We start from the raw sequence: 57,671 nt of genomic DNA on the forward strand, positions 1-57,671 counted from the left end.
CCGCAGTCACCTCCGTGCCGATCAGGTCATTGAGAACAAACCGCATATCGAGGGCATCACGGAATACCAGAGCCCGGCCACGCCGGCTGTTCTGTCTAATGGAAATGCCGATACTTCGACCCGTCAGAAATTACTCATCGTAGAGGATAATCCGGAGATCCGGCGGTTTATTCATACTATTTTCCGGAAAGATTTTCAGATTGAAGAAGCGGACAACGGAGAAAGCGGCTTGGAGATCCTGAAAAATTACCAGCCTGACCTAATCGTCAGCGACATCATGATGGATCGAATGGACGGGATCACTTTTTGCGGAAAGGTAAAGGAAGATCCGGACCTGTTTCATATCCCGCTGATCCTGCTTACCGCCCGGACCTCAAACGTATATCAGGTCGACGGACTAAGCTCCGGAGCGGATGCGTATATCACCAAACCGTTTAATGCCCAAGTACTGCGTGCCCAGGCGCAGAGTCTGTTGAGATCCCGCACCGCCCTGCGGGAGTACTACGCGGACCGGATCACCCTCGGCCCCAAAAAGATCGATATCCCTTCCGAAGAACTCATTTTCCTGGAGGAACTCATTGCGATTATCGAAGAAAAAACAGAAGCGGACGATCTCACGGCCGAAAACCTGGCGGGAGCCATGGCTATGAGCCATTCCACGCTCTACCGCAAAGTGAAAAGCTATACCGGAGAATCCATCAATTCATTTATTCGGTCTATCCGGCTGAAACAGGCTGCTCAGTTACTCACCGATTCCGAGCTCAATGTTACCCAGGTGGCTTTCAAAGTGGGCTTTTCCGACGTCAATTATTTCGGCAAGTGTTTCAAGCAGCAATTTAAAGTAAGCCCTTCCACTTATGTAAAGAAGAATAGTTGATGTAGAAGGCAGATAATTCATTTCGGAGATGAAAAAAACTACTCTGTTGAAAAAATCGAAACTATTCACAATCAATTAAATTACAAATACTTACGAACGTATTTCCATCCTAATCCTCATTTCTCAGCGGTCTGCTGACGAATTTACCCGGTCTTTTTGACCAATTTTTACCATCCACTCCCCCCTCTTTGCCGGCAACTTTGGGGAACACAGCAACCGGGCTCCATCTTATCCGGTTCGCCTAACTCACTAAAGCATTACTTATGGAAAAGCATTACGTAAGAAAAACCGGCAGATACCTGTTACTGGGTTTCCTGCAATTGGTACTTATGGGAAATCTTTTTGCCCAACGCGAGGTAGCGGGTATCGTTACTTCCGAAGGCATACCCCTCATCGGGGTTAACATCGTGGAAAAGGGAACCGCTAATGGAACGGTTACCGATATCGACGGAAAATACAATTTGACGGTCGACGGCGATGCCTCCGTTCTGATCTTCACTTATACCGGTTACCAGGCCCAGGAAGTTGAAGTCGGTAACCAATCCACCATCGACCTGGTCATGGCCTTCGATGCCGCCAACCTCGAAGAGGTGGTGGTGGTCGGTTTCGGCAGTAAAAAGAAAGCCCACGTGACCGGTGCGGCCTCTTCCGTGGAAATGACGGACGTACTGGCCAATCGCCCCGTGACCAACTCCATGGAGGCCCTGCAGGGGACGGTTCCCGGTCTTCAGATCACCAATAATTCCGGTCAGCCCGGCCCATCCGGCCTCGGGATCAATATTCGTGGTACGACCTCCATCAACGGAGGATCACCCCTGATCCTGCTGGATAACGTTCCGGTTACCGTAGAGGATATCAATCCCCAGGATGTAGCGTCCATTACCGTACTGAAAGATGCGGCGGCTACGTCAATCTACGGTGCCCGGGCGGCTTTCGGGGTCGTCCTGATCACCACTAAATCCGGCGGTAAGAACCAGCCGGTGAAGTTCAATTACTCCTCTACCTTCAGTACGAGCAGTCCGGAGGACATTCCGGAGAAAGCATCTACCTATGACTTCGTAAATGCCCTGAACGACTGGGGCGTCGATGCCTTCTGGACCGGTCAGGACATACCCAGTTGGGTAGGTTACGTAGAAGAGTACCGGAACAATCCCGGTGCCTACCCGGAAGGATACGCCGTGCAGGACGGATTGCGCTACCCACTGGCGGATACGGACCTGATCGGAGCCTGGCTGGATGATCGCGGAGTGACGCAGATCCACAACTTCAATTTCAGCGGAGGCGGTGCCAGTACCACCTACCGCGTATCGGCGGGCTTCAGTGATGAGGACGGGATCATCGTGACCCGGAACGACAGCTACCGCAAATACAACCTGAACGCATCTCTGACCACCGAGCTGACGGACAAACTCACGGCTACTACCAACGTACTGTACCGCAATAGTGTACAGCGCGATCCGCTGGGAAGCTACAGCAATGCCATCACTTTCAACGCCTATACTCCGGCAACTGGTAATCATGTATTTGACGACGGAACGGAAGTGCCGTATTTCACACCGGCCAATATCGAGCACCTGAAAGAAGCTCCGAAGACCCTACAGGACAACATCCGCTTATTCGGTAAGTTGAACTACAACCTGCTGCCCGGCCTGAACCTGACCGGTGAATATACCTTCCAGAAAAGCAACAACGACCAGATCACCAGCGACAACCAGGTACTGACGGTCAACCCCGAGCGTTTCACGCTGAACGCGGTTGATCCCGTAAATACTTTTTACCGCCGTTACAACGGTAAAACGGTCTACAATGCCCTGAACCTGTACGCGAGCTACGACCTGAAACTGGGTGACCACAGCTTCGGCCTGTTGAGTGGTTTCAACCAGGAAAACAGCGATTTCAACGGTTTCTGGGTGCGAAAAACCAACCTGATCAATGTCGATCTACCTTCCATTTCCGGCGCCTCCGGAACGGTGACGGGCGATGATTCCTTCGGCCAGTGGTCGGTACGGGGTTTCTTCGGCCGGTTCAACTACAACTATAAGGAGAAGTACTTCCTGGAGGCCAACGGTCGCTACGACGGTTCTTCGCGTTTCCCGGACGGCAATCGTTTCGGTTTCTTCCCGTCATTTTCTGCCGGCTGGCACATCGGCCGGGAAGCGATCCTGCAAAACATTTCTTTCCTGTCCGATCTGAAACTGAGAGCTTCCTGGGGTGAGATCGGCAACCAGGATACTCCTTCTCTGTATCCGGCGGTACCGGGTATGCCGATCCAGAACGCCAGTTGGCTCGATGAGTCCAGCGGGGTACCCTACGTAACGCTCGGTATCCCAAGCCTGGTGAGTTCTTCTTTCACCTGGGAGCGGGTTCGGACCCTGAACTTTGGGGTGGACGCCGTATTTTTCAAGGGGCGCCTGACCACCGCGCTGGATATCTTCAAACGCGAAACGATCGGGATGTTGATCCCGGGTGCAGAACTACCCGCCGTGCTCGGAGCCAGCGCTCCTACGCAAAATGCCGCCGACCTGGAATCGAAAGGCTGGGAACTCGGCCTGAGCTGGAACGACCGCAAGGGCGCTTTCTCCTACAATATCGGCGTTTCACTGTCGGATAACCGCAGCTTCATCACCAAGTTTGATAATCCGGCCGGACTACTCAGTCAGTACTTTGTCGGTCAGGAACTCGGCAGCATCTGGGGATACGTTTCCGACGGCTACTACACGGAAGCCGATTTTGTAGAAGGCACGCTGAATGACGACCTGATGGGCGGTACGCTCAACGACGGTATCCCCACCTGGGAAGGCCGCAATCAAAACCCGGGAGACATCAAATACGTGGATCAGAACGGAGACGGGATCATCAACGACGGTAACAATACCCTGGACGATCCGGGTGACCGGGTGATCATTGGAAACAACAACCGCCGTTATCAGTACGGGATCTTCGGGAATTTTTCTTTCAAAAATATCGACCTGGCCGTGCTGGTCAACGGTGTGGGCAAAAGAGATCTTTACCAGAACAACAACGTGCGCTTCCCATACACCGACGAATTCAAGGTCGTCTACATCTCTCAACTGGACTACTGGACACCGGACAACCGCAATGCCTACTTCCCCCGGAACTATTCTCTCGGAGGCGTCAACTACGGCATCAACCGCACAACGCAGACTAAATACCTGCTGGACGGCGCTTATCTCCGGGTGAAAAACATCACGCTGGGCTATACCCTGCCGCAGCAGTTGCTGAGCCGCATTGGCATCGACCGGCTGCGCGTCTACGTTGCGGGTGAAAACGTACTGGATTTCAATGACTATCCGGACGGTATCAACACCGAATTGCAGAATAAATCCCAGGGAGCGACCTATCCATATATGCGAAGCTTTTCCGCGGGGGTAAACCTGACTTTCTAAGTTGATAGAGAAGAGAGACCATTTAATTTAAAAAATGAATGCAATGAAAAATATAAAATACTTTATCGGCAGCTTGCTGTTCTTCGTGGTTGCCTGCGATGAAGCATATCTGGAAAAACTGCCGCAGGATCAGCTGACGGTAGGCACAGCCTTTACCTCAAGCGCCAATTTCGAGACTTACGCCTGGGGTTTGTACAATACCTTGCCCGGCTATCAGGATTTTACCCCGCTCAACCGGGAGCGGGGAAGTGACCTGCTGGTCGATAACAGCGGTACACAGGGAGACGCCCTGCTCTGGCAGCGCAAGATCGTTCCTTCCTCCTCCGGACTTTGGGACAACGCTTTTGCCAACATTCGTCGGGTCAATCTAATGCTCGACAATATCGACAACAGCGACATGAACGATGATGACAAAGCCCACTGGCGGGCGGTAGGCTATTTTTTCCGGGCCTATGAATACGTGGAACTGATCGCCAATTACGGCGCGGTGCCCTGGGTAGACCGGGTACTGACCGAAGCGGACGAAGAAGCCCTTTACGGCTCCCGTACGCCGCGGGACGAAGTGGCTCAGAATGTACTTGAGGATCTGAAATGGGCCGAAGAAAACATCAAAGCCGAAGGGAACGGACCGAATACCGTGAATACGGATGTGGTACGGGCGTTGATCTCCCGCTTTGGGCTCTACGAAGGCACCTGGCGCAAGTACCACAGCCTGGGCGGCGAGCAACAGTACCTGCAGGCCAGCGCCGATGCCAGTGCCCTGCTGATCGCTGACCACCCTAATCTGCACGCCAGCTACGATGAGGTGTTCAACAGCGAGACCCTGGCCGGCACGGACGGTGTACTGCTTTACAAAGCCTACGAATTCGGTATTTTGAACGGGCGCTGGTCCCATTACAATCGCAGTTCTATCGGTCACGATGACCTGACCAAGAAAGCGGTTGATCAATACCTGTGCCTGGACGGCCAGACGATCCACACCAGCCCGCTTTTTGACGGGGAGCAAGATCCTTACGATGAGTTCCGCAACCGGGATTATCGGCTGTATTTCAATACGCCGCCACCTTTCCGGGTGGATACAGACGGTAAGAACCAGGAAACCTGGAAATTCGACGCCGACCCGAAACACCGGGAATACATTGACCTGATGGCGACCTTATCCGACGATGAACACAAAACACTACCAACTATGAACTGGAGAGGTTTGATCGTGCGAACCTCTCCCCATTTTAGAAAATTCAACGAAGGCCACGGTTACAATGTCACTTATAGCGGCTATGCGTTTTATAAATTTTCGAACAAGATCAGTCGCCTGCAAAACCGCGACTCCCACGACAAACCTATCTTCCGGATGGGCGAAGTACTGCTGAACTACGCCGAAGCAATGTTCGAACTGGGGCAGTTCAACCAGGAGATCGCCGATCAGACCGTCAATAAACTCCGGGCCCGCGGCAACGTAGCGCCGCTGGATCTGGCCAATATGATCGAAGATCCCACGCGGGATGCCGATGTAGATCCGGCACTCTGGGAAATCCGCCGGGAACGGGGCATCGAATTCCTCGGAGAAGGTCTCGGCCGCGTATTCGACATCAAGCGCTGGAAAAAACTGGTGGAATACGGTGCCGAAGAGAAACTCGGTCGCTGGGTGAAAAACGCCGACTACGGAAACAAACTTCCGATCCAGGACGGTGCCGAAGAAGGTTATGTCTCTCCCTGGGGACCTCCTCCCGGTGTACCCGACTACTACTACCTGGAGCCGATCCCATCGGATCAGATCGTACTCAACCCGCAACTGGAACAAAATCCGGGATGGCGGTAAGCAACAAAGCCGGCAAGATGAGGGATGAGCAATAGTCCGCCCCCGGGGAATACCCATTGCTCATCCCGCCCTGGGCTCCGGCCGCTCAAAAAAAACGGGCGAAATGGAGCGCAAACACTATAGATTTGTTACATTCCGAAACCAATACCGTAGATGTACTCCAAATGGAAGCGAGCGAACTGGGAAGAGTGGATACTGGTGGTTTTTATTACCATTCTCTTTATGTGGAGTATTTACTTATTGGTCGGATAGCTTATGAATTTTAGTTTCATATATTATAGTACAGAAATGTTCGACCTCTCCACTTACCGGGAGGTTGAGCATTTCATTTCACGTAAGTTGGGTTGTAAAGCGTAGTCAGGTACAAGGGAGTATGAATGCGGCGGATACCACCGGACGGGCACTTGCTGCTGTCTGTAATATCCGTTTCTCTTCCCGCTTCTTTTACGCTCTGCCGGGTTGCACCGCAACTTAGAGTAATCAACTGAAAATGAAAAAAACGTTTAACCAACTATTAGCACTGGCCCTGCTACTAAGCTCCTGTAATACCTCAGATCCGGATGCGGCTTCGAACCAGGCCGGCCATTCGGACCAGCCGAATATTATTTACATCCTGGCGGACGATCTGGGGTACGGGGAGTTGGGTGTATACGGTCAGGAACTGATCGAAACACCGAACCTGGATGCCCTCGCGGCCAACGGTATGATCTTTACCCAGCACTACAGCGGCGCTCCGGTATGTGCGCCGGCCCGCTGCGTCCTGATGACCGGGCAACACGGCGGTCACGCCTACGTTCGCGGCAACGACGAATGGGGTGAAAGAGGAAAGGTCTGGGATTACCAGGCCATGTTTGACAATCCCTTCCTGGAAGGCCAGCGGCCGTTACCGGACAGCATTGTCACCGTTGCCGAATTACTGCAGTCCGGAGGTTATACCACCGGGGCCGTAGGTAAATGGGGTCTCGGAGCGCCCACTACCGAAGGCGTACCCAACCGGCAGGGTTTTGACTTTTTCTACGGTTACAATTGCCAGCGCCAGGCGCATACCTTCTACCCCATGCACCTCTGGAAAAACGAGGAACGCGATCTTCTGGATAATAAATTTGTGGAACTGCACGCCGACTTACCGGAAGGTGCCGATCCTAACGACCCGGCCAGCTATGCGGATTTTCAATTGAACGATTACGCGCCGGACCTCATTCAAAAGGAAGCGCTGCAATTTATCGAAGACAGCCAGGATGCTCCTTTCTTCCTCTACTATGCATCCATTATTCCCCATTTGCCCCTGCAGGCTCCGCAGGAATGGGTAGAAAAATACCAGGAAAAACTGGGAACGGAAGAGCCTTTTACCGGCAGCAGCTATTTCCCCAACCGGACACCCCGGGCTACCTACGCGGCCATGATCGCCTACCTGGACTATCAGGTCGGTGAACTGATCGAAAAACTAAAAGCGCTGGGTGAATACGAAAATACCCTGATCATCTTCTCCAGTGATAATGGCCCAACCTACGTGGGCGGTGTGGACGCCGACCTCTTCAACAGTGCCGGTCCTTTCCGCGAAGGTTATGGATTCACCAAGGGATTTGTGCACGAAGGCGGCATTCGGGTGCCGATGATCGCCAGTTGGCCCGGGCATATTCAGCCCGGTAGCAGCACGGAGCACATCTCGGCCTTTTACGATGTGCTTCCCACGCTTTGTGAAGTAGCCGGCGTGTCAACACCGGAAAAAACGGACGGCATCAGCTTTCTGCCGACCCTGCTCGGCCAGGATCAAAAAGAGCACGATTACCTCTATTGGGAATTCCCTTCTTACACCGGGCAACAGGCCGTTCGCATGGGTAAATGGAAAGGCATCCGCACCGGTATCCTGAACGGGAAAGTGGAACTGGAACTTTACGATCTTTCCACCGATCCGACCGAAGAGAATAATGTCGTGGAAGCGTTTCCGGAAGTGGCGGCCCAGATCAAACAGATCATGAGCGACGCCCATACCCAGGCGCCGCTGGACCGGTTCAAAATGGAAGAACTGGGGGATGTGAAAACCGCTTATCTGGAAGCCCGTTCCCGCGTGGAAGAGCGGCTGGATGCACCCCAGAAATGGAATCTGGAAGAAGGCTATTTCGTACTCAATAACCGCACCGGACTACGGGGCCTGGAAAACGCTCCGGGTGCGATAGAAAAGCTCCAGCAGCAGCTGAAACAGACCGGCGGTTACGAGCTCCAGGCCATCAATAAGGATCGGAACAATACCATCGTATTCTCGAAAGACAGTAAGTTAGGGGCCGGGAACTACCGTCTCCATTCCAGTCGGGAAAATATCGAGATCACGGCCGGTGATGAAAACGGTTTTCAGCAGGCGATCCAAACCCTGATGAAGATCATGGATGATAAGATCTGGCAGCAGGAAGAAATGCACAATCCGACCTGGACCGTGGCCGCCGTAGACATTACGGGATCAACGGCGGTTTCCAATTCTTCGCTCTGACCTACAGCAAGCTAAAAATCAGTAATTATGAATAAACAGAACAGAAGAAAATTCCTTAAGCTATCAGCCCTGAGCGGAGCCTTTCTGGGCCTGCCGATCGCTGATTCCTACGCAAGAGCAGACATTGAACAAAAACTGGAAGACCTGACGCGTCCGCGTCCGGCCCGGGGCACCAGCGTCATGGGCCTGCGGGTGGAACCGATCGACCAGGTAAAGGTAGCCTTTATCGGACTGGGTAACCGGGGGCCGGGTCACCTGAAACATGTACTCGCGCTGTATCCGAAAGCCAAGATCACGGCCATCAGCGACATCCGCAAGGAACGGACGGACCACGCCCTGGAGATCCTCAAGGACAGCGGCCAGAAACCGGCCGTTTACGCCGGCACGGCGGATGCCTGGAAGGAAATGGTCCGCCGGGATGATATCGACCTGGTGATCATCGCTACACCCTGGGACGATCACGTACCAATGTGCGTGTACGCCATGGAGCAGGGCAAACACGTAGCGGTGGAAGTTCCCGCCGCCGTCACCCTGGAAGGTTGCTGGCAACTGGTGGATACCGCCGAAGCCACCCAGCGCAACTGCATGATGATGGAGAACGTCTGCTACGGCGACGAGGAGCTCTGGATCCTCAATATGGTGGAGCACGGGGTATTCGGTACCCTGACCCACGCGGAAGCGGCCTACATCCACGATCTGCGTTCGCAGATGTTCAGCAAAACCGGGTATTACAACCAGTGGCGCATTCGTCACCATATCCGTCAGGACGGCAACCTCTACCCGACCCACGGCTTAGGGCCGGTAGCCCAGTATCTGGGGATCGAACGGGGAGATCGATTTGACCACATGGTTTCCATGAGCAGTCTGGAAGCGGCACTGAGCGAGCACAGCCTGAACGTAGAAAGCGACAATGAATTCTACAATCGCCAGGATTTCATGCACGGTGACATGAGCAATACGCTGATTAAAACCGCTAAAGGCCGGACTATCCTGGTGCAACACGACGTAGTTACTCCGCGACCGTACAACCGGATCAACGCCCTGGCCGGTACCAAAGGTTACCACGAAGGCTATCCGTCCCGCCTGTCCCTGGAAGAAAAAGGCGGCCACAAATGGCTGAACGAGGAAGAGTATAAGGAAATGCGGGAGAAATACCGCCACCCGATCTGGGGCAAAATGGAGCAGGAGATCGCCAAGCACGGTGGTCACGGCGGCATGGACTTCGTTCAGGTTTACCGGCTGATCGACTGTCTGAACCGTGGATTACCCCTGGATATGGACGTGTACGACGGAGCCGACTGGTCCGTTGTGGTACCACTTTCCAAACTATCCGTCGAATTGGGTAGCGCACCCCTGAAATTCCCGGACTTTACCCGTGGCAAATGGCAGGGAGAGCGTCCTCAGGGAATTATGGCAAATCTATAAGCACGGTTGTGGGTATGCCCAACGGCAGCCCGAATCCAGGAAAGCATACCGGGGGACTTCACAAGTTACCGGTATCAATGTGGTGATCCGAATCAAATGTCGTACATGAAGAATTCTGTTTATTCCAAGCTGATCATTATTGGCTTAATACTGGTGGGACTGGTGGGCTGTTCGCGGTCCACCAGCTCTCATGCTTCCCGGCAGACCGATCCACCCAATATCATCGTGATCCTGGCGGATGATGCCGGCTATGTCGATTTTGGTTTTATGGCCAGCCAGGATCTGGAAACGCCCCGCATCGACCAGCTGGCCGCCGACGGTGTGATCTTTACGGACGCCCATGTGAGCGCAAGTGTCTGCGCGCCATCCCGGGCGGGCCTGATTACCGGTCGCTACCAGCAACGGTTCGGTCACGAGTGCAACGGTATTCCGGCCGACGACGGTCTGCGTCCTTCGGTGCCCACCATCGGCAAACATTTGCAACAACAGGGCTACCGGACGATGGCCCTCGGTAAGTGGCACCTGGGTCTCGGGGACGCCTACCACCCGAACGTGCGCGGGTTCGACGATTTTTACGGCTTTTTATCCGGTTCCCGTTCTTATTTTCCGAACGAAAATCAGGATCAGGAAGGCAAACCCACGGCTATTCTTCACAATCGGGAGCATGTCCAGTTTGAGGGTTATCTGACCGATGTACTGGGCGACCGGGCCGTGCAGTTTATCGATCAGCAACAGAACAAGCCTTTTTTCATGTATCTGGCTTTTAACGCCGTGCATACGCCCATGCACGCCAAGGAGGAACATCTGGAAAAATACCGCGACCATCCCCGGCAAAAGCTGGCGGCGATGACCTGGTCGATGGATGAGAATATCGGAAAGGTAATTGACAAGTTAAAATCGGAAGGGCTCTACGAAAATACGCTGATCTTCTTTTTGAGCGATAATGGAGGAGCTTACAATAATCAATCCAGCAGTGGCCCGCTGAAAGGTTGGAAAGGCAATAAATTTGAAGGCGGGCACCGGGTACCGTTCACCGTAACCTGGCCGCGTCGGGTTAAAGGCGGGCAAACTTTTGACCAACTCACCTCCGCCCTGGATATTTTTGCTACTTCGGTACAGGCAGCCGGCATCGATCCTAATACCACGGAAACCGATGGGGTCGACCTCCTACCCTACCTGAATGGCGAGCGTCAGGGCGCTCCCCACGATTGGTTATTCTGGCGAAAAGGCAAGATGGCTGCCGTCCGCAAAGCCGAATGGAAATTGATCCGACTGGAGGACTACGGCTATCGGGTGTACGACCTGGAAGCGAATCTGGGGGAAACGGAAAACCTAACGATCGAAAATCCGCAAATGAAGGTGGAATTGCAATCCGGACTGGAAAGCTGGGAGAAAGAACTGGAAGCTCCCCGCTGGCTGGAGGGGGATGTATGGCCACAGGTGACCTACGAGATCCATCAGGCCCTGATGGAGAACCGGGAGCCCAACTATACGAATCCGGGGGCGATGCGGCGGTTTAAGGGGCAATAAGGCCCAGACCATCTACCGATACGCGGGCCAGATAAATGTTGGCTTTGCCCTCATGCCCGGAATAATACGATATGTAAAGAATCCCGTCCCGCAGTACCATACCCGGATAACTGGTATCCCCATTGCTGGGAAAAGAAAAAACAGGCTCGTACTGGCCATCGAGGCCGACGAAAGCAAGAGCAGTAGTCCGTTCCGGACCGGTATAATCCCGGGTTGTGCAAACCAGCCGGCCACCGGGCAGGATCACAAAGTTCGGGCCGCCCAACTGACGCCCAACTTTTTTCCAGGACCACTCCCCGTAGGGCGGCAGACTGTTGCCGATCAAACCGATCTTATCCTCACCATCCTGGCGTAGTAACACGATCAGCCGGTCCTGCTGATCGAAGCGAACGGTAGCCTCACTGGGTTTTCCGGTGATGGGGAAGGTAGTCACAAGATCGAAATTCTTTCCATCGGTAGTTTTGAGCAAATGCGCCCGCCAGTCTTCGTCGGCGCTGGATTGGTACATAACACCATAAGCAGTGCCTTTATGCCAGGTCACCCGCCAAAGCCAGTCGCTGTTGGAAATGAGTTCGGTGGGCAATTTGATATTTTCACCGGGACCGAAGCGGGTCCCTTTTTTATCCGAAAATGCCACCCAGGATTCTCTTTTCAGGGCCTTCCTACCTTCGTAATACGCCGCTTCCAGATTCAGCATCAGTCGCTTGTCCGGAGTAACGGAGAGTTTGGGATCCCGCAGGTCGATCCCCGCTTCGGAGATCAGGGCAACCGAAGTCCAGTTTTGTCCGTCCGCGGAAGCGATCACCCGGATACTGCCATTCACGCCGGGGACATGTCCGGTACCTTCCCGGAAGGTGCAGTACCACTTGTCCCGAAAGTAGACCAGATCGGTGAACGCATTGTGTTCGGCCCGATCCCAGATCCGTTCAATGGAAATGAGGGCTTTTTGTACATTGGTGGGCTGAGCGGAAAGGCCGGTGCAGACCATAAGGCATAAGACCGGAAAGCAGAATCTCAAGAGCATAGGAAATCGAATTTCCTAAAAGACGGTGAGGTAGAGCGGGCGACTTACACTACACCCCGGTTTTCTCTTCTTCGGGGCTGAGCACTGGTTTTGCCAAAACGAATTCCAGCACATCGTACATCTCTTCGGCCAGGGCCTGGCGGTTGAAGGACCGGGCCATATTCTGACAACCCTCCTGATATTGCCGGTAGGCGGTCCGGTCCTGCTTCATTTGCTGCAGTTTGTTCAGGAAATCGAGTTCGTTTTCCGGCTCGTAGCAGAGACCGGCACCGTAGGATTCAATGATCGATTGTGCCTCCCCCTCTACGCCCAGAAGAATAGGTTTGGCCATTGCGGCATTTTCAAAGATCTTGGAAGGGATCACTTTAGTGAAGGTTTTGCTCTTCCGCAAATTGATCAGTGACACATCGGAAATGGAAATATAATCTGCCACCTGCTGTTTGGGTACAGCGTCCAAAAGGGTAACATTTTTAAGCTGCAATTCTTCGGCCTGTTTCACCAGACGCCCCTTCATAGCTCCGGTACCGACGAACAGGAAATGGATCTCCGGATCGTGGACCGAAACGGCAGCGTCCAGGATGAAGTCCAGTTTATGGGCCATCCCGTGGGTACCGATGTAGGCGACGATGAACTTGTCCTGTAAACCCAGGTCATTGATTAGCCGCTGGTTCTTTTCCCGGGCCTGGAACTGGTCCAGCATAACGCCGTTTTTGATCACGAAGGTCTTATCGGGATCATTACCCAGTGCGATCATCCGGCGTTTGAAGGAATCGGTCACTACGACCAGTTTGGTAGCGTGCCGGTACAAAAAGAACACCAGGCGGTCCAGCATTTTGATAATGATACTTTCCCGCATAGCCTCCACGGCCTTAATGGATTCGGGCCAGAGATCGCGGATCTCCATGATCCAGGGTTTGCCTTTAAAAACCGAGGCCAGATAGCCCGATACCGCCGTAAACAGCTGCGGCGAGGTAGCGATGATGATATCCGTTTTCACGAACAAACTGGCGATAAAGCCGGATATACAAAAGCTGAGATAATCCAGGATACGGGGAGTCAAACCGCGATTGGGCGTAATGTAGGTCCAGACGCGGATCACCCTAATGCCATCCATCTCTTCTTTCTGATAGAACTTGTTTTTATATCCCGGAAAAACTTTCCCTTCCGGAAAATTAGGCGTGCAGGTGATCACCGTTATATCGGCACCTTTTTTCACCCATTCCCGGCAGTGTTCGTAGGTGCGGGAGGCGGGTGCATTACTTTCGGGGGGGAAGTTGTCGGTCAGGAATAGAATTTTCAATGGAGTAGTATTTTTGTGGTCAGTCGATCAGAAAAGTGGATGATTATCCGCGTGGCTTTTACCCTTTGGTTAAAACCGGCTGCATATTCATATACGGTGGATACTACCTTTTCGGCTTTATCGAAGTGCAATTTCCCAAAAGCCCAGGTGAGTTCATTGCCCCGCAGCTGTACCGAAACATCCGGATGGAAATGCAGGAAGGCACGGGCACGTTTTTTACCAAGGGTAGCATCTTCAATCGTAATGACCTGGTCCGAAAAGTGAAATGATCTGCGGTGGGTTTCACCGATCCGCCGGAAGCCGTCATGCTCGGCGGTGAGTTGATCGGTGCTTACTTTCAGAGAGCTGATACCGGCCCGGCGGGCTACCCGAAATCCACCCCAGACTTCGGATTGTTCGGTTTCCCCTACTATGACGGTATTGTGAGCGGCCGTCGATCGCTCGGCGGTTCTGCGTTTATTTTTTTCGTAAGTCGAAATGCCGGTATCGACGATCAGCGGTTTACCACGGTGATGAAGTACAAAGCTCAGGGTGTCACAGTGGGCGTGCCCGGGCAGATAATCCGGACCGATCCGCCCTGCATCCACTATACATTCGTAGGAATCGCGGGAGAATTTCCGGTATCCGCTCTCCGCCAGAGCCGATTGTCCGGCCGGACACTGCAATTGCTGCCCGTACCACGATAATGCGTCCGTATCAGGAGCTATCCCGGGAGCCGTATCGTTAAAACCGGGCACTGTCCCGTCGGTAAAAGTCATTTGCGCCAGCCAGCCCAGCATTTTTTGGGCTTTCTCTTTCAGGAATGGAAGAAGATCCGACTGAAAAAGTGCGGGGTGGGCTTCGACCAGATTGATGCTGTCCAGCACCCGAAACAACATGAGTTGGTGGTACATCGGGCTGAGCTCAAAATGTGCCCCATCGGGCAGGATCTGTTCATCCAGTTCGGCGGTCAGTAGTTTTCGGCCTTCCCGGATCAAATCCGGATCACCGAAATAAGCGCCTCCAAACAATAGGGCAAAAGCGTTTTCCAATAGATGATTACCCAGCAGATGAAATTCCAGTCGCTTCCGCAAATACTGGATCTGCCGGTAGAGAGAACGATCGGTCTCGGCATCCCGCAGGCGGTATTTGCTTAGAAACTTTATCCAGTTGACCACCCGCAGGGAGATCGGGAAAGGCTCTAATCCATCTTTAATGAGCTCTTCTTTCCGGATAAAATCCCGGATCAGCCGAAAACCCACGGCATCGGTCATATCCGCCTGGCCCAAAAATTCGAAGTAATTGAGGTTATAGGTCCAGAGCTTTCCATAGACATCCAGGTTCCAGTCTATCTCTTCCTCAAAACGATGATCAACATTTAAAAATCGGAAATGCCCCAGGCCGAGATAACTGACGGCCGCCGGGATGGAGTCCTGTAAATGCAACTCAACGGTCGCAGAGCGCTCAATAGGGACCGTTACCTCCGAATAATCCGGCTGCAGTGGCAGATGATCCAGCAACTTATAGTACACCTGGTAGCGGATCTGTTTCCACTTGAGATACCGCAAGGTGTTGTAGTACCGCCGGAGGGTAGCAACCATTTAGTGGCGTTTGACCTCCCGGTCCGGGGTGCCGGTCGGTTTACTTTTGGAATAATGTTTTTCGGTATAAAAAACTCTGGAAAACAGCGCCTTGAAAATCTGGCGGGAAAGCAGATCCTGCGTCAGGATCCGCAGGAAATCATAGGCCCGATTGAGAAAAGGCGTTCTGATCTTTACGTATCGTTTATTGACCATACCCTCTTGTCGGGACCGGAATAACCGCCGCAGATTATCCATTTGGTTTAATGCGATCCGGCGGGCCAGACTCAGAGGCCGGTACTGCTCGAGGATACCTTTCGTGTGGAGTTCGTATCCCAGTCGTTGCAATAGAGGTCCCTGTATACGTTCAACCTTCTGCAACTGCAGGGCATCGAGATGATCGAGATACGCCCGGATCTTCGACCGGTCCAAAGTCTTTTTCACATATTTTTCCTGATCGGGGATCGCTTTATTGGACAGGTCCAGGACGGCTTCGTGAAAGGGAAGCCCCAGGAAATGACAAACCTGCTGTAGGGTAGCTTCCGGTTCCAGCAGCAGTTCCTCGTATTTGATGAGAAGATATCGTTCCGGGCCGAGCAGGTCCCGGTTGACCAGGCCCGCCATGTTACCATCTACCCATTGCTGGGCACTCAGTTGCAGGTTTTGGTAAGATCTCCGGGCCAGACTAAAGGCATTGGCCCGCCCGTCCCGCACGAGGTGAATAAACCTGGCATCCGGGAAAAAGCTCAGGGCTTCGGGGAGATACATATGCAGATTGGGCGTTTTATCCCCCCAGACCCGCTTGCCGTTGGACTCCAACTTCTGGGCAATAGAACGCCGGATCATTTCCCGGATACTACCGTATTGGGAAAACTTTTCGTGATCGAGTAATGTACGCAGTCGTTGCTTTTTATCCGTTTCGATCAGCCAGCGATAGAAATCCTCCGGATCTATTTCCAGATTGTGGGGCAACAGGTCATAGCTATTCCGCAGCGTGGTGATCAGGCGAAAGGCCACGGCACGCTCCTCCATACAGATCTCCGGATGTTTGCTGAGCATGACGGAAAGCAAGGTGGTACCGGAGCGTTGCAGCCCGGCGATAAAAAAGGTATTCATACGGTCGGCTGAGCTTTTGCGGTTACTTTAGGGCACATCGATCCATTGGCCGGTTTGTAGGGAATCCAAAGCGGCGAAGGTTGTCCGGGAAGTGTTCAGGATCTGATCGAAAGGGATGGTTGGCTCCCCGGTATCCTTGAGATTTTCCAAAAAGATCCGGAACTGATCGTAATGCCCTTTATCCTGCTTGCTGAACCAGGGTTGCCGGTCACCTTTCATTCCGTAGAAAGCGGCTTTCCGGAAGTTATCAATGATCACGACCTTTCCCCCGGAAAAGATCTCAATGCGTTCTTTAGCGTAGGAGCGATGCCCGTTGGCAAAATAATTGATCACCCCGTTCGATCCATTGCGGTACTTCAGGAGCATGGAAACATTATCGGAATACCGGTCCGGCGCCTGCCCCAGTCCGTTCATCGCCACCCGTTCTACCTGGCTATCCGTCAGATAGGTGATCAGATCGATCAGATGGCAGGCCTCACCGATAACCCGTCCGCCCCCGATCGCAGGGTCCTGGGTCCAGTGCTCCGCGGGAATAGCTCCGGCGTTCATCGTGATCAATACCTGCATGGGCTGCGTCGCCGTATCGCCCAGTCTGGCCCGGGCCTGCCTTACCAGTGGGGCAAACCGCCGGTTGAAACCCACCGACAGGGAGCCGGAATTCTGGCCATAGGCAGCTGCGATCTCTTCCAATTCAACGGCAGTGATGGCCAACGGTTTTTCGACGAATACGTGCTTACCGGCCCGCAACGCTTCCGTCACCTGCCCAGCGTGCTGATGGTGCCGGGTGGTGATGATGACGGCATTGACCTCCGCGTCGGCCAGGATCTCCCGGTAATCTGTTGTGGAAAAGGGGATCCCAAATTTGCGGGCATTGATCGTTCCGCCCATTCCCCGGGAGCTGGCGATATATTTGATATTCGCATCCAGTTTTTGCAAAATGGGCAGCACCTTCGCCACCGTAAAATCACCGGCCCCGATCAGGCCGATCACCGGTTTTCCCGCATGGAATTCCTTCTCCGTTATCCGAACCTGTCGCCGTTCTACCCTTACCGTGCCGGGATATTCCAGTACGGAACCGATGGACCGGGTCGTATCCATGTTCTGGTAGATCCGATCGTAATCCTCCAGAGGAATGGTTTCGGATATCAGTGGTTTTACCCGGAGGCTTCCCCTTTCCATGGCCTGGAGAACGGCTGCAAAATTTCTTTTTTCGGTCCACCTGACAAAGGGTAAAGGGTAATCATGGCCGGCCAGTTCGTATTCCGGATCGTACCGGCCCGGCCCGTAGGAGCAGGAGACCTGAAAGCTCAATTCCTTTTCGTAAAAATCGGAGCGGTCAATATGTAAACCCACTACGCCCACCAGCACGATACGGCCGCGCTTCCGGCTCATCTTTGCCGATTGGGCAATGATATCATGGCGTTTACTGGAAGCCGTGATGAGCACGGCGTCGGCACCCACGCCGGCGGTTAGGTCAATAACAGTCTGGACTATTCCACCACCGCCGGAGGCGGGAATGGCTTCAATACCCAATTCCCGGGCCAGTTCGAGTTTATCCGGATCCAGATCCACGCCGATCACCCGGCAACCGTTAGCGAGTAGTAACTGGGCAGTGAGCAGGCCGATCAGGCCAAGCCCCAATACCACGACGGTTTCCCCGAAGGTGGGTTCCACCAGTCTGATGCCCTGCAGGGCGATGGCTCCCACTACCGTAAAACTCGCTTCATCGTCGCTTACCGAATCAGGGATCTTCGCCACCAGGTTTTGGGGGATGCAAACCACTTCCGCGTGGTGCCCGTTGGATGCGACGCGATCCCCGATGGAAAATTCGGTGACGCCCGTCCCGACGGCAACCACTTCCCCGGCATTGCAGTAGCCCAGCGGCAGGGGCTGGTCCAGTTTCCTGAATACCGCTTCTACCGTAGGCTGTATCCCGTCCGTCTTCAATTTGTCCAGCACCTGTTTTACCTTTTCCGGCTGCTGCTGCACTTTCTGAAGCCAGTTTGCATTACCGAATTGCACCAGCATCCGCTCCGTACCGAGGGATACCAGACTCCGGCGGGTTTTGATCAGTACGTGGCCGGGCTGTACGATCGGTACGGGTACTTCTTCCAGACGGGTTGCCCCCGATCTCAGGTCCTGGAGTATCTGCTTCATTCAGGTAACATTTTTGCGTAGGCATTTTCCAGTTTCCGGAAAGCGATGGTATCCACAAAGTGCGTTTCGAGATACTGTCTGGCGTTTTTCGTACGCCGGATCGCTTCCGTTTTATCGTTCATAATCTCGTGGATCGCAGCAATAATAGCTGCCGACGATCCATCCGCCAGGAGATACCCCCGGTCCGCACCGACAATAGAGGCGAGAAAACCCTGGCGGGTGGTGACCACTACCAGGCCGGACATCATAGCCTCGTTGATCGTATTGTTATGCCCTTCCCCCGGATGCCGGGTAGGATAGCAGTAAATATCGTTTTCGGAAAGCTGTCCCAGTACTTTTGGATGCGGCAATTTTCCCGTTCTGATCCAGGTGAAGTTTTTAATCGGAGATAGTTGATCCGCCCAGGTCCTGAAATCAGGGTGTTCCGCGCCGATCGTAGTGAGCTGTATCCGATAATCAGCCGCCATTTGCCGGCAGGCAGTGACCAGTTCCCCCGTTCCTTTTTCTTCAAAAGCATAGCCGATAAAAAGGATACGAACCGGCAGTACGTCCAGGGAAGGTCGCCGGTGCGGGATCATTTCCGCTGCCGCGACAAAATTTGGAAAATAGACCGCCGGAATACCCAGTTCAGTCGCCAGGAAATCGATGTAAGGCTTTCCCTGAGCCAGTACCACCGTTGCTTTTTTAAGTACAAAGCGGATCATAAAACGATTAAGCGGGTTGGTATGGCCGTACCAGTCGATAAAGACGCCCGCCTTTATTTCGTAGAGATAAGGCCTTCGGAACAAAAGCGCCAATAGGGTCATACCGAATTCCCGGGGCGTAGCCCCGCGGTATTGCCCGAGCATATGTACGGCACCGGCCCGGGTCCGGAACAAAGCTCTGGCAAACCCGGACAAGTCGTGCAAAAATCGCCCTGCCAGGCCCAGGGTAAATGACTGCCCACGGACCGAATGAAAGCACGGAACCTGTACGAATCGATCCGAACGAAAGTGATTCAGATATAATTGCATTTTTCGGGTGTAGCCACCGGTACCACCGCCGTAAGCGCCACTGATCTCGCGCCCGGTGGGAGGTCCGACCAGTATCACCTTCCGCCGGCTCAGCATGTAACGCGAAAGCGTTTTGCCCAGCCAAAGAGTTGCATCAGCATCCACAACTGGTGGGTGGACCGAAAGACACTGTGCCGGGCGTTACTTTGATCCTGATGAATACCCCGTTGAAATACCTCGTCCAGGAACTCCGGTCGGAACATTTCCGGAAAGGGATTTTCATCGTAAACCAGTCTTTGGGCCAGTTGGGTAAAAGCCTCGTTCTTGTAGCGATGGAGTGGAATACTGAATCCCTGCTTCGGCCCCGAAAATACCTCTTCCGGCAATACGTCCCGCATCATGTGGCGCAGGATGTATTTCCCGAGACCGTCCCGGACCAGGAACCGGTCCGGCAACTGAGCAGAGGCCGCAAAGAGGTCCGGATCCAGAAAGGGAGCCCGCACCTCCAGGGAATTGGCCATACTCATCCGGTCTATTTTCACCAGCATGTTGACGGGGAGCGTATGCTGCAGGCGGTAATACATGATCCGGCGAAGTGGCGACCATGCATCGGCTGCGTCCGGGTACTGTCGCAGTGCCGGGTAATTATTGCGAACTGCGGTATTCGAATCCGGAAAGATCGATTTCATTTCCGGATCGGAAAACATTTCATTGAGTGAGATCGGAATTACGTCCACCGCCTGCAGAGAAGTTTCCGCTGCCCGTTTCCACTTACGCAAACGGGAATTATCTCTGATCCCGGGCACCCATGCAGCCATTCCGAGCATTTCCCGTCCCAGGCGACGAACCGGGCGCGGTACCCTTTTGGTATCCAAGATCCGGGTATACCAGCGGAATAGATCGTAGCCGCCGAAAAGTTCATCCCCGCCGTCACCGGAAAGTGCCACCTTAACGTGCCGACTGATCTCCCGGCTGATCAGGTAGGACGGTATAGCTGAAGAATCCCGAAATGGAAGCCCTACGTGATCGATGATCTCCCAGAAGAGCTCTTCCCCAAAATCAAAGTTAGGGATCAATACCTCGTGGTGGTCGGTACCCAGTCGATCCGCTACCTTACGCGCGGTAACGCTCTCATCGTAGGGTTGGTGTTCAAAGCGGGCGGTGAAGGTCTGCACCGGCCGCTCCGACTGACTTTGCAATAATGCCACCACCGTACTGGAATCGATTCCGCCGGATAAAAAGGCACCGATCGGTACATCGCTAACCGTTTGTCGGCGGACCGCCGCCTCCAAATGGGGACGGATCAGCGCACTGGCGTCTTCATTTGATTGAATACCCGGGTTTTCCCGGTAGTCGATCGTAAAATAGCTTTCGATATCAAAACTGATCGGACTCAGGCTGATCGTACAACCGGCCGGCAGACTGTACACCCGTTCCAGTAGGGTGAGTGATTCCGGGATCAGCGAAGTACGGAAATAATACCCCAGCGCTTCCTGGTCGACCTTCCGGTTTATTCTCCGGTTCTCCAGCAGGGAACTGATCTCACTGGAAAAGGAAAACACCCCGTCCTGATGGTGATAGAATAAAGGTTTTTCGCCAAAGCGATCGCGGGCGAGAAAAAACCGCGGACGCCGCAGGTCGAAAATGCAAAAGGCGAACATTCCCTTGAGGTGATGCACCATATTATCGCCGTAGGACTCGTAGAGATGTACCAAAACTTCCGTGTCGGAGTTGGTGGTGAAACGGTGGTCTCTGGACAGCAGATCTTCTTTCAGTTCCAGGTAGTTATAGATCTCGCCGTTCAGGAACACCCCGATATCCCCGGCCTCATTAAAGATGGGTTGCTGACCGGTAGTCAGATCAATGATCGAAAGCCGGCGCATGGCCAGACTCGCACGTTCGTCGGAATGATAGCCGGCGCTGTCCGGGCCTCGATGCAACAATTTTTCGTTCATCCTCCGTACGGTCCGGTCGCGCTCCTCGCGGGAGAGCTTTTTTTTCAGGTCAATGATGCCGCAAATACCACACATAAACGATTACAACCTTTTGAGGATCTTGAAAGGAACGCCTCCGATCACTACGCCGGACGGGACTTCCCGGTTGACCAGGGTATGGGCACCGATGACTACATTATCACCGATGGTGACGCCCTTCAAAATGGTGCATTTATCCCCGATCCAGATGCGGTTGCCGATCCTGACCGGGGCGGTTGTGTATCCATCCATTTTCAGATTGCCGGCTACCATTTCGTAACGGTGGTCGTGATCCAGAATCGTCACGCCCTGACCGATGGTCACTTCCTGACCGATCTCAATCTTTTCGTGAGCAACGATGCGGGAATAGCGATTGATGAAAAATTGCGAACCGATGGTCAGTTCCCCCCGGGCGTACAGCATCACGTCATCATCCAGCATGATCCGCCCGTTGCAGTGGATATTTCCTCCGGAGAAAATGTGGACGCCACACCGCCGGCCGATCATCGACAGCAGCGGACCGTGGAACTTGCGAAAGTAAAAACCTTTTACGATCCAGTACCGAATGACTGACCGAATTTTATACCACCGGCTTTTGTACCATAGCCTCATACCGGTCTGACTTTTTCCTGTAGGGTATTTTTTAGTTTTTTCACCACCTCCGGACCGTAAAACTGAACGGCCGTTTGCGAGGCTGCCCGCACTAGTTGACTACGATGATCCGGGTCGTTTATGATCTTTTCCAGTCCTCTGATGATCGCCTCTGCCTCCGGCTGATCTACCAGTTCGGCGCATTGGTTTTCCCGGATGAAATCATTCAGGAAAGAACCCGGTGGCGAGTGGGCCAAAATGGGTTTCCCAGACAAGAGCAGCGGGATCGTCCGGGTGGGAAAAATGGTGCGGTACTCGGTCTCGCCGTAGCCACCGGTAAAGCCGTGGGTCAGCACGCAAATATCGTAATCCTGCAGGGCGCCGTGCACTGATCCCGGCGCAATAAATCCCCGGTGGTTGTACCAGTCGGGATGTAAGCCCCGCTGCCTTAAAAGCAGAGCCGGCACATGCGTATACAGGTCCAGACTAAAGCGGGTATCCTGGCTGATCGCCCGGGCCAATCGTACCGTGGCCTCTATGTTGGATTCGTTAAAATTTCCGATCGCCACCAGACGGAAGTGCTCCTTATCCGGGGGAAATGTTGCTATTTCCGGTTCTTGCTCGGGTAATTGCTGGTGCGTATGTACCAGAGGGGACACCTTGGTCAGTCCGTAATTATCTTGGAATAACTCCTGCATGCCCTTACTCATCACAAAGATGTGTTGGGACTGCTCGAAGATGAAGTTTTGAATGGACTCCGCCCGGGGATCCCGGATAGCGGCATTATCCAGATAGGTATTGTGAAAATAAGCGCTGAACGGCACGCCAAGTTCGAGGGCCGCACGGGCGGCGGCTTCACAGTAGAGTGCATCGGGAAATACGCCGATCACCTGATCGATGCGCTCCTCCCGGATCACGGATTTGATCTTTTCCACCAGGGAGCGGAACCGCCACTTGCGCAGGCCGGCAAAAAAACGATCGCCCCGGCCCAGAATATTGAATTCCGAAAAGAAATAAATGAATTTGGGCATTCCAGCGATCCTGGATAAAGGTTTTTGCCAAAGTCCTCTACCTCCGAACACCACCAATTCTTCCGGTTGGAAATTTTGGGCCAGGTTCTCTACAATGATACTGGAACCTCCCGGGCGGGGCAGAATACTCCAACTCACCAACAGTATTTTCATACTTCCAGACGTTGGCACCAGCTTTCCGCAATCTCTTCGAAAGCATCCTGCAGGCTTTTGGTGATGTCCCAGGCGGGATAGTGTGACTTCATTTTACTCAGGTTGGAGATATAGCAGATGTGATCCCCTTCGCGATTCTTTTCGTCGTAGCGATAACGCATCGGTTTCCCGCTAATGCCTTCGATGCGCTGAAAGGCTTCCAAAATAGATGTGGAATTTGCCCGGCCACCACCGATATTATAAACTTCTCCCCGGCGGGGATCCTGAAAGAATGCGTGGATGAAACGGGCCACATCGTAAGAATGGATGTTATCGCGTACCTGCTTACCCTGGTAACCAAAAACGGTGTATTCCCGCTCGGTCAGGTTTACCTTGATGAGATAACTCAGGAAACCGTGTAATTCCACCCCGGAATGATTCGGTCCGGTGAGACATCCCCCGCGCAAAGCACAGGTGGGCATACCAAAATACCGGCCGTATTCCTGGACCATCACATCGGCGGCGACTTTTGACGCTCCGAACAGTGAATGTTTGGACTGGTCAATAGAAAAAGTCTCCCGGATACCATCGTAATATTCGGGATCGGCAAAATCCCAGCGGGTTTCCGTCTCTTTAAGCTGGAGCCGATTCGGGGCGTCACCGTAAACTTTATTGGTACTCATGTGGACCATCGGCGACTCGGGACAGTATTGCCGGATAGCCTCCAGCATATTCAGGGTGCCGACCGCATTGACGTCAAAATCATCGAACGGGCGACTGGCGGCCAGATCATGGCTCGGTTGAGCCGCGGTATGACAGATATAATCCGGACGGATGGTCTGCATCAATTCCAGAACCGCCTTGCGATCGCGAATATCCAGTTCGATGTGCCGGAAATTATCACACTGTTGTCCCAACTGGTACTGGACCCAGCGGGTATCTCCTTTTTCTCCAAAAAAATCGGCCCGCATATTGTTATCCACACCGATGATCTGCCAGCCCATCCGGTCAAAATACCGGACCACTTCGGATCCGATCAATCCGGAAGAACCGGTCACTAAAAGTTTGGTCATTTTTTCTGGTTTGTAATTTATTTGCCCCGGGCTGCTCCGGGATCTAATGCGAACCTTTCGAGATGCTATGTAATACCGAAAATTGAAAATTAAGAATGCTTGTTTTCACCGCCAAGGCCGCAAAATCTCTAAAAAGCTTAGCGGCTTGGCGGTAAAATTCATTCATTTCTGGTTTTCGATTATAAACTATGAATGTCCCCCACTACATGACATGTTCTAATTTACATACTGGATCAGCGAGGTATTTGGATTTCCCGGGAGCTGTTTCCGTTAATTCGGAAAGCACCGATCTTTAATCAACAGTATTACAACCGCACCCAACTTTCCGGCACCAGATCAGTGGTATCAATGCTCGGGTCATTGAACCAGTTCCGGGGCGCGATCACGATCTTGTCCGGAGCATCGCTGAGCCAGACGGCCCACCAGGCGAAAGAACTGTTGGGAATGATAAAGTGCCGACAGGCCCGCATCAGCCGGTGGTAATTACCGAATTTTTCCCCTTTCAGATCGTGGTGCACAAAAACCGTTTCGTGCGGCAATTGCAAATGCTGCTCGCACCAGGCCATATCATCCGAGAAAACGAAAAAGGTGGGATTTTCTACCCGTTCGCTGATGTAGCGCACCGAGCGCAGGAAATAGTCCTTATTCGTGGTATTGAGGGTATCTACTTTCAGAAAGTCCGTTCGTCGGACGTTGAGACAAACGGAATTCGATGCCCGGATCCGATCCATCACTGCCGCTGACGCAGGGAGTAATTCATTGTGAAAGCTGAATTCCTCCCGGATCTGTTCCGATATCTCGGAGAAATAGCGGGCGCTCTGCCACCAGCCCTCGTACACGGTATCAGTTGTCGGTTGGGATAAAATCTCCGGCACCAGATGAAAGTGAGGTTCTTTCCAGTGGCGTCGCCCCCGGGTAGCCTGTCGTTTCATAAAGCGGGTGACTTTCGAAGATCTGGTCAGGTAGAGTTTGCGCAGTATCGCCGGGCTCACCAGAAAGTCTTCCCGGGAATTGAAAATGTGAAGATCGTAATCCCGATGCACAAAATCCTTTTTACTCCGGTCCAGCAGGGCCGAAAGGTCCAGCTTCAGGGGACAGTCCAGGCGAGCCGACAAACTCCGGCCGAGTGCATACTGGAACATCTGGTTACCCATACCTCCCTTGAGGCGAATGATGATCATTTAGTATATTTTGAAAAATGCTTTGACAGTTGTGCAAGCAATGGCCGGCCCCGTTCCCGGTGCACCGCAAAGGCATCGATACCTACGTAAAAATGCGCGTATTTTTCCTGCAAAAAAGCGGCCGCTGCGGCCTGGTCTGCCGGACTGAGATGATGAAATTCGTAGAGAATAAAAGCAGGTTGAAAACGCTGAAGATCCAGTTGAGACAGGATCTGCCAATCGTAACCTTCGGCATCGATATGCAGGATGTCGATCCCCTTAATCTCGTGCCGCACCAACAGATCCGGCAGACTGATCCCCTCGATAGTTTCCGAAACGATGTAGGGAATTACTTCCGGTTTTACCTGACGAACGATATGCTCCCGGTCAAACGAGCCGAGTTGCTCGTACCAGTACGGCAGATCCGGGAATTCCGAATTCACCTCGGGAGATAACCAGTAAAAGGGTAATTTCTCTCCGGAATTAACGGCGGCATTTTCAAACCGAAAGCGTTGGGTATCCGGATAGTTCTCCCGGAGTTTTTTGAAAAAGAAAGGAATCGGTTCGACGAACAGGGCCCGCCATTGCCGGTTTTTGGCCAAAAGCGGATAGAATGGGTCTCCCGTCTTGCCGTCGTTCGAACCGATCTGCACCAGCCAGGCATCCTGTTTTCCCAGCAGTCGATCTATCCAGTACGGCGGTAAACTCTGGTCTTTCAAAAAGGGCTTTTTCAACAACTTTCGCTTCGCCCGTGCCAGTAGCTTTCTTAGCTTCATTTTCGGTAGTTGTTTTCAGTCCGCCATGCTTCGTAAAGTGCCAGGTCGAACCGGTTGTAACGGGCGATCAGTTCCATTTCGTCCGGGCTGGGCTCCGGGTATTTAGACTTTCGATCGTGCAATACCTCCTCGTAGGGAATATGATGGTCCCGCAAAAAGAGCTGTACACTATTGGAGAAATCCTCAAAAGGAATGACATAAGTGAAATCCGCAAGATTTTTCCGGGCAATCGCTAAGGTACTCTCATCCGGTTCGGGATCGATCGATCCCGAAAAATACCGGCAATACAGATTGCGCACTGCCCAATTCTTTTTCAGAAAGGTTTCCAGTCCCCTATTGGCGTATTTCTGATAGGGAAATCCGGGGTATTCGCGCAGCACCATCTGATAATGCGACCACACCCGGGAAACCGGTTCCCGCATGATCGTCAGGTAGCGGTACGCTCCGGGCGGGCAGTGCATGGAGACCGGCCGGTGGATATGCAGATTGACAAAGGTATCGCCCGGATCTTTTTCCAGCATATTGGCCAGGGTAGTCCCTCCCGTTTTGGGAATATGAATAAAACTGATCTGATCCCGGGCAAAGGTGTAATCGGGATTATCAAATCCGTTCATCCGGTGCCGGTACCGGATATGTTTGTCGGTATCCAATACCTTGTCGAGTAGCTGATAGTAATCCAGCAGCAACGCTTTCTTGATCCGGCCAAGGCGTACGTGCAGTGCCGTCAAACTGAAGATTTTTTGTTCATTTTCCTTTTAGATACTGCCACCTGTTCCAAACCATTGTAATGGGCCGCCTTCATCACCAGGATACCATCCCAGCTAAAGGATTCCTCCAGGTCCACATCAGCAACTAGCTGAAAACCATACTTTTCAATTAGGATTTGCTTACAATTTGCATGAAGCTCCGCGGAATGGGTCGAAATGAATACAAACCCGACCCGCTGCTCTTTTAGCAATTGTTCGGCCCCCTGCAACATCTCCAGTTCGTAGCCCTGAATATCCGTGTGCAGGATATCGACAAAATCGATATTCTTCCGGCGGCAGATCTCATCTACGGTCGTCACGTTATTTTCGCTGTTGATCGCTTTGCCGATGCCGTAGTGAAGGAACTCTCCCTGCAAGCCATTCAGCCGAAAATTCTCCTTCCCGAAATACAGATTTTCGCGGTCGGGTTCGACCATGATGCAGCGTGCTTCGGGAAATTGCTGTAAAAACCACATGGAATAAAAGGCCCAGTAGGCCCCGAGTTCCAGAAAGGTATACGGCTTGCCGGCGGGAAGGGAATCCAACACCGCCCGAAAGGCTTTTTCTTCCTGGGGTTCGTGCACGCCCCGGTTTTGCATCAGCATATCCAGCATGGGATAGCTGTAATAACTGAACGGATCGATGCGCAGTCCGTTGTGCATGACCAGCTGCCCGTCGATCACTTTCCCGGCTTCCGGCACCCGGGGAATGTCTGCGTTATCCGGGCATTCAACCACCAGCTCGATCCGTGGCCGCCAGTACTGCTGGCGCTCTTCCGATAGCTGATCCAGCAGCGGCCGGCTATTGCCTAAAAGATCGGACAGCGCTTCTTTGCGCTGGTTCACCCGTCGCTGGAAATACCAGTTGAATACGGGCGCGGGAACGATCTTCTTTTTGAGTAATTTTCTAATCTTCCGCTTGAACATCGGGTATACTGGTTTTGGTGGCCACCATCAACAGGAACCAGAAGAGCTGGTTCTGAAAGTTTTCAGCGGCCATGCCGAACAGGATAATTACGGCCAGTAGAATGAAGCTGAATATCCTCAGTAAATGGCCGGTTTCCGTAGCGTAGGGTCGGAATAATTCCTGCACCCGGCTGCGGACGGATTGGAATAGAAAGATCAAATACAGGAACAATCCGGGCATCCCGTATTCCGTCAGAATGGCCAGATAATCATTATGGGTGGAAAGGTGATAACCGCGGTTCACCACTTCCAGGATCAATTTATTGGATTCCTGACTGAAGAAGCTGGAAAAATTGGCCTTGTACTGACCGATCCCCATACCGACGTATCCCGTTTCTTCCAGGGCCCGAATGGTACCCCGCCAGATCACGAAACGCACATCCTCTTCGTCGGAATCAAAAGATTCCATCACCCGGTTGACCAGCACGAGCGGGCCGCCCAGATCAAGGGCCTCGTTATTGCGGGGTATGAGCAACACCAACAGTGCAGAGCCGGCCACTATCAATCCGACCTTATTCCGAAATGAAATAAAAAAGAAAGCGATCGCTACGGCCAGGATCAGCAGGATCAGCCCGGTGCGGCTGCCGGTGATGATGAACACATAGAGCAGGAATAATAACAATCCACCGTATCCCAATCGTCTCAACAAGCTCCTCGCCCGGTCCATTTTCAACAGAAAAAAGGTCATGATCGCTACGAGCCCCAGCGCGGCATAATTGGGATTGTCCATAAATCCGGCATCACGGGTACCCCGGCCCACCAGCACAAAATTGTAGAACATATAGGCCGAGTTCAGCACCAGCCCCAGGGCAAAACTGCGGAACACGAGGATCATTTGCCGGTCGTCGAGGGCCAGGGTCTTAAAGATGAAAAAGGCCAGCAGGTACAGTCCGCTTTGAAAGAGATCGTTGAGAAAGTACCCCAGCGCAAAAGGTGCCGTCATCATTCGGAAAAAAGTGAGCACCAGTCCGTAAGCAAAAATGGCGTACAGAAAAACATCCCGTTTGATGTCTTCCCGGATCTCGATGCCCTGCCGGAAAAATTTTACGATAAACACGCCAATGATGAATAAATTGACGATCCGGTAAGGTTTGAGAATGGTATCGATCCCCAGCCAGAATTCCAGGATGTATTCAAACGGCAGCAGAAAACCGTAGAGGCAAAAAAGGCCGAAAAGCAGTTGGTGGATGTCTATTTTAAGCTGCAAGGCTTGTTCCGCTATTGATCAGACGGTGGTGTAGTATTCCCGGTAGTCCGAAGTCATAGATTCAATTTTGGCGATCTCTCCGGGTTGTAATCGTTCGAGCCAGTCCTTCCGTTCCACGATCCGGGTATCCTGCCCCAGCCGCATCCGGTAATTGCCCATGATGTGCTGTTCGTAATCCCGAAAATTCAGGGAAAAACCGCCGGGGTCCATACCCACAAATTTAAGCAGTTGCCGAATCTCTCCCTTGGGGTCCCGACAGAGCGCTTCGTAGGTTAGCGTGGTGTATTTAATCCCCAGGCGGTCGAGGACAAATTGATTCTTTTGCATTTGTTGCTTCCAGCGCCGGGTAGCTTCCTCTACCGACCAGGAATTGTATTTCAGTGAGGAGGCGACCTGTGCCCGCGGATCCCGCGTCAGCCAGATGATATGCAGATCAAAATCGTCGATCTGCGACAGGTATAGTACCTGCTCGATGCTTTTGGAGGAATCCAGAAAGATCCGGCTGTTGTCCATTTCCAGAATGACCTCCACCAGCCTGCGGTTGAAAGTGTTCCAGTTTCGTCGCCTGCCGGCAAAAAGGTGATCCGACAACGGCCATCCGTCGAGAATGGCCCGCTGCAGGATCTCCTGCCCCAGCTTCTCCAGGTATTTATTCCCGTACAGCTGAAATTCCGTTTCGTTGACACCCAGTGCCCGCTCATCGATCCGGGCCAGCACCTTCTCCCTGACCGCAGTCCAGTAAACGCAATCCTGAAAAAGCGCACCGCAGGAACATTGTAGTCCCGTCTGCCCTTTCGGTCGAATGGATTTCACAAAAAACTTACGACGCTCTCCGATGGTAGAGATCTCCGGATGGGTCGCCAGCAAAAAACTGAGCAGTGTGGAACCGGAGTAGCGCTGGGAGAGGATATAGATGTATTTAACCGGCAAGATCTAAGCGGTTTGGTAGTTTTTATTCAAAATGGCCCGGACCACGCGCAGGACCCGCTGGGTAGACTGGCCGTCGTCCGTAAAACACTCTTCGGTCAGTGCATGCCGCCGGATCGCCAGATCGTGATCCGGATCTTGCAGGTAGCCCGTAATTGCTTCGTCCAGTTCGGCGGTGGAACGTACCACCCGGGCGCCGCCCAGGGCGACAAACTTGCGCAGATGGGTGTAATCGACCAGGCGGCGGGCGGACCGCCAGTAATTGACCCGAAACCCTGCATCAAATGACGTGAGGATCACCGGCTTATTGAGCATCAGGGCATCGATGGACACCGTGGAGCCCGAATTCAGGCAAACCCGGCAACCGGCCAGCAGATTGGATAAACGGTCCATATCCTGTTGCTGCATGCTCCACCGCAACCGGCTTTTATTCAGCCGGGGGAAATCCACCGCAATTCGATCACTCGCCAGGGCCTGCAGCCGACCGATCCAGGTGGGATCAGCCATAAAACCCTGCACATTCTGTGGGTGTGGCCGTACGATCAGTTGCAGCTCCTCACCAAACGCACCCTTTTCGATCCTTTCACTTAAGCCTTCGATGATATCGATCTCCCGGGGTGCAAACCGCGGGGAGCTCATGGCAAAGAACAGGTATGGTTTTCCGGGATCCAGTCCCAGATCCCGCAGGAGATGGTCGTAATCCGGTTGTTCTCGCACCGCAACGTGCTGATCAAAATGCGGCACGCCGCAGATGTGGATGCGCTCCGGAGGAATATCGTAATGCTCCAGGAATTCATCCCGCATGATGTTCCCCCAGGCGATGTAGTGATCGGCCATCATGGGGAATTTTCCTTTCGAGGTGATATTGTCCCAGCTCAGGAGATGCAATAGGGTACGAATACCAGCCGCTCTGGCCGCGTAGAGAATCTTCGCTTCCAGGAAATTCACCGGGTAGGTAGCGACTACCAGTTCGGGATCGATCCGGGTCAGCAATTCGGAGGTCCGTCTCGACTTCAGATAGCGATGTTCGTTGCGGATAAAGCGCTCGCGAATGGATGGGAAATACGGGATAAGTTTGTGAATGGCGTAGTAGTAAAAGGCCCGCACCCGCCGCCAGGGATGGATGGACGGACTGTAAAATATCTCGTAGATGTGTTTCTCCCACAGCGCCGGATTTTTTCGGATATCTTCCAGAAAATATTTCCTTTTGAACAGATAGTCATCCCCCCAGAGTCCGATCTTTTCGTCATTGCCGTAGATCTCAACATTTTCCGCTTCCCGAAACAGGGCCAGGTTTTCATCCTCCGGATCGGGAGTGATGATGGCTACGCGTTTTCCGCCCTGGGCCAGTTGCCGGATCAAACCGGTCTGCAGCAGCATTCTGGCCGCAAAGCCGTGCGAAATGACGTAACAAATATCGGTTTTCATGCGATGCGTTGATTGATTAGTCGTTCGGCATTAGCCCAGTCGGCCGGCGTATCGATATTGATCTCCGGCGACTGTTCCAATACGCAGTAGGTGATCTTTTTTCCGTAAAGCGTCCGCTCGTCCCGCAGAATGGCCCAGCGGGTCAGATAAATCGCTCCGTCCCGATAATAGGCCGGGGGTAATTCCTGGCGGCGGGGAATGATCTGCTCCTCTCCGGTCGCCAGTCGGAGATAGCCGTCGCCCTCCGGCTCAAAGATCCAGTGGGGATTGTATTGGTGCGGTACCGGGCGGACCGAGATCAGGCAATCCGCCTCGCGGTCTTTAAATTGCCGGATCGCCAGATCAATATCTTCGGCCGTCCGGAACGGAGTAGTCGGTTGCAGCAGACAGATCGCATCAAACGTTTTTCCCCGGCTTTCGTAAAATTGCAAGGCGTGTACTACGGTATCGATTGTCGGCGCACTGTCCGCAGCCAGTTCAGCCGGACGCAGAAAAGGTACTTCCGCGCCGGTGCGACGACTGACCGCAGCGATCTCCGCGTCTTCGGTAGAAACGATCACCGTATCGAGCAAACTACTTTGCAGCGCGGCTTCGATTGTGTAGCAAACGAGCGGTTTACCGGCCAACGCCTTCAAGTTTTTGCGGGGAATCCCTTTGGAGCCGCCCCGGGCAGGTATCAATCCCAGTACTTTCACTGTATTTCGTTTTTCACATCCCGGGCGACCGCTTTGGAAAAAAGGCGGGCGCCGGCGAGATTCATATGATCGTCATCGTAATAGTGTACTCCATCCCGCAGCACGGTCAATCTTTGCCGGTTGTAATCCCAATACGGCACTTCCAGGGATGCCGCGATCTGCCGGAAATGATCGGATAGCTCCGGATAGTTGCCGATCTTCTCCACCGATATTTCCGGCATCGGAGCGACAGAAAAGACCAGGGGTATATTTTCGGAGCGGCAAAGCATCACGATCTTTTGCAGATAATCTTCACAGCGCGATGTGAAATCCGCGGTTCCGGTGGTAAAGCGATCAAACTGGTTATAGTTTTGCAGAATATTCAGAGCCAGGGTATCGGTGAATCCTACAAAACCTTTTCCGCTGTAATCGCCTTTTTTCGGTGGCAGATAGGAGCGGCCGAGCAATTTCTTCAGTTTGGGTTCTGCATATTTTCGGTACACATAAGCGGGAAAGAGAGAGACTGCTACTTGATCGCGGCGCGAAAAACCCTCGCGAAAAAAGGCACTGCGAGCTGGGCCTTCCGCCATATAACTCCAGTTGGCCAGTCCGTTATTCAGTAATTCGTCACTGGTAAAGACCATAAAGTAAAGGTCCAGGATCACCAACGCCGGCCGGTGGCGATCCATCACTTCCCGCAGCAGATAGTAGCTGGTGATGGGCGACTGGGCCGAACTGCCCATATTGAAAACTGTGCGACCCAACTCAGCCTCCAGGGTGTAAGGCTCGTAGGAACGGTACGCATGGGAAGAGCCCAGGATCAATACTTCCACTGGGTCACTTTCTGCATAAAATTCCTGCCAACGCAAATTGGGATAGAACTGCTTGCCGGCAGCCATATCAACGGACTCGTAGGTCTTCAAATACCGGCCCAGCAATAGATTCAGCCCGATGAGTAGCGCCGAATAGATGGATATTTTCAGTAGGAATTTTTTCAAGATCTAAAATTGGAAATAGATGAACGGGGTTTCCTGCCGCGGAGCCAGCAATAGAATACACAGTGCCGTCACGAGATAAATGCCGGCTCGGGCCCAGGCGGGTACCCGATTTTCCGAAAACTCAAAAGCATGCCGGCGCCGACGCTGCAACCACTCCACACCAATGAAGATGGCAACTCCGGCAATCAGGATCAGATGTTTACGTAAAACGGCCAGGTTCAGCTCCGGATTTTCTACCATTTGGGCCAGGTAGTCCAGGGCGTGCTGTAAATTTTCCGCCCGGAAGAAAACCCAGCCAATACAGACCAAAGCAAAGGTGAATAACATCCGCCCCAGGTCCGCCGCAGTTGGTAAAAAGCGATCCCGGGCTACGATATCCAGGTAACTGCGATTGTTGTTCAACAGTATAAGCGGCAGGAAAAAGCAGGCGTGCAGCGCTCCCCAGACAATAAAAGTCCAGTTGGCTCCGTGCCAGAAACCACTGACCAGAAAGACAATGAACACATTGCGGATCAGTATCCACCGGCTTTCCACCCGACTGCCGCCGAGCGGGATATACACGTAATCGCGAAACCAGGTGGATAGGGAAATATGCCAGCGCCGCCAGAATTCGGCGACATTACGGGAAAAATAGGGATAGGCAAAATTCCGCATCAGATCAAAACCAAACAAACGGGCAGTCCCAATAGCAATATCCGAATAGCCGGAAAAATCGCCGTATATCTGAAAGGCAAACAGCACCGCCCCCAGAATCAGGGTCCCGGTCCCGGCCGTTTCGTAATTCGCAAAAATATCATTGACGACCACCGCACAGGAATCGGCGATCACGATTTTCTTAAACAGTCCCCACAGGATCTGCCGCATACCATCCCGCGCCTGTTCGTAATTGAACGTCCGCTGTTGCTGAAACTGCGGCAACAAGCGGGTAGACCGCTCAATGGGACCGGCCACGAGTTGGGGAAAGAAACTCACATAAGCAAAAAACGCCAGCCAGTCGCGGGTCGGCTCCAGTTTGCCCCGGTAGACATCAATGGTGTAGCTTAGCGTCTGAAAAGTATAGAAACTGATACCGACGGGCAGGATGATATTTAAAGTATTGGGTTCAAGAGTGACACCGATGCGGTGAAAGGCCCCGATGAACTCTTCGACAAAGAAGTTGTAATATTTGAAAAATCCCAGTAGGCCCAGATTGATGGCCAGTGAAAGGTACAGCCATCTTTTCCGCACGGCCTGATCCCGGGTTTGTCCCATCCGTTTACCGATGCTAAAGTCAACCAGGGAGCTGAACACGATCAGGGACAAAAAGCGCCAGTCCCACCAACCGTAAAAGAGGTAGCTGACCAGCAAAATGAAAAAATTCTGCACCCACAACGACCGGCTGGACAACAACCAGTACCCCCCGAATACCAGGGGCAGAAAGAGCGCAAAATCTATAGAGTTAAACAGCATTAATACTGTAGGACTTTGTGAAAACTGAGCGGTACATCGGCCAACAGATTACCGATGCGACATCCCGCCCGTCCATCTCCGTAAATATCATCGGGGGTATAATGGCCGTGATCGATCTGTTGCTGAATGGCCTCTTTAATGGCCTCCACGCTGTATTCCGTATCCAGTACATTGCGGCCCCGTTCCCGGCCGTTCTGACGCGTACCGATATTGACCGCCGGGATGCCCAGGTAGGAACATTCCCGGATCCCGACACTGGAGTTGCCGACAATGCAACGGCCGTTCTTGAGCACCTTCAGGAAATCCAGCGGGTCCATATTTTTAAAGAAGTGAATGTGTCGGGGCTGATGCTGCTCCCGAAAGGCCCGTATGGCATTGGAGGTACCGTCCGCACCCGCGTCCACGTTCGGCCAGAACCAAAAGGTAGGTACCTGCAGTTCGTTAACGGCCTGCAGGGTTTTAGAGACCTGTTCCTTGGCGGCCCGATATTCCGTGGTTACCGGATGTTGCATGACAACAATGTAGCCGTCCGAAATATTGGGCTGCTCCCCCACTCCACCGTAACGTTCGTAGGGATCGAAGTCCATAGTCCCATCTTCCCGGATCTCCCGGGCAATGTCGATAGACGGACAACCGGTAAGAAAAACCTTCTCCGGATCTTCTCCCATTTTGATGACCCTTTCCCGGGCCTTGTGGGAAGCAACCAGATGCAGGTCCGCCAGTTTGGTGATGGCGTGCCGGACTTTTTCATCGATGTTTCCCGTCACTTCTCCACCCTGGATATGTACCAGAGGAATATTCATATAAGCCGCTGCGATTGCCGTAGAGATCGTTTCAAAGCGATCGGCGATGGTGATGACGGCATCGGGTTGCAGGTGTTCGAATACATTGGTGAGTTCAATAATGCCGAGGCCGGTGGTTTTCGCCTGGGCCAGCAGATTCTCCCCTTCCAAAACGTTGAAAACCCGGGCCGCGATCGTAAAGCCGTCTCTTTCCATAAAACGGTAGGCATTCCCGTAGCGGCTTAGTAGTGCCGAAGCGGCCACCACCAGTTGTAATTCCAGGTCGGGATGTTCTTTTATAGCCTGGAGGGCCGTTTTCATCCGGCTGTAACTCGGACGTGCGGTTACAACCACGCATATTTTTCGTTTGGGCATATTTTTTGGATTAGGGATTAAAAGACATCAACTCGCAAATGGAATTCCGCTGAAGATATCGGGAAACGAGCAGTTCGGTATAAGGGTCCGGAAGCGACCGGCAGCAGGACCTTTATCAGTCCAGATCCGCTTCGGTAAGGAAATCATACTTTGCTTTCGGGCGGCTCAGTCTGCGACCGATCACCGAACGGAAAACGGAAGCGGAAACGCCCATACCGGCCGGTTTCTTTGCTTCCAGGTCTTCGAATTGCAAAATGTGCCCGGTCGGAAGATCGCGATTGACCGCCAGGGTCTTTTCAAAGATCTTTTTGAGATCCGTGTAGCGGCTATTGTCACTTTTATCCACCGGATGGTCCAGTGCGGTTTCCAAAAACCGCACGCCTTCCACCAGCGCCTTTATTTCATCAATAGTGAGGGAAGAAGCGGCGTCCGGGCCAAACATTCGCCGGTCAAACACGGTATGGAATTCCAGTACTTCCGCCCCCAGCGCAACGGCGGCAATCCCGGTGGTAATACGCGCCGTATGCTCGGATAAACCAATGCGGACATCCGGATAGCGCTGTTTAAATTCCGGGATCAGGTTCAGACCGATCCGATCGGGCGGGGTCGGATAGGCGGTCGTACATTGTAAAAGCGTTAGGTCGTTCCCGAAACCGCGAACGAATTCGACGGCTCGGTCCAGTTCTGCGTAGGAACTCATTCCGGAAGAGAGAATGATCGGCTTACCCGTCCGGGCGATCTTTTCCAGCATTAAAAAGTTATTCACTTCTCCGGAACCGATCTTATAGCGTTTAACGTCGAGTTCTTCGAGCAGGTCTACGGCCGCCTGGGAAAAAGGAGAAGCCATGAATTCCAGTCCCTCCGCTTCGCAGTGCGCTTTAATGGCCGCCCACTGTTCCGTGCTGAATCCCATCCGCTGCCAGTAATCAAAACGGGTGGCGTCTTCGTAGGAAAAATTGACCCGGAAAGGTTCCTCGGCGCTGCTTTCCGCCGCGGCAATATGCACCTGGAACTTCACGGCATCAATACCGGTCTCCGCCAGTGCGTCGATATAGGAATGCAGGATACCCAGACTGCCGTCGTGCGCCTGTCCGATCTCTGCGATCAGGAAGGTCTTGGATATCTGTTTGGTATCGGATGCCGCCATAGCCGGATTATTTATCATCGATGTAATAGCCCTCACCGTAACCGTACTGGTAGTTCTCCAGAGCGCCGTAACGACCGCCCGCTTTGATCCCGTTGAAGATGATGTTTACATTTTCCAGATCCTCATTCCGGTACATTTCATCCAGGTTCTTCAGCATGGTTTTCCGCGTATGTTTATGACGCACGATCACCAGGGTCCGATCAACGAATTTACGCACCAACAGGGCATCGGAAACCAGCGTGATCGGCGGCGTATCGATCAGGATGTAATCAAATTGTGATTTAAGCTCGGAAAAAAGAGTTTCCATTCTTGCGGAGACCAGCAGTTCCGTCGGGTTCGGAGGGATCACTCCGCTGGAAATGTAATGGAGATGATCTACCCCTTCGTACGGCCGGATGATCTCTTCGAGTTCACTCTGACCGACCAGGTAATTGGACAATCCGTGGTCCGAGGCGGCCCCGCCCAGTGCGTTGCCCAGTTTGGGTTTACGCAGATCCATTCCGATCAGGAGTACTTTCTGGCCGGAAAGCGCGATGGCGATCCCCAAATTAAGCGCCATAAAGGTTTTTCCCTCACCCGAGATAGAAGAGGTGATCATGATGGTCTGCTGCGCCTTGTTCATATTGGCGAAGTTGAGATTGGCCCGAACGAGCCGGAACATTTCGTTGATCGCCGTCCGGCTCCCCTGTTCCACCACGATCGGGTTCTTACTCTTATGCTGTGCCACCCGTCCGAGAATCGGAATGGTAGTCAGGGACTTTATCGTTTCTTCCGAATCTACCTTGACCTCAAAAAAACTGCGGATGATAATGAACAGCAGCGGTACCAGTAATCCCAGGAAAACACTCGATACCATGATCAGTTTTCGCTGGGGATAAACCGGCCCCTTGGAAGCGCGGGCCCGATCGATGGTTCGGGTCTTCGCAGTGGTAATGGCTTCGGAAAGCGCCGTTTCTTCTCTTTTTTGCAGCAGATACAAGAAGAGATTTTCCTTAATGGTCTGGGTGCGCAGTTTTTCCACCAAGCGTTTTTCCACACCGGGAATGCTGCCCATCCGCTGGCGCAGGTCCTGGATGTTGTTTTCCAGTTTATTGATCGGTATCTGCAGATCATTTTGCAGATTGCGGATCGTTTCCATGATGAGCGCGCGGATGTCGGAGATCTGTTCTTCCAGCGCCACCCGGGCCGGGTTGATCTCACTGGCCGTAGCCAGCATGCCCGTACGGCGCAGTACCATATCGTTGTATTGATTGACCAGTCCACTGAGTACCTGGTTTTCGGCGATGAGGTTGGCGGGTATCAGGTCGAAGGCCATTTTGTCATTTTCCAGGAAGCGCTCCAGGGAATTGAGAATATCGCGTTCGATCTCGTAATCCGAAAGATCGCGCAGGGAAGCCCGGATCTCATCCAGGGTAAAGCTCAGGCTGGAAGATGCATCCGCCGTAATGATGGAGTTGGCACTTTTAAAATTCTGCACCCCACCTTCGATGGAATCCAGTTCCGTTAGCAGATTACTGACGCGTCGATCAATGAAATTCAGTGTATTGCGCAGCACTTTATTCTCATCCCTGATCTCTTCTTCGTTGTAGACATCGATTAGCGTATTCAGCACATCCCGGCCCTTTTCGGGTACTTCGTCGAGGATACTCAACTCCAGCACACTGGAGGTAGACTGATCACCGATGCGCCGTACCTGTAATTTGGAACTGTAGACCTTGCCTGTGTATTCCACCGGAGCGATGAGCATCCGGTAAGCGCCCGGGATGATGGCGATCTCCGAGTTATAGCGGATCAGGAATTTGCCGTATTTGTTCTCAAAAGGCACCCCGAAAGCGTGGCGTTTGCCCTCCTCCGCCTCTTCGCTGAATTTCAGAGTAAAACTATCGTAACCATCCAGTTCGATGAAGAACGAAAACCCGAATTCCATGGGTTTCGTCAATTGGTAGCTCTCCAGCAGAAAAGGAGAACTCAGGTACAGTTCCGCCTCTTTTATATTGCCCTTCCGAAAATAACTCACTTCGATATCCAGCCGGTCGACCACCTTCTCCATCAGGGTGAGGGATTTGAGGATCTGGATCTCATTGTCCATGGCTTTGGAACCGATGGAAGAAGCGTCATCCGCAAAAAGGATGCTCTGTTCGGACATGATACCACTCCGTCCGGCGTCCTTGATCAGCAGGATCGCCCGGGCGGCGTATTTATTGGTCGTATAGCGCAGGTACAGTTTACCGGCGGCAATCGCGATCACCAGGCACAGTACAAAGAGCCACCAGTAGGAAAGAATCTTCCGCAACCATTTCTGCAGGTCGATCAGGATGACATCCTCGGAAAAGCTGGATCTGTTTTTTATAGTCGGGTCTGCCAAAAATTCGAAATTTATATTGGGTTAAAGTCGGATGATGGAGATCGCTACCACGGTGAGGGATGCGATCACGGAGATCCAGGGAATGACCCGCGTGGCCGGATCCCGTACCGCATTGGTCTTGGTTTTGGCCGGGCGGACGTATACCACATCATTTTGCTGGAGGTAGAAATAGGGGGAATTGAACACGTCGGTCGAGTTGAGGTCGAGATGCCCGAAAGTCCGCACGCCGTCCCGTTCCCGGATCACCATAATGCTGTCGCGACGCGAAAAGCTGGTAAAATCTCCCGCCAGGGAAAGCGCATCCAGTATGGTGACGCGTTCGTTCTGTACCGGAAATATGCCGGGATTGTTGACCTCTCCGTTTACATTGATCCGGAAGTTGGCCAGGCGGACACTAACGATCGGTTCCTGTTCGAAATAGGGGTCCAGTAATTTTAGCAGCGTATCGGCCGCCGCCTCTACGGCCAGTCCTTTCATGGGGATCTTGCCCAGGGTCGGGAAAGTGATATTTCCCTCGCTGTTGACCAGAAAACCATTGCCGCCTTCGGAACTGCTGTTGGTACGAAAAGGCTGGACCGAAGCTGCATTGGCACTGTTGATCTGGATCTCCAGAATATCATTGGGCTGGATCACGATCGGTTCGTAATTGGTAATGGACTGCGGCTGGTCGGGGATCCCCGGAGCCTCATTGAAGTTGACCAGGGAATCGTAGGTTACGCAACTTCCGAGCGAGCAGGTGATCAAAACTGCAAAAAAGAGCTGACTAATTCCTTTCATGTTCTGCTTACTTAAATCGTGGATCATTTGGTTGCTGAAAGATACAGTCCTTTTACGGCTTCGCCTTTAATAAGTCGCAAAGACTTAATTTCCTAAAAGTTGCCACCAAGCCAGAAATAAAATTCAAATGATTAAAAAATGATATACCTTGATATATTCGTTGCGGAGCGGGTTTTGGTTTTAACCAATCCCCGAAAACCGGATTAAACCAGCATTTTATCCACTACTTTCTCCAGTCTTCCCTCCGCTTTATACGCTAAATAACTTTCGTGCAACTCTCGCATCCGCCGGCGGTACCTGTCCTCAGAAAGAACCCTCCTGATCTTGCGGTGGATCGCTTCCGGCGAATCCTGATCTTTATCTCCGATCAGCCCCATTTCATGGTAGGCGACCCGCGCCGCACAACCGTTCTGATCCGATCGCTTTCCGGAGTACACCAGCATGGGTACGCAGAAATGGATACACTCGTTGATGGTATGAATACCGCCGTGGTTGATGGAGCAGTCCGCCCGCGCCAGCACCCGCAGTTGGGGCACCCAACCAAAGGCATGTACATTGTCCGGCAGCCTTCCCAACTCTTCGGGATTAAGCCGGCCACCCAATCCCAGGATCAGGTTCCATTCCGGTTCCATGGCTGCCGCGGCGCAGACTTTGGTTAAAAATTGGCGATCACCCGCTTTCAGACTGCTCACCGAACAGTAGATCAGTCGGCCGGGCCTTGCCAAAACGCGGGCCAGTCGTCTTTCCTCCTCCTGGTCCACCCCGATATCCCGGCGATCCGTAAACACCATCGGGCCCACGTAATAGAGTTGTTGGCGCTTCTCGTGCGGAAATTCCATTTCCCAGGCCGTCATACTCATTACCGGTAACTGGCGGTAGCTGAAGGGGCCGGGCCAGTAGTTTTCCCGGATCAGATCCCGGGGAAATCCCAACTTATCCGCCCACTGCAGGAGCATACTCCGGCGATCCGTGCCCAGACTCATCCACTTCTTTTTGGCGAACATCCAGTGTCGCTGCAGGCGGACACGCCACCAGGAAAAGGCAATGTAATCCGAACGTCCGCGAAACCCCTCGCCGGGAATAATATCGTGCAGCAGATAGGGTAAGTCCCGGCTTTCCCACAGGGAAAACCACTGACTCAGCAGGACAAATCGCTTTTGATTCGCGTAGGCTGCGAAAATATATTCGTGCAGCTCCACGTCAATGATCAGCAATTCGGCCGGCAGGCTCCGGATGGCCGCCTGTATTGCCTCCATGCTCATGCCCTCTGCGGCCTGTTGGCGACGATCTCCGGCATTCCGGACTTTGTGCCACCATCGGGCGGGCTTTCGTAACGGACCGCGAAATTTCGGGCTGGCCGGTTCGGTATCCAACCGGATCTCCGGCAACTGGATGTATGGAATCCCCTGGGCAACCACCTTTTCCCGCACATCGCGCGGACAGGCATAGGTCAATTCGTGCCCGGACGCCTTCAAACGTGCCACCAGTTCAAAACTGGCGTGCAGAATGCCGCTTAATCCCGTCGTTATACATACAATCCTTGCCATAGGGCCATTTATTCTGCCCGGTCCATTGCCGCTAACAGTGTCTGTATCCTAGCCTCGATGGCTGTAGCCAGACTCGCAATGGTCGTTTTTTCAAATATGAGATTGATCGGCAGCTCCAGTTCGAGCATCTCGTTGATCCGCGCCATCAGGCGAATGCCCGACAGGGAATCTCCCCCGATATCGATGAAATTATCGAATACGCCGACGCGGTCCAGTCCCAGGATATCCGTCCAGATCTCACTGAGCAACTCTTCCATATCACTGCGCGGGGCAACGTACTCTATTTTCAGGCTCGGTCGGATGTGATCGGGTTCCGGCAGCGCCTCTTTGTCCACTTTACCGTTGCTGGTTACCGGCAATCGATCCATTCGGATGAACTGTACAGGGATCATGTAGTCCGGCATCCGGGAAGCGAGGAAGTCCCGGAGTTCGTAGGTATCGATGGAGGCCGGAGCGCTGTAATAGGCGATCAGTTGGCCGGTTTCGTCGGCACTTTTCCGGGCCTCGGTGTAGCCGATTTCATCCAGGATCTTTTGCACCTCTACTTCATCAATGGTTTCGTTGATCTCTTCCAGAGAAGCCTCACGGGTCTTATGGCCGATACGTACGTCCCAGCTGTAGGGAAATGCATAATTGCTGTATCCCTTTTCTTTTTTGTGGACGAAGATCCCCGCCTGGTTGATGAGGCAATTGGTAGAACGCCCCGTATCCGTTGGCCGGACCCAGGGCAGACGCTGATCGAGATAATTCAACATTTCCTCCAGGCTAACATCCGTATAGCGGTAAAAATCAACGAATTGCACCCGCTCAAATACGGTGTCATCCGCAAACATGGAAACATCCATCAACTCGCGGACCGCATCGTCTACCCGGTGGTAGGCTTTGCGGGCCTGCAAAATGATGTTGTCGATCTCATCCGCATCAAACCGCTCCTTCCGGAATAGTTCCTCCGTCAGCCGGGTCTCAAAGAACTGCCCCCGGGATAAACCGGTGACGATGTAGGGTATGTTTTTTTCCAGCGCCAGTTGGATGCTGAGCGTGTAAATGGTCTTAAAACAGCCGTCGCATACATTACAGTGTCTTTGCAGGCTATCCACAAATATCTCATTCATGACCGGCGTCTCGCCGAAAACATGATCAACGCCCAACTCCTGTACCACGCGGCTGATATTATCTTTGGCCTGCTGGGAGATGTAACCGTTGTCCAGCGTAAAGGCCAGTACATTCAGGCCCAGCTCCACCAATTGACCCAGCGCGTAGGTGCTGTCTTTTCCTCCACTGAGCAGCATGATGCAATCGTACGCCCGATCCGCACTGCCGGGCTTTTCGGTAAAGAGCGCTTTCAGGTCCGCCATGGTGCGGAAATATTTCTGAACGTTCTCCTGGTAATGCTGGAAAGACCGGCAGAGATGACAAACTCCCTGCTCGTCAAATTCGGCGGTGGGGTAATTAGCCGGCAGGCCGCAGCGTACGCAATTGTGATCGGCGACTTTCGCAGCTTGGGTCCGGCGGCTACGAAGGCTCACCACCGCGTTGCCAATGGCCGGATGGCGACTCAGTGCCGAGGAAATTTCTTCCAGTTCTACGCGGCGTCCGCCGATCTTGACCTGTTCGTCTTTGCGGCCAATATATTCCAGCTGGCCACTCCGGTTCATGCGCACCAGATCACCGCTGCGGTACAGTCGCCCGTCGGTTAATGCCGGGATGCGGATAAATTTTTCGGCGGTCAGGTCGTCCTGTCCCCAATAACCTTCGGCCAAGCCGCGGCCGCCAATGTATAGTTCGCCCGCTACCCCATTGGGTACCGGGTGCTGGTATTCATCGAGGATAAATACCGGCATCCGCGCTATGGGTAATCCGATGGGAACCGCCCGGTATTCTTCGTCCTGCCCGCGATCAAACTCATGTACTACACAACCCACGGTAGCTTCCGTAGGACCGTATTCATTGAAGATCCGGATCTGGTTACCGAACTGCCGGCTTACCGCCAGCGCCAGACTGGTTTTGAAAAATTCGCCACCGACGATCATGGTCCGGATCCGGGAGGCCGCATATTCCTCCCCGTCGATCATTCCCAGGTGGGAAGGAGTCAGTTTGATCAGATTGATCCGGTCATCCCGGAGTACATCCAACAGGGCCAGATCGGCCGGACTGTCCGTTTCCGGAAATGGTATAATGGTCCCCCCGGTCAGTAGGGGCAGGAACAAGCTGGTGATGGTCAGGTCGAAACCGATAGAGGTGAACAGCGGCATCACCGGAACCTCCTGTTCCACGTAGGTTGATCCGGCCCACTGGATATAGTGCGCCAGGGCCGCGTGGGATAACATCACTCCTTTCGGTAAGCCGGTGGAACCCGAGGTATAGATCAGATAGGCCAGATCGCGGCCACTTAGGGTTACCTGCGGTTTATCCGCCGGTAAGCCGGCGATAAATGCCTGCTCCACATCCAGGCGGATGATATTCCGGTCGGCCATTTCCAGATGATCGATCAAATCAGAAGTGCTGAGTACCAGGCGGGCATCCGCATCGTGGATGATGCCCAGGGCCCGTCCTGCGGGTGTATGTACCGGTACCGGCACAAAAGTACCTCCGGCTTTGAGCACCGCCCAGATACTGATGATCAGTTCCGGAGAACGCCGTAACAGGAGCGCAACCCGGTCGCCTTTTTCCAAACCGTTATCCAGCAGAAAACGGGCCAACTGATTCGACCTTTGGTCCAGGTCACGATAAGTAATAGACTGACTCTCAGTTGCTACAGCCATCTCACCGGGATATTGGCCAACTATCTTTTCAAAAGTGGTCAATACAGTATCCGGAACGATGACTTCGGAATCCGGGACGGAGATTTCCCCGTTCCCTTCCACCAGAGCTGTTTCCGCGATCGGTGCAGCCGGGTTGGCCAGGAACTGATCCAGCAGTCGCAGGAAATGAGCCGGCAATTCAGTACGAAGTTCCTGATCAAAAATATCGGTGTTCAGATCGAAATGCAACTGGATCGTTCCGCGCTGATCAAAGTCGTGCACCTGCAGCCGCAGGTGGTGAGCCGGGTCGGCGTGATCGGGATGCACCCAATCCAGGCGCATCGGCATTCCGTTGAAATCCGGAAAACTCGCATTGATATAATTCAGCACTACATTGTAGGCCCGGCTCAATTCGGGCGTACTGGTACCGGCCCGGGCATTTTTGAGGAAGCTGTTGGTTTCCTCCTGCATCTTTTTGAAGAGCGAAAGAAAGGTCTCATCTGGCCCCAGGCTTACTGCCAGTGGGAACAGTTCGATGAAGAGGCCGGGTATGTTTTTTTGCTGCGGGCTAGTCCGGTTATGTGCGGGAGTGCCGATGGCCAGTTCCTGCTGCCCGGAAACCCGGTAGGTAAAGGCCGCCAGCAAACTGGCAAAAATATTGAACAGAGAAGTGTGCAGGGTCCAGGAGCGCAATTCCGGCCGCCGAGCCAGTTCCTGCAAAGCCGCCATACGCTCCGGGCCAAGGTCCAGGCTGATCCGCTGGGAAGCGGTATCCACCATTCTTTTATCCCGACCGTAAAAGGCCGGAGCCCGGGCTAAAGTATTGGCTTTGTTGCACCAGTGAGCGGCAGCCGACGATTTGGCGGTCTGCTCTCTGGTTTCGATCTGCTCCCGGACGTATTCCCGAAAGGCGGGTAAGGCCTCCGGTTCCGGCTGTGCCTCATCCCCGAGGGCATGATAGTATCCGGCGAGCGCCCGGTATTGCAGGGTCATGGCCCAGGCATCGATGATCAGATGGTGTTCGTTAAAAAACCAGACATATTTTTCGGGTGATAATTTGATGAGCGCCGCATCAAAAAGCCGTTCTCCGAGGTCAAAATTTACCCGGCTGCGGCGGGCTGCCCATTCTTTTAGTTGCTTTTCGGTGGTGTCCCGGCCAGACCAGTCCAGATAGTCCAGCTCGAAATCTATATGATCCTGCAGGATCTGACGCGGCTCTCCGTTCCGCTCTTCAAACACCATTCGCATGGCATCATTCTGGCGGACCAATTCCCGGAAAGCCCGGCGGAACCGATCCACATCGAGCGCCCCGGCGATCTCAAAACACATGGCCATATTATAGAGCGGACGATCCGGATAAAGGCTTTGTCCCATCCAGATGAGGTATTGGCTGGAGGTAAGGGGCAGCGCCCCAGAGGAGGAATGCGGAGTAGTTGCGAATTCGTTCATGATGATCCTGTTGTCATTTTAAGTTGCTTCCTGCGGCCTTTACTGCCGGCTGCTGATGTAGTTGACCATGGCTTCCACCGTCAGGAAATTCTCGATGGTCATATCCCTGGGTGGCACGGTAATTCCGTACTGGTTTTCAATGAATCCGATAATTTTCATCATGCCCATCGATTCTACCAGGCCGCTTCCGAGCAGATCGTCCTGCGGCGTGATCTCCAAGCCGGCGTCTCCGGCGTGGAGCTCGTCTTTGATGTAGGTGATCAGTTGCTTATCCATGTACTTGTTTGATTTTTTCCAGTAATTGTGTTTTCAGTGCCGGCCGGTCCACTTTATCCGAACCGGTGCGGGGAAAATCCGACAGCTCAAAAATGCTCTGCGGTAGTGCGTACCAGGGGAGTTTATCCCCCAGAGCGGCGATCAGGTCCTTTTCGGTAGTGCCGTTGGATCCGTTCAGGATTACCGAACCGATGATCAGGGTTTCTTCCGACCCGTTCCGATAGGGAAAGACTGCCGCTTCCTTTACGGTTCCCAGCGACCGCAACTGGTGTTCTACCGCTTCCAACTCCACCCGGTAACCCCGGGTCTTGATCTGTTGATCTTTCCGGCCCATGAAGTGCAGCAGGCCGGCTTCATCCTGCCGGACCAGGTCACCGGTGCGGTAGTATTTTTCCGAAAATCCGGGCGCTACCTCCATGCAATAGAAGGCCTTTTCGGTCAAGTCCGGCTGCCCCCAGTATCCCTGCATGGCGGTTGCGCTGCGAATGAGTAGTTCACCAATATTTCCCGGACCAACCTCCCGGTCCTGGTCATCCAGGATCAGCATCTGCGTATTTTCCCAGACGGTGCCCAAGGGAGCGGGCTGCCCCGACAATGGTGGTTCCTCCAGATGATAATAGGTGCACTGGTTCACTTCGGCCGGCCCGTAGACATTGCTGAACCGCGCCTGCGGCCACTTTTCCATGAGGGCCGCCAGGTGAGCGGGCGGAAAGACTTCTCCGCCGAATAATATCCAACGCAGTGCCGACAGATCCCGTTCTTCCAGAATACCGCGCTGCAAGAGCTGGATCAGGGCCAGCGGCACCGAATACCAGATGGAAAGTTTTTCCTTTTCGATCAACTGGCTCAGACTGGCCGGCATCTTGGTATAAGCGTCCGGGATGATCACTGTAGTGGCTCCCACCAGCGGAGCAGTGAAGTAACCCAGGGTTGAAATATCGAAATAGATGGGCGCATGGTTGCCGATCCGATCCTGCCCGGTCAGTTGGTAGGTCTGCGCGGATAAACGCGCGTAGGCCAAACCGCTAGCGTGCGTGTGCATGATGCCTTTCGGCGATCCGGTGGAGCCGGAAGTGTACATGATGTAGGCCAGGTCTTTCTCACAGACCCGCCCGGCCGGACTGCGATCCGTGGGCATCTCCCAGACTTCGTCCCAGCTTATGGTCTTTACCGGCAAATCCGTTTTCAATCCGATAATGCTTTCCAGGGGTAGCGCTTCGCCATCGACCAATTGTTGGAGTCGGCGTTTTTGCACCGGCTGACTGATGAGGTGTTTCACCCTACAGCTTCGCAGAATACCCCGAATTCGTTCAAGCGGTGCATTGGGATCCAATGGAACATATACCGCTCCGGCCTGCATGATCCCGTAGATCGCCAGGGCCGTTTCCAGGCACCGATTCAGATAGATGCCGACCCGGTCTCCTTTTCGGACGCCCATTTCCTGCAACAGCAGTGCCAGCTGCTGCATGCGTTCGGCCAGTTGGGCGTAAGTATATTGCTGATTACCCCCGCGGAAGGCCGGTTGATCCGGATACCGGTACGCCGAATCCAGGACCGAGTGGGTCAGTAAATAGTTCCATCCTTTATCTCTTGCTTCGGCCATTATATTCCAAGTAGTTTGGCGATAATGTTTCGCTGTATATCCGATGTACCGGCGTAAAGCACTCCGCCGATCGCATCTCTCAGATCTCTTTCGATACCGGTTTCCGTCAGATAGGCGATGCCGCCACCGTTGCGAATGGCGTCCAGACTGGAAGCCAGAAAGCTTTCGCTCAGTTGCAGCTTCAGGAGCGCCGCCTCCATCATGGCGGATTTTCCCTGACTTTTCAGCCAGGCGGCTTTATATAATAACATACGGGAGGTTTCCAATCGGAGTTTCATGTCGGCCACCCGATTGGCCACCGACTGAAATTTCCCGATCGGCTGGTCAAACTGGCGGCGGCGGGTAACGAAATCTACCGTATTTTCCAGTTGCCGTTCCATGGACCCCAACTGGCTGGCCAGGATGAAACAACGATCGTATTCGAGGGAATGACTGATGATACTGAAACCGGCACCTTCGGCTCCGAGCCGGTTCTCTTCGGGGATAAAGCACTGCTGAAAGCTTAGTTTGCCGATCGGCACCGTGCGCATGCCCATTTTCGACTGCACGGGATGCTGGATCAACCCTTCCGTTCCTCGCTCGACGATAAACGCGGAGATCCCCCATTTCCCGAGAGCCGGATTCGTGCGGGCCAGTACCATGACGACATCCGCGATCGGGCCGAAAGTGATCAGGTGTTTTTCTCCTTCGAGTAAATAGCCGCCCTCCGTTTTTTCCGCCCGGGTATTCATCGAAAATACATCGGAACCCGCATCGGGTTCGGTGAGGGCGTGGGCTCCGATAAGCCGGCCCGCCGCCATTCCCGGCAGGTATTTCTTCCGTTGTTCCTCGCTGCCAAATTCAAAGATGGGTAACTGTACGGTCCACATGTGCGCATTCAGCCCCAGGGCCAGTCCGTTGTCGGTGCAGGCGTAACCGAAGCCCTCCATGGCCAGGGTGGCCCGGAGCAGATCCCGATCCTCGAAGGTCCCTCCGTAGGCTTTGGGGATGGACAAACCCTGAATACCGAATTCGGCGCATTTTTCCCAGGCTTCCCGGGAAAAGATCCCCCGTTCGTCCCGGTCGGCCACAGCCGGATCCAGTGTCTGACGAGCAAACGCCTCTACTTCTTTTCTGTATGCCAGATGATGTTCCGGCCAGGAAAAATCCATTTTTTTTCTTTTAAACTTTGGATGTCTGGAGCTTGAAAACCAATCTATTTCGCCGCCGCACCGGAAACCGGAGCGTGTTTTTGCAGGAAGTGATAGGGATTGAGTGCGTCTTCGGAATGATTCTCGATCTCGATGGGTGTACCCAGGTTCAGCTGTTGTGCACAATCCAGGAATAATTCGGTCACTACCATATCTTCCAGCGAAAGCCCGGTTGAATCAAATATACTTCGCTGGTGGCGAATATCTTGATATTTATTTCGATTCTTGATCACTTCGATAATGTCCGGAGCGATATCCGCGGGTTCCAGTTGTTGGCATTCCCCCTCCACCAGTGCCTGCTCCAGAAAATCGGGACACACAAAACTCCGGCGCAACAACTCCACCGGGATCTCGATCTTTCCCGGAAAATCGGAGCCAACCGCATTGATATGCACATGGGGCAAGGTTTCGCATTCGAAAAACAGAGGGCCCGCACCAATTTCTATGGAAGTGGCGGTAGAAATAATTTCCGCCGATCCTACGATCTGGGCAATGTCTCCGGGGACGAACTGCGTAGACAGATCCAGACAACTGCAGCGATCCGGAAAAGTAGCCATCGCCTGTTCGTCGGTATCGTAATACCAAACCAGTTCAAAATCGAATATCCTGGATAAAGCGTGCAGCTGACTAACCGCCTGGGAGCCGCAACCGATCAGTCCCAGAGTGGAACTCTCCGGATCGGCCAGGTACTTACTGGCAACGGCGGAAGCCGCGCCGGTACGGAATGCCGTCAAAAAGATACCGTCTACCAGTGACTGTAAATGCCCGGTGCGGGTATCGTAAGTCGCAATAGTGGACACAATGGTGGGCAGGCCCAATTCCGCCGGATTTTTGGGATGATAGCCCACCGTTTTCACGAGCACCTGACGCCCCAACTGATGGATGGGCATCCATTCCACCAGGCCTTCTACCGGTTGCTGGTAGTGAAAACCCGAACGAACCGGAATGATGGTTTGCTCTTCGTCGTAGGACTGAAAAGCGTGGATCATTTTTTCGATAAGCTGATCCATCAGGTAATTTAATCCAAAATGTAATACGATCTTTTCAATATCCCGGTGAGAAAGTATCAGGGTCTCCGTGTTTTTAGGCATCTTATATTTTTCTTTAAACAACCAATCGAAATAATTAAAGAGCCTTAAACAACCCGGTATTTAGGGAAGGCTCGACTTATATACGGTTTTAAGAGGGCGGGTTGGATTTCTAAATAGAAGAAAATTTAAAAAACGTTTGTGTAACAATGTAATAATTTTTTTGTTACAAGTTTTTTCCAATTTTATTTCAGTAGTTTTCGGGGATTCCAAATCCTAAACACCGATAAGCGCCGTATCTTAGGTGACGACCTTATTCACTACAACAAATTCTAGTACCATTAAACGACTCTTACAAATATTCAACCGCCGGGAAAAGATCCGATTTGGCAAACTATTCCTGGGCATTCTGATCACCGTATTTCTGGAAATAATCGGTCTGGCTTCCATCCTGCCTTTTATGGAACTGGTTGCCAATCCCCAGGCCATCGATAATAGTATCTGGCTCGAAAGAGCCTACAACTTTTTCAATTTCGAGAGCCGGGAACAGATGTTGATCGCCACCGGGCTGGGCGTAGTCGCACTGATCGGCATTTCGAGTGCCACATCCATTGCGACCACCTGGATGCAATATAAATATTCCTGGAGTACTGCCCACAGTCTGGGTATGAGGCTGCTGCAAACCTACCTGAAAAAACCCTATAAATTCTATCTGACCCACAATACCACCGAATTGCAGACCTACATTATGGGGGAAGTGGGAAGCCTCACCAGCGGAGTGATCATTCCGGTTATCGAGATTATATCCCGCAGTCTGGTTTCCATCATCATTTTCGCTTTGCTTCTGCTGGTGGACAGCAAGATTGCCCTCGTCATGTTCGGTAGCCTGGGTGGCGCCTACTTGTTGATCTACCTGGCACGCCAGGGCTTTTTAAAACGGATCGGCCACCATCGGATCAATATGAATATGCTGCGGTACAAAAACCTGAGCGAACTGCTGAGCGGGATCAAAACCGTCAGCGTATATAACGAGCAGCCCTATTTTTACCGCCGCTACGAAGAGGCTTCCCGGGAATTCAGTGATGTACAGCCCAAATATAACCTGGTCCTTTCTGCGCCCCGTTATATCCTGGAATTCCTGGCCTTCGGCAGTATTCTGGCCATTACGATCTACCTGCTGACCACGCTGGGAGATATTCAGAGCGCCATTCCGCGACTTACACTTTACGCCGTGGCCGGTTACCGGCTGCTGCCGGCGCTGCAAATGGCCTTTTCGGCGGCCGCCAAGGTGAGACATAATTTCCCGGTACTGGATCGCCTGCACGAAGATCTGGTTTTCAGTCTGCAGCAAAGCCCGGTGAGCAGGACCGCTCCGGAATCTATTGACTTCAACGAAAGCATTCGCCTCAAAAACGTTAGTTATACTTACGAAAACAACGATCATCCGGTGATCAAAGACCTCAACCTGGAGATCCAAAAGGGGCAGACCGTCGCTTTTGTCGGATCCACCGGTTCCGGAAAAAGTACTCTGATCGATATGATCGCCGGACTGTTGGTGCCCGGAAAGGGCCGGATAATGATCGACCACCAGCTGCTCCAGTCGGGATCGATCCGCGCCTGGCAGGACCTGATCGCCTACGTGCCGCAGGATGTATTTCTCTTCGATGACACCATTGCGCGGAATATTGCGATCGGCCGGGAAGACGAAGAGATCGACTTCGACCGCCTGGAGGATGTGACCCGGATCGCCGATATCTACGATTTCATCGTGCAGGAACAAAAGCAGGGTTTTCACACCGAGATCGGTGAAAAAGGAGTCCGGCTTAGCGGCGGGCAGCGCCAGCGCCTGGGCCTGGCCCGCGCCTTATACCGCCAACCCGAAGTATTGATCCTGGACGAAGCGACCAGTGCTCTGGACAGTATTACCGAAAGGGGCATCATCGACGCACTGATCGCATTCCCCGCCGATATCACCACCATCATCATCGCCCATCGCCTGTCTTCCGTGCGCCATGCCGATTGCATTTACGTGCTGGAAGAGGGTAAGGTCGTAGCGAAGGGGAATTACTCCACACTGATGCATACCGATGACACCTTCAAAAATATGGTTCAATTATCATCCTAAAATCTTAATCATCAATGAACGTTTTTTTCAAGCAACTTGCTTATGGCCTGCTGTTGATTGGCCTCTTTATTCTGCCGGATACCCTGCAGGCGCACGCCCCGGATCAGGGCTACCTGTATTTCCGGATCTATAAAGATGCGATCGGTGGACGGTTCGAATTAATTGCAAAGGATATCAATAGAGCGATCGGCTCCAATTTACCCGATGATCTGACCATGGAACAACTCCAGGCCGTATTGCCGCAGATCCAGGCTTATTTCCTGGACAGAAGTTCGATCAAAACCGGGGACGGCACCGAATACACCATCCGGTTCCGGGAGCCGGAGATCCTCGACCTGGAAGAAATGGAAGATTTCGTACGCTTTCATTTTGATCTGGAAGGTGTCTCCGAGGTACCCGACGCCCTGGATGTAAGCTATAATGTACTGTTTGACCGCGCTCCGAAACACCGCGGGTTACTGATCATCGAACACAACTGGAAAGCCGGGGTACTGAATAATGAAGCACTGGCCTACGGAATTTTCGCTCCGGATGACACCCAGAAAACGGTGGACCTCACCGACGCTTCCATCTGGAAAGGATTTATGAATCTGGTGCGACTGGGGATCTGGCATATCTGGATCGGATTAGACCACATCCTGTTCATTGTGGCCCTGATCCTGCCTTCGGTCGTCCGGCGGCGGCGGGAGGACGATCCGTCTCCGGTGGACAGTAATTATTCCCCGACCTGGAAACCGGTAGATCGCTTTCGGCCGGCCTTCCTGTATATTATCAAGGTGATCACTTTCTTCACCCTGGCGCACTCCATCACCCTGGCGCTCGCGGCGCTCGGTGTGGTCAATCTTTCTTCCCGGCTGGTAGAATCCATCATTGCCTTTTCCATTGCGCTGGCTGCTTTCCACAACATTGTGCCTATCTTTAAAGGAAAAGAATGGCTGATCGCCTTTGGTTTCGGCCTCTTTCATGGTTTCGGATTTGCCAGTGTACTGGGTGAGAAAGGGCTAAGCGGAGATTATCTGGTACCCTCTCTGCTCGGGTTCAACATCGGAGTAGAGATCGGTCAGGTCCTCATCATTTGTCTGATCTTCCCGATCCTTTACCTGATCCGGAAACTGGATATTTACCCCAAAGTGATCAAATACGGCTCCATGCTACTGATCCTGATCGCTCTGTACTGGACCATCGAACGGGGATTTGAACTCGACATGTCCCTGAGTCGGATACTCGGCGAATGGTTGAGTGGTGAAGGATAATAGGTAAAACGGCGAAAAACGGATAGCAATGGCGGACGACAAAAAGGTAAAGGATCAGAATTCAGCCCTGAGTGCATGGCTGAATCGCAAGAAGACGCTGAAACCCAAACCCGGGATCAGTGTACAGGAGGAAACAATACCGTCGGTTTTATCCTACGGCCAGCACCGGTTGTGGCTGTTGCAGCAATTGTATCCCGAAAATCCTTTTTATCAGTACAGTCACCGCTACCGTTTCTTCGGTCCGCTCGATACGACGGTATTGCTGCAAAGCTTTCGGTTTGTCCTGGACCGCCACAGTATACTGCGGACGACCTTTCTCGAAACGCCCGAAGGCGTCCGGCAGGTCGCCAGTCCGGAGGCGGTACCGGTGGTAAAAGAGATCGACCTGTCGGCCGTGCCGCCAAGCGAGCAACAAGCCAAAGCCGAAGCCATCGAGCGGGAAACTTCCCGCAAACCCTTCACACTCACGGAGGGTCCGCTTATCCGGCTGATCCTGCTGAAGTTTTCCGAAGACCATCACCTGCTCTTACTGCATATCCATCATATCATTGGGGACCGCTGGTCTTTAGAACTGATCAATGAAGAAGTAGCCGCCCATTACCGGGCAGCCGTCAAAGAGCAGGACTTTCAACCGTCTCCACTCCCCTACCAGTACGCCGATTACGCCCGCTACCAGCAGCAAAACGGAATTGCTGATGTGGATTTGGAATACTGGATGCAGCAGTTGGCCAATCCGCCCTCGGCCCTGCCACTCCCCTACGATTTCCCCAGGTCGGGCTCACCGAGCTTTTCGGGGATGACCGTCGGCCGGGAGCTTCCCGACCACCTGAGCGTCCAATTGAAGGCGCTGAGCCGCCAATTGCAAACGACCATGTTTGTACTCCTCTTAGCTGCCTTTAAAGCGCTGCTCCAGCGCTACAGCGGAGAACGGGATATTATGGTCGGCAGCCCGTTTTTCAATCGCGATCAGACGGATCTGGAAAAGCTGGTCGGCTTTTTTAACGAAACGCTGGTCCTACGCTCGAATGTTTCGCCTGAGCTTGGCTTTGCGGAACTGGTTACCGCCCTGAAGAAAACGACCCTGGACGCCATGGCCCACAAACAGGTGCCTTTCGATGCTCTGGTTAGAAAACTGCGACCGGAGCGGGATGGTGGGCATAATCCGCTCTTCCAGGTCATGTTCCTCTATAACCTCCCGGTACCGGAGCTCGATTTCGGAGCGGAGATCCGTCTGGAAGAAGAGATGATCGACCTGGAAGTGGCCAAATTCGATCTGACGCTCTACGTAGACGAAAAGCCGGATCAACTGTTCCTGCGCCTGGAATTTGCCAGCGACCTGTTCCTGCCGGTTACGGCCGAAAGTATACTCGAACAACTCGAGGAATTACTGCGGGGCATTGTAGCAGATCCGCACCGGCCAATACGGGATCACGCTCTTCTGAGTGCCGAAAAAGAACAGCAGATCCTGTTCGATTGGAACCATACCGCCGCGCCGCTCCCGGAGGCTACGGGAATCCACCAACTCATCGAAGAACAGGTGCAGGTCCGGCCGGATCATCCGGCGGTGATTTATGGAGCGGAACAGTTAAGTTACCGGGAACTTAACGAACGGGCCGAAAAGATCGCCGCTTATTTAAGCGCCCGGGGCGTGACGCCAAATACGGCCGTAGGGCTTTACTGTCACCGTTCGGTGAATATGTTGTCGGGTATCCTCGGTATTCTTAAAACGGGAGCAGCCTATCTCCCGCTGGACCCGGACTACCCCGTAGATCGCATTCATTTTATGCTCTCCGATGCGGGTGTACCTATTGTTCTCTGCCAGGATGGGCTGGAAAACAATATAAGTGGGGTCTCGGACATTCGAACGGAGTCCATGCGTGCTATAATCGAACAAGAGGTAGACTCCACGGCAAATCAGATCGCTGTCACCCCGGAGGATCTGGCATACATCATCTATACATCGGGCAGTACCGGGCGACCGAAAGGGGTTCCGATCACGCACGGCAATTTAATTCATTCCACCTCGGCTCGTTTCGATTTATACCAAAACGATCCGGGGGTATTTTTACTGCTTTCCTCTTTTTCTTTTGATAGTTCGGTGGCCGGATTATTCTGGACCCTTTGCAGGGGCGGCACACTTTTGCTGCCTCCAAAACGCATCGAACAGGATATTCATCAGTTAGCCGGACTGATCCACGGGCACCAGGTTAGCCATACACTTTTGCTTCCTTCTCTCTATCAGCTTCTGCTTCGGCACAGCCCGGCAAAAAGCTTAGGTTCCCTGCAGGTGGTCATGGTAGCGGGGGAAGCATGCTCACCGGCCCTGGTTCGCGAACATTTCCGGGACTTACCCACGGCGGATCTGTACAATGAATACGGTCCGACGGAGGCTACGGTCTGGTGTATCGCCCATAAGATCGAGTCACAGGATCAATCCAGTGTGCCGATCGGCAAACCGATCAGCAATACCCACGCTTATATTCTGGATGAACAGCTGAGACCCGTACCGCCCGGACTAGCCGGCACTTTATACATCGGCGGCCACGGACTGACCAGAGGATACCTGAATCGTCCCGAACTGACCGCCGAGCGATTCATTCCCCATCCTTTTTCCAAAAATGAGGAAGAGCGGATCTACAATACCGGAGACCTGGCACGCTATACCCATTCCGGGACCATTGAGTTTCTGGGTCGGGTGGATCACCAGGTCAAGATCCGGGGTCATCGGGTAGAACCGGAAGAAATAGCCGCCCGCCTGCAGGGAGCGAATGGGGTTAGTAGTGCGCTGGTTACACCACAAGCAATCGGTGATCATTCCGGACAGCCAATCCGACTGATCGCCTATTTTACCGGTAACGAAAATATAGAGAGCAGGGAGCTGCGCAACTTTTTACGCGAACAGCTACCGGACTATATGATCCCGGCGGCCTTCGTTCATTTGCCGGAATTCCCGCGCTTGCCGAACGGCAAGATCAACCAACGGGCCCTGCCTGTTCCGCAGCCGGATCATACCGGCCTGACCGGAGCACCGGAAGCACCCGCCGGGGAACTGGAAGAAAAACTAGCCGCAATCTGGCAGGAAGTGCTTCAGCAGGAAACCATCGGCCGCCACGATAATTTTTTCGATATCGGTGGAGATTCGATCCTGAGCATCCGCATCGTTGCCAAAGCAAGAGCCGTGGATATCGAACTGGCCCCCAATCAGTTATTTAACAATCAGACGATTGCTGAGCTCGCCCGCAGCATTGAGCGGGCCGATAGCAGTCAGTTCTCTACCTTAGTACGCCTGAACAAGTCGGTAGATAACACCCCGTTCTTCTGCATTCATTCGGGAGGTGCCCACGTGCATTTTTACCAGGCGCTGGCGCAACACCTGGAAGGAGACCGGACCTTATACGCCCTCCAGCCGAGCGGCCTGGACGACAGTGCCGATCATCACCGAAGTATCGAGGCTATGGCTGCCCACTACCTAGATGAGATCCGGCGTGTACAAACCAGCGGGCCTTACCATATTCTCGGTACCTGCTTCAGTAATGCCGTGGCCCTGGAGATGAGCAATCAACTGCATCAGGCCGGCGAAGAAGAGATTGAACTGCTAATCATTGACTCCGGTCCGGCGCATCTGACCGGCCAGGCCGAATGGGGAGAACAGGCCACCTTCCGGCGGTTTATGGACCTTTTGAAACAGGGTGATCTGCACCGAATCAAGCGAAAGATCATGAACCGTATCAAACCGGTCCGACAAAGTAGTCGGACCTGGGAAGCTATCGCAGCGGAAGATCAGTTGCGGGATCTGGTAGAAAGTATGAACGAGGCCTACGCACGCTACACCTGGTCCCCCTTTCCGGGAAGGATCCATTTTATCCGCAGCAGTGAATTTCACAGCCGCCCCGATAAAAAGTACCATCTGAAACAGTGGCGTAAACTGGCCGGAGGTGAACTAAACGTGCAGGTAGTGCCCGGGCATCATCTCACCTTATTTAAAGAACCGGAAGTCCGGGGACTGGCCCGTAAGATCACCGAATGCCTGGAAACGGTAAAGGTATAAGTTATGTGGAAAGAGGCTCCGGAAATTGCGCTACCCGTCGCCGGTGAGGTTCATTTGTGGAAAGTAGAACTGACCGTCCCAGCCCCTACCCTGGATCATTACCAGACGATCATTGCGCAGGAAGAAAAGGAACGGGCCGCAAAA

General features: G+C 53.1%; 40 protein-coding genes and 1 pseudogene (2 of these 41 only partly in view). 11 read left to right on the forward strand and 30 right to left on the reverse strand.

The window, feature by feature from the left end; translation table 11 throughout:
* The 7 genes and pseudogenes from CRP01_RS01315 to CRP01_RS01340 form a co-directional block, all read left to right on the forward strand.
* Nucleotides 1-877: the end of a two-component regulator propeller domain-containing protein gene (locus CRP01_RS01315; RefSeq protein WP_099148170.1), read on the forward strand. It extends 3,242 nt beyond the left edge of the window; the window shows 877 of its 4,119 coding nt (coding positions 3,243-4,119); its start codon lies beyond the left edge, outside the window; the stop codon is at nucleotides 875-877.
* Nucleotides 878-1,140: 263 nt separating this feature from the next.
* On the forward strand, nucleotides 1,141-4,284 hold the full coding sequence (locus CRP01_RS01320) for a SusC/RagA family TonB-linked outer membrane protein (protein WP_099148171.1): 3,144 nt from the start codon (nucleotides 1,141-1,143) through the stop codon (nucleotides 4,282-4,284).
* Nucleotides 4,285-4,327: 43 nt separating this feature from the next.
* On the forward strand, nucleotides 4,328-6,103 hold the full coding sequence (locus tag CRP01_RS01325) for a RagB/SusD family nutrient uptake outer membrane protein (protein ID WP_099148172.1): 1,776 nt from the start codon (nucleotides 4,328-4,330) through the stop codon (nucleotides 6,101-6,103).
* A gap of 490 nt (nucleotides 6,104-6,593) precedes the next feature.
* Nucleotides 6,594-8,123, forward strand: a pseudogene (locus tag CRP01_RS01330) (arylsulfatase); the annotation flags it as partial.
* The gene (locus CRP01_RS43390; RefSeq protein ID WP_394337754.1) at nucleotides 8,121-8,588 is read left to right on the forward strand and encodes a glycoside hydrolase family 20 zincin-like fold domain-containing protein; all 468 of its coding nucleotides are present in this window, start codon (nucleotides 8,121-8,123) and stop codon (nucleotides 8,586-8,588) included. The pseudogene CRP01_RS01330 and the gene CRP01_RS43390, both read left to right, overlap by 3 nt.
* Before the next feature lie 27 nt (nucleotides 8,589-8,615).
* Nucleotides 8,616-10,013, forward strand: coding sequence for a Gfo/Idh/MocA family protein (locus CRP01_RS01335; RefSeq protein WP_099148173.1), 1,398 nt, complete (start codon nucleotides 8,616-8,618; stop codon nucleotides 10,011-10,013).
* Between the two features lie 105 nt (nucleotides 10,014-10,118).
* A complete protein-coding gene (locus tag CRP01_RS01340) occupies nucleotides 10,119-11,543 on the forward strand; it encodes a sulfatase family protein (protein ID WP_099148174.1) in 1,425 nt (474 codons plus the stop codon).
* Here the strand turns inward: CRP01_RS01340 and CRP01_RS01345 are convergent.
* From CRP01_RS01345 to CRP01_RS01490, 30 genes are all read right to left on the reverse strand, one after another.
* Nucleotides 11,530-12,567, reverse strand: a complete 1,038-nt coding sequence (locus tag CRP01_RS01345) for a hypothetical protein (protein WP_099148175.1) — start codon at nucleotides 12,565-12,567, stop codon at nucleotides 11,530-11,532. The two genes, CRP01_RS01340 and CRP01_RS01345, sit on opposite strands and share 14 nt — an antisense overlap.
* 49 nt (nucleotides 12,568-12,616) lie before the next feature.
* Entirely contained in the window at nucleotides 12,617-13,867 is a 1,251-nt protein-coding gene (locus CRP01_RS01350; protein WP_099148176.1) for a glycosyltransferase family 4 protein, read from the reverse strand.
* Nucleotides 13,864-15,447, reverse strand: coding sequence for an alginate lyase family protein (locus CRP01_RS01355; RefSeq protein ID WP_099148177.1), 1,584 nt, complete (start codon nucleotides 15,445-15,447; stop codon nucleotides 13,864-13,866). The genes CRP01_RS01350 and CRP01_RS01355 overlap by 4 nt, the downstream gene beginning before the upstream one ends.
* Nucleotides 15,448-16,542: a sulfotransferase family protein gene (locus CRP01_RS01360; protein ID WP_099148178.1), complete on the reverse strand. Its 1,095-nt coding sequence runs from the start codon at nucleotides 16,540-16,542 to the stop codon at nucleotides 15,448-15,450.
* Between the two features lie 27 nt (nucleotides 16,543-16,569).
* Complete coding sequence (locus tag CRP01_RS01365; protein ID WP_099148179.1) at nucleotides 16,570-18,699, reverse strand: bi-domain-containing oxidoreductase; 2,130 nt, start codon at nucleotides 18,697-18,699, stop codon at nucleotides 16,570-16,572.
* Nucleotides 18,696-19,808: a glycosyltransferase family 4 protein gene (locus tag CRP01_RS01370; protein ID WP_099148180.1), complete on the reverse strand. Its 1,113-nt coding sequence runs from the start codon at nucleotides 19,806-19,808 to the stop codon at nucleotides 18,696-18,698. The genes CRP01_RS01365 and CRP01_RS01370 overlap by 4 nt, the downstream gene beginning before the upstream one ends.
* On the reverse strand, nucleotides 19,802-21,721 hold the full coding sequence (asnB, locus tag CRP01_RS01375) for an asparagine synthase (glutamine-hydrolyzing) (RefSeq protein WP_099148181.1): 1,920 nt from the start codon (nucleotides 21,719-21,721) through the stop codon (nucleotides 19,802-19,804). Before asnB ends, CRP01_RS01370 begins: the two co-directional genes overlap by 7 nt.
* Nucleotides 21,722-21,727: 6 nt before the next feature.
* Complete coding sequence (locus CRP01_RS01380; RefSeq protein WP_099148182.1) at nucleotides 21,728-22,276, reverse strand: acyltransferase; 549 nt, start codon at nucleotides 22,274-22,276, stop codon at nucleotides 21,728-21,730.
* The gene (locus CRP01_RS01385) at nucleotides 22,273-23,439 is read right to left on the reverse strand and encodes a glycosyltransferase (RefSeq protein WP_099148183.1); all 1,167 of its coding nucleotides are present in this window, start codon (nucleotides 23,437-23,439) and stop codon (nucleotides 22,273-22,275) included. Before CRP01_RS01385 ends, CRP01_RS01380 begins: the two co-directional genes overlap by 4 nt.
* Complete coding sequence (locus tag CRP01_RS01390; protein WP_099148184.1) at nucleotides 23,436-24,491, reverse strand: NAD-dependent epimerase/dehydratase family protein; 1,056 nt, start codon at nucleotides 24,489-24,491, stop codon at nucleotides 23,436-23,438. Before CRP01_RS01390 ends, CRP01_RS01385 begins: the two co-directional genes overlap by 4 nt.
* A gap of 305 nt (nucleotides 24,492-24,796) precedes the next feature.
* Nucleotides 24,797-25,672, reverse strand: coding sequence for an alpha-1,2-fucosyltransferase (locus tag CRP01_RS01395; protein ID WP_099148185.1), 876 nt, complete (start codon nucleotides 25,670-25,672; stop codon nucleotides 24,797-24,799).
* Entirely contained in the window at nucleotides 25,669-26,427 is a 759-nt protein-coding gene (locus CRP01_RS01400; RefSeq protein ID WP_099148186.1) for an FkbM family methyltransferase, read from the reverse strand. The genes CRP01_RS01395 and CRP01_RS01400 overlap by 4 nt, the downstream gene beginning before the upstream one ends.
* The gene (locus CRP01_RS01405) at nucleotides 26,424-27,155 is read right to left on the reverse strand and encodes a hypothetical protein (protein ID WP_099148187.1); all 732 of its coding nucleotides are present in this window, start codon (nucleotides 27,153-27,155) and stop codon (nucleotides 26,424-26,426) included. Before CRP01_RS01405 ends, CRP01_RS01400 begins: the two co-directional genes overlap by 4 nt.
* Entirely contained in the window at nucleotides 27,152-28,099 is a 948-nt protein-coding gene (locus CRP01_RS01410; RefSeq protein ID WP_099148188.1) for an FkbM family methyltransferase, read from the reverse strand. The genes CRP01_RS01405 and CRP01_RS01410 overlap by 4 nt, the downstream gene beginning before the upstream one ends.
* The gene (locus tag CRP01_RS01415; RefSeq protein ID WP_099148189.1) at nucleotides 28,080-29,345 is read right to left on the reverse strand and encodes an O-antigen ligase family protein; all 1,266 of its coding nucleotides are present in this window, start codon (nucleotides 29,343-29,345) and stop codon (nucleotides 28,080-28,082) included. Before CRP01_RS01415 ends, CRP01_RS01410 begins: the two co-directional genes overlap by 20 nt.
* A gap of 18 nt (nucleotides 29,346-29,363) precedes the next feature.
* Nucleotides 29,364-30,275 carry a sulfotransferase gene (locus CRP01_RS01420; RefSeq protein ID WP_170110172.1) on the reverse strand — a complete coding sequence of 304 codons (912 nt, stop codon included), beginning with the start codon at nucleotides 30,273-30,275 and terminating at the stop codon, nucleotides 29,364-29,366.
* Between the two features lie 3 nt (nucleotides 30,276-30,278).
* Complete coding sequence (locus CRP01_RS01425; protein WP_099148191.1) at nucleotides 30,279-31,700, reverse strand: glycosyltransferase family protein; 1,422 nt, start codon at nucleotides 31,698-31,700, stop codon at nucleotides 30,279-30,281.
* A complete protein-coding gene (locus tag CRP01_RS01430; protein WP_099148192.1) occupies nucleotides 31,697-32,395 on the reverse strand; it encodes an acylneuraminate cytidylyltransferase family protein in 699 nt (232 codons plus the stop codon). The genes CRP01_RS01425 and CRP01_RS01430 overlap by 4 nt, the downstream gene beginning before the upstream one ends.
* The gene (locus CRP01_RS01435; protein ID WP_099148193.1) at nucleotides 32,392-33,372 is read right to left on the reverse strand and encodes a hypothetical protein; all 981 of its coding nucleotides are present in this window, start codon (nucleotides 33,370-33,372) and stop codon (nucleotides 32,392-32,394) included. Before CRP01_RS01435 ends, CRP01_RS01430 begins: the two co-directional genes overlap by 4 nt.
* Before the next feature lie 3 nt (nucleotides 33,373-33,375).
* Nucleotides 33,376-34,821 carry an MBOAT family O-acyltransferase gene (locus tag CRP01_RS01440; RefSeq protein WP_099148194.1) on the reverse strand — a complete coding sequence of 482 codons (1,446 nt, stop codon included), beginning with the start codon at nucleotides 34,819-34,821 and terminating at the stop codon, nucleotides 33,376-33,378.
* A complete protein-coding gene (gene neuC, locus CRP01_RS01445; protein WP_099148195.1) occupies nucleotides 34,821-35,978 on the reverse strand; it encodes a UDP-N-acetylglucosamine 2-epimerase in 1,158 nt (385 codons plus the stop codon). Before neuC ends, CRP01_RS01440 begins: the two co-directional genes overlap by 1 nt.
* Nucleotides 35,979-36,093: 115 nt before the next feature.
* Complete coding sequence (locus CRP01_RS01450; protein WP_099148196.1) at nucleotides 36,094-37,125, reverse strand: N-acetylneuraminate synthase family protein; 1,032 nt, start codon at nucleotides 37,123-37,125, stop codon at nucleotides 36,094-36,096.
* Nucleotides 37,126-37,132: 7 nt separating this feature from the next.
* Nucleotides 37,133-39,490, reverse strand: coding sequence for a GumC family protein (locus tag CRP01_RS01455; protein WP_099148197.1), 2,358 nt, complete (start codon nucleotides 39,488-39,490; stop codon nucleotides 37,133-37,135).
* Nucleotides 39,491-39,511: 21 nt separating this feature from the next.
* Nucleotides 39,512-40,267 carry a polysaccharide biosynthesis/export family protein gene (locus CRP01_RS01460; protein WP_170110173.1) on the reverse strand — a complete coding sequence of 252 codons (756 nt, stop codon included), beginning with the start codon at nucleotides 40,265-40,267 and terminating at the stop codon, nucleotides 39,512-39,514.
* A gap of 203 nt (nucleotides 40,268-40,470) precedes the next feature.
* Complete coding sequence (locus CRP01_RS01465) at nucleotides 40,471-41,814, reverse strand: nucleotide disphospho-sugar-binding domain-containing protein (protein ID WP_099148199.1); 1,344 nt, start codon at nucleotides 41,812-41,814, stop codon at nucleotides 40,471-40,473.
* Between the two features lie 8 nt (nucleotides 41,815-41,822).
* Entirely contained in the window at nucleotides 41,823-46,004 is a 4,182-nt protein-coding gene (locus CRP01_RS01470) for a non-ribosomal peptide synthetase (RefSeq protein WP_099148200.1), read from the reverse strand.
* Nucleotides 46,005-46,043: 39 nt separating this feature from the next.
* Nucleotides 46,044-46,280 carry an acyl carrier protein gene (locus CRP01_RS01475; RefSeq protein ID WP_099148201.1) on the reverse strand — a complete coding sequence of 79 codons (237 nt, stop codon included), beginning with the start codon at nucleotides 46,278-46,280 and terminating at the stop codon, nucleotides 46,044-46,046.
* Entirely contained in the window at nucleotides 46,273-47,883 is a 1,611-nt protein-coding gene (locus tag CRP01_RS01480; protein WP_099148202.1) for an amino acid adenylation domain-containing protein, read from the reverse strand. The genes CRP01_RS01475 and CRP01_RS01480 overlap by 8 nt, the downstream gene beginning before the upstream one ends.
* Nucleotides 47,883-49,034 carry an acyl-CoA dehydrogenase family protein gene (locus CRP01_RS01485; RefSeq protein WP_099148203.1) on the reverse strand — a complete coding sequence of 384 codons (1,152 nt, stop codon included), beginning with the start codon at nucleotides 49,032-49,034 and terminating at the stop codon, nucleotides 47,883-47,885. Before CRP01_RS01485 ends, CRP01_RS01480 begins: the two co-directional genes overlap by 1 nt.
* Nucleotides 49,035-49,078: 44 nt before the next feature.
* The gene (locus CRP01_RS01490; RefSeq protein WP_099148204.1) at nucleotides 49,079-50,164 is read right to left on the reverse strand and encodes an ornithine cyclodeaminase family protein; all 1,086 of its coding nucleotides are present in this window, start codon (nucleotides 50,162-50,164) and stop codon (nucleotides 49,079-49,081) included.
* A 241-nt stretch (nucleotides 50,165-50,405) separates the two neighbouring features.
* Here CRP01_RS01490 and CRP01_RS01495 point away from each other — a divergent pair, with 241 nt between their 5' ends.
* The 4 genes in view from CRP01_RS01495 to CRP01_RS01510 are tightly spaced (at most 28 nt apart) and all read left to right on the forward strand, a layout consistent with a single transcriptional unit that may run on beyond the window.
* The gene (locus tag CRP01_RS01495) at nucleotides 50,406-52,226 is read left to right on the forward strand and encodes an ABC transporter ATP-binding protein (protein ID WP_099148205.1); all 1,821 of its coding nucleotides are present in this window, start codon (nucleotides 50,406-50,408) and stop codon (nucleotides 52,224-52,226) included.
* A 14-nt stretch (nucleotides 52,227-52,240) separates the two neighbouring features.
* Nucleotides 52,241-53,479, forward strand: coding sequence for a HupE/UreJ family protein (locus CRP01_RS01500; RefSeq protein ID WP_099148206.1), 1,239 nt, complete (start codon nucleotides 52,241-52,243; stop codon nucleotides 53,477-53,479).
* 28 nt (nucleotides 53,480-53,507) lie between these two features.
* Nucleotides 53,508-57,527: a non-ribosomal peptide synthetase gene (locus CRP01_RS01505; RefSeq protein ID WP_099148207.1), complete on the forward strand. Its 4,020-nt coding sequence runs from the start codon at nucleotides 53,508-53,510 to the stop codon at nucleotides 57,525-57,527.
* 3 nt (nucleotides 57,528-57,530) lie between these two features.
* Nucleotides 57,531-57,671, forward strand: the 5' portion of a protein-coding gene (locus CRP01_RS01510; RefSeq protein WP_099148208.1) for a 4'-phosphopantetheinyl transferase family protein. The gene runs 582 nt beyond the window's last position; 141 of the gene's 723 nt are visible here — the first part of the coding sequence; its start codon is at nucleotides 57,531-57,533; its stop codon lies off the right edge, out of view.

Source organism: Flavilitoribacter nigricans DSM 23189 = NBRC 102662 (genome assembly GCF_002646595.1).
GTDB lineage: Bacteria > Bacteroidota > Bacteroidia > Chitinophagales > Saprospiraceae > Flavilitoribacter > Flavilitoribacter nigricans.

What these genes read in the sequence shown, in the direction of transcription:
- CRP01_RS01320 (WP_099148171.1), top strand. Translation starts at nt 1,141, where the DNA reads ATGGAAAAGCATTACGTAAGAAAAACCGGCAGATACCTGTTACTGGGT.
- CRP01_RS01325 (WP_099148172.1), top strand. Translation starts at nt 4,328, where the DNA reads ATGAAAAATATAAAATACTTTATCGGCAGCTTGCTGTTCTTCGTGGTT.
- CRP01_RS43390 (WP_394337754.1), top strand. Translation starts at nt 8,121, where the DNA reads ATGGAAGAACTGGGGGATGTGAAAACCGCTTATCTGGAAGCCCGTTCC.
- CRP01_RS01335 (WP_099148173.1), top strand. Translation starts at nt 8,616, where the DNA reads ATGAATAAACAGAACAGAAGAAAATTCCTTAAGCTATCAGCCCTGAGC.
- CRP01_RS01340 (WP_099148174.1), top strand. Translation starts at nt 10,119, where the DNA reads ATGAAGAATTCTGTTTATTCCAAGCTGATCATTATTGGCTTAATACTG.
- CRP01_RS01345 (WP_099148175.1), bottom strand. Translation starts at nt 12,567, where the DNA reads ATGCTCTTGAGATTCTGCTTTCCGGTCTTATGCCTTATGGTCTGCACC.
- CRP01_RS01355 (WP_099148177.1), bottom strand. Translation starts at nt 15,447, where the DNA reads ATGGTTGCTACCCTCCGGCGGTACTACAACACCTTGCGGTATCTCAAG.
- CRP01_RS01360 (WP_099148178.1), bottom strand. Translation starts at nt 16,542, where the DNA reads ATGAATACCTTTTTTATCGCCGGGCTGCAACGCTCCGGTACCACCTTG.
- CRP01_RS01365 (WP_099148179.1), bottom strand. Translation starts at nt 18,699, where the DNA reads ATGAAGCAGATACTCCAGGACCTGAGATCGGGGGCAACCCGTCTGGAA.
- CRP01_RS01370 (WP_099148180.1), bottom strand. Translation starts at nt 19,808, where the DNA reads ATGCTGAGCCGGCGGAAGGTGATACTGGTCGGACCTCCCACCGGGCGC.
- asnB (WP_099148181.1), bottom strand. Translation starts at nt 21,721, where the DNA reads ATGTGTGGTATTTGCGGCATCATTGACCTGAAAAAAAAGCTCTCCCGC.
- CRP01_RS01380 (WP_099148182.1), bottom strand. Translation starts at nt 22,276, where the DNA reads ATGAGGCTATGGTACAAAAGCCGGTGGTATAAAATTCGGTCAGTCATT.
- CRP01_RS01385 (WP_099148183.1), bottom strand. Translation starts at nt 23,439, where the DNA reads ATGAAAATACTGTTGGTGAGTTGGAGTATTCTGCCCCGCCCGGGAGGT.
- CRP01_RS01390 (WP_099148184.1), bottom strand. Translation starts at nt 24,491, where the DNA reads ATGACCAAACTTTTAGTGACCGGTTCTTCCGGATTGATCGGATCCGAA.
- CRP01_RS01395 (WP_099148185.1), bottom strand. Translation starts at nt 25,672, where the DNA reads ATGATCATCATTCGCCTCAAGGGAGGTATGGGTAACCAGATGTTCCAG.
- CRP01_RS01400 (WP_099148186.1), bottom strand. Translation starts at nt 26,427, where the DNA reads ATGAAGCTAAGAAAGCTACTGGCACGGGCGAAGCGAAAGTTGTTGAAA.
- CRP01_RS01410 (WP_099148188.1), bottom strand. Translation starts at nt 28,099, where the DNA reads ATGTTCAAGCGGAAGATTAGAAAATTACTCAAAAAGAAGATCGTTCCC.
- CRP01_RS01425 (WP_099148191.1), bottom strand. Translation starts at nt 31,700, where the DNA reads ATGAAAACCGATATTTGTTACGTCATTTCGCACGGCTTTGCGGCCAGA.
- CRP01_RS01440 (WP_099148194.1), bottom strand. Translation starts at nt 34,821, where the DNA reads ATGCTGTTTAACTCTATAGATTTTGCGCTCTTTCTGCCCCTGGTATTC.
- neuC (WP_099148195.1), bottom strand. Translation starts at nt 35,978, where the DNA reads ATGCCCAAACGAAAAATATGCGTGGTTGTAACCGCACGTCCGAGTTAC.
- CRP01_RS01450 (WP_099148196.1), bottom strand. Translation starts at nt 37,125, where the DNA reads ATGGCGGCATCCGATACCAAACAGATATCCAAGACCTTCCTGATCGCA.
- CRP01_RS01460 (WP_170110173.1), bottom strand. Translation starts at nt 40,267, where the DNA reads ATGAAAGGAATTAGTCAGCTCTTTTTTGCAGTTTTGATCACCTGCTCG.
- CRP01_RS01465 (WP_099148199.1), bottom strand. Translation starts at nt 41,814, where the DNA reads ATGGCAAGGATTGTATGTATAACGACGGGATTAAGCGGCATTCTGCAC.
- CRP01_RS01470 (WP_099148200.1), bottom strand. Translation starts at nt 46,004, where the DNA reads ATGAACGAATTCGCAACTACTCCGCATTCCTCCTCTGGGGCGCTGCCC.
- CRP01_RS01475 (WP_099148201.1), bottom strand. Translation starts at nt 46,280, where the DNA reads ATGGATAAGCAACTGATCACCTACATCAAAGACGAGCTCCACGCCGGA.
- CRP01_RS01480 (WP_099148202.1), bottom strand. Translation starts at nt 47,883, where the DNA reads ATGGCCGAAGCAAGAGATAAAGGATGGAACTATTTACTGACCCACTCG.
- CRP01_RS01485 (WP_099148203.1), bottom strand. Translation starts at nt 49,034, where the DNA reads ATGGATTTTTCCTGGCCGGAACATCATCTGGCATACAGAAAAGAAGTA.
- CRP01_RS01490 (WP_099148204.1), bottom strand. Translation starts at nt 50,164, where the DNA reads ATGCCTAAAAACACGGAGACCCTGATACTTTCTCACCGGGATATTGAA.
- CRP01_RS01500 (WP_099148206.1), top strand. Translation starts at nt 52,241, where the DNA reads ATGAACGTTTTTTTCAAGCAACTTGCTTATGGCCTGCTGTTGATTGGC.
- CRP01_RS01505 (WP_099148207.1), top strand. Translation starts at nt 53,508, where the DNA reads ATGGCGGACGACAAAAAGGTAAAGGATCAGAATTCAGCCCTGAGTGCA.